Source organism: Mycolicibacterium sp. SMGY-1XX, from assembly GCF_059132455.1.
This window is the reverse complement of sequence record NZ_CP101139.1, coordinates 1,661,806-1,719,273: the sequence shown is the minus strand read 5'-3', so window position 1 is coordinate 1,719,273 and position 57,468 is coordinate 1,661,806. Positions and strand designations below refer to the sequence as shown.

Genomic DNA, 57,468 nt, shown 5'->3' with positions numbered 1-57,468 from the left:
ACAACATCACCGCACTCAGTGCTCCCGGCTCCCGGTTGGCCACCGAGTACCACCCCGACGCGGGAGCGGCCATCGGGCAGCGCGCCGCGGAGATTCGCCGGCTCTTTGATCAAAACGGCCGGGGTTCCCGGCCTTTCGACCTCGACTTCGCCGACCTCTCCTACAGCGGTCAGCGCAACCCCGTCGTCGACTACCTGGGTGCACGCGGCTGGGAGGTGAGCGCACGGCCGCGCCCGGAGGTGTTCGCCGACGTGGGCCGCACCTTCCCCACCTCCGAAACGCTCGCACCTCTGCGCAATTCGCTGTCGGTGCTGGCCACCCGCGTCTGAAAGGACATTCACATGCCACGTTCTGAAGCCGACACCTGGGATCTGGCGTCCAGCGTCGGAGCCACCGCGACCGCCGTCGCCGCCGGGCGCGCGCTGGCGTCGCAGGGCCCGGACGCGCTGCTCGACGACCCCCTGGCGGAGCCGCTGGTGCGCGCGGTCGGGGTCGAGCACTTCATCAAGATGGTCGACGGTGAGCTCGCCCTCGACGACGACCCCGTGCTGAACCGTCGCGCCCTCAATGAGCAGATGGCCGTGCGTACCCGGTTCTTCGACGACTTCTTCCTGGAGTCGGGCCTCACCCAGGCGGTCATTCTGGCCGCCGGTCTGGACACCCGGGCATACCGGTTGAACTGGCCGGCCGGAACCGTGGTCTACGAGGTGGACCAACCCGAGGTCATCGAGTTCAAGAGCCGGACACTGGCCGGTCTCGGTGCCGAACCGGAAGCGCAGCGCCGCACCGTGGGGATCGACCTGCGCGACGACTGGCCCACCGCGCTGCGCGAGGCCGGCTTCGACAGCCGGCAACCGACCGCGTGGATCGCCGAGGGGCTGCTGGTGTATCTGCCACCGGAGGCCCAGGACCGGCTCTTCGACCACATCACCGCGCTGTCGGCACCGGGCAGCCGACTGGCCACCGAGCACATGGATGTGCATTCCCTGCCGGCCGACTGGGCCGAGAAACTCGACGAGCGGACGCGCCGAACCGGCTCGGACATCAAGCTCGCTGAGCTGTTCTACACCGGGGAGCGCAACTCCGCGGGGGCCTACCTGCACGGCAAGGGCTGGCAGGTGACGACCCTGCCGGCCGCAGAAGCGTTCGCGGCCAACGGGTTCGCGCTGCCGAATGACGAGCTGACCGCTTTCATCGGTGGGGATTCCGGTTATCTGACCGCGGTCCTACAGTAGGGGCATGGCGCGCAGCGAAGGCGACTCCTGGGATCCGGCGTCGAGCGTCGGCACCACCGCCACCATGGTGGCCGCTGCCCGCGCGGTGGCCACCGCCAGCTCATCGACGACCCGTTCGCCGCTCCCCTGGTCCGCGCTGTCGGCCTCGACTTCTTCACCAGGATGGTCGACGGTGACCTCGACATCACGCAGTTTCCGGATTTCACACCGGAGCGCGTGGAGGCGATGGTCGACGGGATGGCGTTGCGCACCAAGTTCTTCGACGACTATTTCATAGCGGCCGGCGACACCGGAATCCGGCAGGCCGTGATCCTGGCCTCGGGGTTGGACTCCCGCGCCTACCGGCTGCCCTGGCCCGGCGGCACTGTCGTGTACGAACTCGACCAGCCGCAGGTGATCGAGTTCAAGACCGACACCCTGAGCCGCCTCGGCGCGCAGCCGACCGCACAACGGCGTGCCATCGGCGTCGACCTGCGTGACGACTGGCCGGCCGCCTTGCGCGAGGCCGGCTGGACGACCGACCAGCCGACGGCGTGGTGCGCCGAGGGGTTGCTGATCTATCTGCCTCCGGAGGCACAGGATCGCCTGTTCGACACCATCATCGGCATGAGCGCACCCGGCAGCACTCTGGCCACCGAGTACGCTCCCGGCATCGTCGACCTGGATGCCGAGCGCGCGCAAGCGGCGTCGGCCACGTTCGCCACCCAGGGTCTCGAACTGGACATGGCGTCGCTGGTGTACACCGGCCAGCGGCACAGCGCGATGGATTACCTCGGCGAGCGCGGCTGGCAGGTCACTGCGGTGACCACCTCGGAGTTGTTCTCCCGCAACGGACTTCGTGCACCTGAGCCGAACGAACAAGATCCGCTGGGCGAGATCGTGTACGTCAGCGCGACGTTACGGTAGCGGCGTAGGCGCCTCCGGCGAACCCTAAACTGCCGACGGGGCGTGGGTCAGCGCCCGAGCCATCCGCCGTCGACATTCATCACTGCGCCGTGCATGTAACGCGCATCGTGGGAAACGAGGAACGCTGCTGCGTCGGCGATTTCCTCCGCTGATCCCCACCGTCCGGCCGGAATACGCGCCGAGATCTGTTCATTGCGCTCTGGATCGGCGATCAGCGCGTCATTCATGTCGGTGATGACGTACCCGGGCGCGATCGCGTTGACGTTCACACCTCGACCGGCCCACTCGTTGGCGAAGGCCTTGGTGAGCTGCGCCAACCCGCCCTTGCTCGCGGCGTAGCCCGGCACCGTCACGCCCCCTTGATAACTGAGCAGTGACGCCATGAAGACGATCTTCCCCGACCCCGCGGTGACCATGTCGCCGCCCAGCTCGCGGGTCAGGATGAACGGTGCCGTCAGGTTCACCGCGATGACCTCGTCCCACAGCTCGTCGCCGTGGGTCTGCGCCGGCGCCCGGCGGTTGATCCCGGCGGCGTGAACGAGGATGCCTGGCTGCCACGGGCGGATCTGCTCGATGGCTGCGTAGACCTCCGCCCGCTTCTCGAGAGCGGCCGCGACGGGCAGAAACCGCCGGCCGTGTGCGGCCACGCGGTCCGCGCATTCACCCATGGCCGCAACAGATCTCGCGACACCGATGACGTCGGCGCCCTCACGGGCGAGGCGCTCCGCGATGGCCAGGCCTATCCCCCGGCTCGCCCCCGTGACCACCGCGGTGCGGCCGCGCACGCTCATGGTCGGCCATCCCGGCCGTGTACGCGCGAGCCGAGTAGATGCGAGATGGTGCGTGCGCACCCGATCACCGCCGTCCCCAGTTCGACGTCCATGCTGGCGTTCACGCGGTCGGCCGGGCCGCCGATACTCACTGCGGCAACGATGGATCCGGTGTGGTCGAAGATCGGGGCCGCGTAACCGCGGATGCCGGTTCGGTTCTCCTGGTCGTCGATCGCGTACCCCCGCTCGCGGGTCAGGGCGAGGTCGTCGTCGAGCGCGGCCCGCTCCGTCAAGGTGTTCGCGGTACGCGGTGTGAGCACGGCGGGTAGGTGGCGCGCTGCCACGTCGGGCCCCATCCACGCCAGGATCGCCTTGCCGATCGCCGTGGCGTACGCGGGGACCGCCGCTCCGACCCGGCTGAAGATGCGTACCGGGTGGGGCGAGTCGACGAGTTCGATGTAGACGACGTCCTCTCCGGTGACGATGCCCAGATGCGCCGTTTCGCCGGTATCGTCCACCAGCGCCCGCATTTCGGGAAGCGCCACCCGACGCAGGTCGAGCCGGTGCAGGTACTCCGACCCGAGCTGGGCGTTGGCAACCCCCAGGGCGTACACGCCGAGCTCCTCGTTGTAGCTGAGGAAATTACGTGCCACCAAGGTCCGCAACATCCGCTGGGTTGTGGCTTTGCTGTAACCGAGGATGCTGCTGCACGCCGCCAGACTCAGCCCCGGCGGGGGCTCGTCTGCGATCTTGAGCAGGACCTGAAGCGCCCGATCCAGGCTTTGGGTGCCCGCGATGGGTTCTGCGTCGTTTCGAGTCATGCCACCTCCAACCCTGTCGTGAGACTCCGTTGACCCGAACAGGTCCGCTCGATTTCCGTCACGATAGCGGTGTCAGCAACAACCCAGGTCGGTGATCGCGACCTGATCCATGTCGGTGAACGCCTGATTCTCCCCGGCCATGACCCACACGAACGCGTAATTCGATGTACCGGCACCGAAATGCACCGACCAGCTGGGGGAAACCACCAGGTCCAGATTGCTCATCGTCAGCGTGCGCAGATCGTCGGGGCGCCCCATGAAGTGCTGGATCCGGTGCGCGTCCGGCAGGTCGAAGTACAGGTACGCCTCCGTGCGTCGGTCGTGCACGTGGGGCGGCATGCTGTTCCACACGCTGCCCGGTTCGAGTGCGGTGATGCCAAGGACCAGTTGCGCCGTGGGTACGCCACCCGGCTGCAGATGCTTGTAGATGGTGCGGCGATTCGCCGTCTCGGTCTCTCCTGCCGCAGTGGCATCCGCGTCGGCGAGGGGCACCAAGGTGTGCGGGTGCGCCACGTGCGCCAACGCTGACGCGAGGAACAGCGCACTGTCCTCTTGGTCGGACGAGAACGCGACATCTCGTGCACCGCGGCCGAGATAGAGGACGTCGCCTTTGGTGAGCTCCCATTCCTGGTCGTCGGCGCGGACGCGCGCCGATCCTGCGACGGCGACGACCGCGAGTTCCCTTCGCTCGCAGAAGTAGTCAGATCGAAGCTCATCCGGTGCGGTGAGAGCCAGCCACTGTCCCACCTGGGGAATCACCCCGCCGAGCACCATCCGGTCGTGGTGGGTGTAGGACAGTCGCACTTCACCGGCGGCGAACAGATCCTTGTCGAGGAAACGCTGTCGCAGTTCCTGACCGCTGAGCGCGGCGAGGTCGTCCGGGTGGGTGGCATGTCGGATCTTCACGGATCTTCTCTCTGTTCGTTATTCGATGACGTTGGTGGGCGTGCCGGCGGCGAAGGCCAGGATGTTCTCGCCGGCCAGACGGAAGACGTCGTCAGCTTCGTCGGTGTGGAAGCCCACATGGGCTGACAGCACGACGTTCGCACCGGCGGGCGGAAGCGCATCGGTGCGCGGCGGTTCGTCGACGAAGACATCGAGGCCCGCGCCGAAGATCGTGCCCTTCTGCAGGATCTCCGCCAGAGCGGCCTGGTCGACGATTTCGGCCCGCGCTGTGTTCACCAGTATCGCCTTGTCCCGCATGCTCTCCAACAGCGGACGCGAGATGATGCCGTCGGTGTCGGTGTTGTGCGTCAAGTGCAGCGACACCACGTCCGAGGTGGCGAACAGCTCGTCGAGCTCGAGCCGTCGCGCACCCAGCCGCTGATCACGCGCTGCATCAGCGGTGCGCGACCAATAGGCGACATCCATGCCGATGCCTTGTCCCAGGCTGATCATCCTGGCGCCGATCGCCCCGGCGCCCACGACACCGAGTCGACGGCCGGCGAGCTTGAGGCCCTGGTTCTTCTCCCACCGCCCTTCGCGAACCAGGTTGTCACCCTCGGGAATCCGGCGCGCGACTGCGAACATGAGCGCCACGGCGTGTTCGGCCACACTCTGGCTGGCAAAGTCTGGAACGTTGGTGACGGTGACGCCGCACTCGTCGGCCTCGTCCATCGCCACGAAGCGCCGAGCCCCCGTACCCACGAAGCTGACCAGCTTCAGTGTGGGATTGGCCCGCAGGAGCCCGGGCGGGACAGGTCCCTGGTCCCCTACGACGTACAGCGCGTCATACCCGGCCGCCCGCGCGATGGTGGCCTCGACATCTGCGAATGATTCTTCGAACCAATCGAATTCATGCCCTGCAGCCTCGAGCGGTGCGGCGACATCCCGCAGGACGATGTCGCGGTACTGGGCCTCGCCGTCGATGCAGACGGTTTTCACTGTTGTGTTCCTTCATGTGTCGTTGTCGAAGCGGCGCTCACTACTGGCCGACCCAGCGGTTGAAAGCGTCCATCACCGGATCGAGATTGTCGGCGTAGTAGTCGGCGTCCTGCCGGATGGAGTTCTTGACGTTGTCGCCCAGGGGCAGGAACGGCTGCACTTCGGCGGGGAAGTCCTGAGGTCCCACCCCGATCACCGAGGCCGGAATCGGGGTCGGGATCTTCGAGGCGAACGCGACCTGCCCTGCGGTGTTGTTGATGACATTGGCAAGCAACTCCTGGGCCGCCGCTGGGTTGGGCGCGTCGGCGGGAATTGCCCACACACTGTTGGAGTAGCCGGCCTGATTCCAGGTGATCTCCATCGGAAAACCGTTCTCGGTCTTGGCAGTTGTGGCACGGTTGGCCCACAGGATGCCGATGTCGCAGGAGCCGTTCTCGAACGATTCGATGGACTGCGCGCCGCTGGTCCACCAGGTGATGTCGGATTTGATCTCGTCGAGTTTGCCCAGGGCACGGTCGACATCGAGGGGGTAGAGCGCATCGGGAGCCACGCCGTCGGCGAGCAGAGCGGCTTCGAGTGTCCACCCGTACTGGGGGTTGTTGAAGAAGCAGCGCTTACCTGGGAAGCGCTGCACATCCCACAGATCGCTCATCGAGGACGGCGCGGTCTCGTAGGCGTCACCGTCCCAGGCCAGCACCATACCGAAGGTGCCCACTTCGATGCCGTGCTGGTCATAGGTACCCTCGGTCAGCTTGTCCAGTGGGACGATCGAGGTGTCGATATCGGCCAGGAAGCCGGCCTCGGCGGCGGTCCGCGCATCGTTGACCGTCGGGAAGAACACCAGACTCCACGGCACCTGGCCGGCCTCCGCCGCACCGAAGAATTTTGTCGCGGCCTCGTTGTAATCGTCGGTCACCGTCACCCCGGTGTCTGCCGTGAAATCGGCGAACAGTGTCTGACTGAGCTCCGTCCAGACATCCCCACCGCTGGTGTCGTAGAAGAGGATGTCCCCGCTCAATTCGCCAGGAGTGGAGGATGTTTCAGGGGATTCACTCGATCCGCAGGCGCTGACCGCCAACGCGGTGACTGCGAGGGCCGCTCCGAGGCGACGTGTGGTGGACTTCATGTCGATGCCTGCCTTCGTGGTTGAGGTGTCGTGAGAGGAGTTGAGTGGTCAGAGCGCCGCGGCTGAGGGGTTCACCGCAGCGGGGATCAGGGCGGCGTGGCCGGCGCGTACGCAGGCACCGACCATGTCGCCGGGCTTGGGAACGGGGCCGTAGGGGTCGAGATCGGCGGTGATCTCGGTGTCGCCCATGGAGATGTGCACGCTGTGACGCTGACCCAGGAAGCGCGACACCGTCACTTCCCCGCGACCGATCAGGTCATATCCCTCGTGCGGAACCTCCGCGCACAAGGCGATCTGCTCCGGGCGGACGACACACGTGGCCGCACCATCGGTGATCCGTTCGGATGCTCGTGCGCGAACCCGGAATTCGCCCCGCGAGACAGTGAAGACGTCGTGGGACCGGTCCAGTATGGCGACGTCGAGCAGGTTCGCCTGACCCAGGAACCGGGCAACGAAAAGGTCTGCGGGAGAACGGTAGATGTCTTCCGGTCGGCCGATCTGACAGATCTTGCCGTCCCGCATGACTCCCATCCGGTCGGACAGGATGAACGCTTCGTCCTGATCATGGGTTACGTAGATCGCCGTGGTGTTCGATTGCCGCTGGATACGGCGCACCTCGGCACCGAGGTCTTGTCGCAGGGCCCGGTCCAGCGCCCCGAGCGGCTCATCGAGCAGGAGCACACGGGGGGCCTGGGCGAGCGCGCGGGCCAGTGCGACACGCTGTTGCTGTCCGCCGCTGAGTTGGCCCGGCGAGCGGTCGCCGAGCCCCTCCAGGGCGACGAGTTCCAGCATCTCCTGCACCCGCCGATGTCTCGCGGCAGCATCCAAACGTCGTACCTTGAGCCCGAATTCGATGTTCTGGGCGACGGTGAGATGCGGGAACAACGCGTAGTTCTGGAAGACGAATCCGATGTCGCGCCGCTGGGTGGGGATGTGGGTGACGTCGTCGCCGTCGATGTCGACGCGCCCCCGGGTGGCGTCGAGCAGTCCGGCGATGATCCTCAGAAGGGTGGTCTTGCCCGAGCCGCTCGGGCCGAGAAGGGTGAAGAACTCACCTGCGTCGACGTGGAGGTTCGCGTCATCGAGTGCGGGCTTGCCGTCGTAGTCCAGCCCGACCGCCGTCGCGGTGACCTCACCGCGCGAGCCCCGGGAGTGTGCTGAATTGCTCATCTATGACTCCTGAACCTTGAGTGCACGGGTGTTCTTCAGCGCCGTCACGATGCCGCGAATCGCGAGGACGACCAGGACGGAGGTGACCAACAGCGAGGCCACGGCAGGAACGGTGGGGACGATCCCGCTTTCGAGGTACTTGTAGATGGTCACAGGGAGCGTCTTGGTGGGTCCGGTCTGGAGGAAGAGCGCGAGAACCACCTCGTCCCAGGAGGTCACGAAGGCGATGACGAACGCGCCTGCGACGCTGGGCAGGATCGCCTTGACCACCACCGCCCAGAAGGCGCGGGTGCGTGAGGCTCCCAGCGTCCAGGCCGCTTCCTCCAGTCCCTGATCTGCGCCGCTCATGGCGGCCGCGATCAAGGCGAAGGACAGCGGCGCGGCGATGACGGTGTGCGCCAGGATGAGACCCCATATCGTGCCCGTCAGCCCCAGTTGCAGCTGGACGTCGTACATGCCGATGGCGAGCAGGATCGCCGGGGTGATGATGGGCGCGAACGCCAACCCGGACAGAATCGCCTTTCCTGCTGTGGATTTCATCGCCCGCATCTGACGGGCCAGGATCAAACCGATGGCGATGGACAGCACCCCGGTGCCGATGCCGACCACCAGACTCTGCCCGATGGGTCCCATCCACGTCGACGTGGTGAACACCTCGGCGTACCACTGCAGGGTGAAGCCACGCGGCGGGAAGACCACGGTCCCGGTTTCTCCGACCGACAGAGGAAAGACGAACAGCACCGGGACAACCAGCATCGCGATGGTCAGGGCTGATACCACGGCGGACACCACCATGGGTGCCGACCAGCGGAAGGGTTGTTCGGCGCTGACTCCCTTGACCTGGACCGAGCCGACGCCCACCTTGAACTCGCCGGTGAGGCGAACCACCCCGATGTAACAGATCACGGTGGCCACCAGCAGCAGGATGCCCATCGCGCTGGCGACAGCCCAGCGGTAGACGTCGATCTGCTGCTGGATGTAGACCGAGATGGTCTGCTCGGACGGACCGCCGAGGATTGCGGGGACGAGGAAGAACCCCAAGGCCAGGATGAAGATCAGCAGCCCGCCGCTGATGAGAGACGACCGGATCAACGGGACATACACCGTGAAGAAGGTGCGAGCGGCGGAGGCGCCCATGGTGCGGGCGGCCAGCAGGACGTTGGTGTCCACGGCGACCATGCCGGCGTAGAGCACCAGGATCATGTACGGCAGCAGGTACATGACCGTGCCCACCAGCGTTCCCGCGGGCGTGTACAGCAGCTCGAGCGAACCGAGAGGCCCGTTGGGGCTGAGGATCGAGGTGACGGAGAAGAGCCGCACCACGATCGAGATCCAGAACGGCACCAGCACCAGCAGGAGCACCAGCGTGGCGGTGCGCCTCTTGAGGCGCGAGATGAAGTACGCAGTCGGAAATGCCAACAAGATGGTGAGCACGGTCGAGTTGACCGCGAGGACGACGGTGCGCCACTCGACGAGCAGTAGGAAATCGTCCTGGAACAACTGGAGATAGGCGTCCAGGGTCCACTTCGGCGCCGCCGCGTCGAACCGGCCCTGCTCGCTGACACTGCGCAAGAACACCGTCAGGATCGGCCAGAGGAAGAACAGGCCGTAGATCACCGCGACGGGAAGCATGAGGGCGACACGAACACCGCGCGACCCGCGACGGGAGCGCCGCGCGGACGCGCCTGCGTCTCCGTCGGCACCGGCGCCTCCAACATAGTAGTTTGTCCAGACATGACTTCATCTCCCGAATTTTGAAACAACGTACCAATTCTTTGTTTCGGAGATGTGTCCTTTGGAAGAACCGGGTTAACTCGCCGCCGCCGTCGAGTAGATGACGTAGACCTTGCGAACGGTCTCGGTGACGTCCCACTCGCCGCTCCAACCCGGCTTCAGCGAGACCGTCACCCCGGCACGGATATCGGTGGTCGAACCGTCGGGGTGCGTCAGTGTGCCGCGGCCGGAGACGAAGTGCATGACTTCCCCGCTGGTGGGCTTCACCGACAGGAAGCGGCCCGGGGTGACCTCCCAGACGCCGATCTCCATACCGTCGGTGTCGACGAGCACACGCTCCGAGCACCGCGGCGCTCCGGCGACGATCCGCGACGGCGGATCCGACGGCGCGAGGGCCACCTCCGCGACGTCGAGCGAGGAGAACAAGGAGTTATCAGCAGTCATCACAACGCCTTTCGGGAGTGTTCGGCAAGAGCGGCGGCATTCACCACCGACGGCACCACACCGCCGGTGAGGACGGCGGCGCAGCGGGAGGCCAGCAGTCCGCGAAGGCGGGGTTCCGAGCGCTCCGAGTACCAGGCGACATGGCTGGTCACCACGAGGTTCGGCGCGGACAGCGCCGGATCGTCCGGCGCAGGCGGTTCGGCTTCGAGCACGTCGAGGGCCGCGCCGCCCAGAGCGCCCGCCGCCAGCGCCTCCGCCAGTGCGCGCGTATCGATCAGGCCACCGCGTGAGACGTTGACCAGGTGGGCCGTGGGCTTCATCAACGCCAGCGCCGCGGCGTCGATGAGGTGGTGAGTGACGGCGCTGAGCGTGCAGGGTCACGACATCCGCGTGGGCGAGCACGCCCTCGAGGGGAAGCAACTCCGCCGCATCGGACGTATCGACAAACGGGTCATACGCCACCACACGCCCGAAGAAGGGTTTCAGCAAACGAATGGTCTCGCGTCCGATGCGCCCGAGACCCACCACTCCGAGCGTCGACTCCGACAGCGCCGGGATCGGGGTGAGATCGCGCCAACGCGCCCACCCGCCCTGGCGGATGAGCCGATCCGCTTGCGGAACCCGACGAACGGACGCCAGAGCCAGGGCGGCCGCATGCGTTGCCACCTCTTCTTCGCAGTAGTCGGGAACATTGACCACCCGGATGCCACGCCCGGTGGCTGCCTCCACATCGATGGTGTCGATGCCGACCCCGTACCGCCCGATCACCCGCCAGCTGGGGTGTCGGTCCATCTCGTCGGGACCGATGGTCGCAAATTGCACCAGGACTCCATCGGCGTCTCCGGCGTCTCGGTCGCCGGCACGCACATCGAATACCGAGACCCCGGACTCGGCCGCCGCATCGCGCTCGACGTGGATGTCGCCATAAGACGTATCCAGAACTGCCAGAGACAGATTCACAGCCTCACCGCCTTCATCAGAGCTTCGGTCAGGACCCGGACCCGGTCGGGGTCACGCGAGGCCGCGAGCTCCCCTCCCATGCCGACGACGCTGGCTCCCGCGCGTAGATAGTCGGGCGCCGTGGCGATCGACACGCCACCGGAGACGAGGAAGTCCGCTTCGGGATAAGGCGCCCGGAGGTCGCGAATGTAGGACGGCCCCATCCGGGCGGCCGGGAACAGCTTGAGCAGCGGCGCGCCGCTGCCGAGCGCGGCATCCACCTCCGAGGGCGTCAGCACCGCGGGTACATGCAGAATCCCTTGTCGCCGGGCCGAATCGGCGACCTCGGGCGATGCGCTCGGCGAGATGAGGTACTGCGCGCCCGCTGCGACGGCATCTTCGGCCTGGGAGGCACGACGAACCGTGCCGGCGCCCACCAGGAGTTCGGGGTGCCGCGCCCGCAGTCGCGCGATCGTCGCATAGGCATCGGTTGCCACCAGGCTCACTTCGATGACGCGCAGCCCCCCGGAGACGAAGGCGTCCAGTACCGCGTCGGCAATGCGCTCGGCGCGCAGCAGCACCAGCGCCCGCTCGGCTCGGATGCGGCCCAGCGTCTCAGCGGCGCTCATCGCACCATCACCGCCCGCGGATCGTCGAGGACGGCGCGCAGCTCAGGCTCCGAGAACGCCGCGGTGTCACCGTCGACGGTGCAGGCCATTGCGGCCAGCGCCACTCCGGCGGACAACGCGTCATCGGGGCTCTCTCCCGCGGTGATGCTCCACAGCAGTCCCGCCATGAACGCATCCCCTGCCCCGAATCGGTCCACCACGTCGGTTCTCAACGCCGGCACCCGCCACTGGCCGTGGCCGGACGCCGCGGCAGCGCCGTCCGACGAGTCGGTGACCACCACCAGCTCCGCGTCCGGCGCATAGCGCTCACGCAGGGCCCCTGCACACTGCTGCACAGGACCGGCGAGGCCGAACAGAGTGCGGGCGTCCCTCGCAGCGCAAACCAGGACGTCAGCCGCTCTCAGCAAAGGCGGCAGCGCTGCCGCAGCCGCAGCGGGTGACCACAGAAGGGCTCGGTAGTTGACATCAACGGCAATGCGAATTCCCCGCTGACGCGCCTCGGCAACAAGGTGCCCGAGGCGCGTAGCGGGGCCCTCGCCGAGAGCGGCGGTGATCCCACTGACAACCAGAGTGTCAGCACCGGCCAAGACGCCGGGCGCTGTATCCGAGACGGCGAAGGCGCTGCCCGCGCGGTCATAGACCACGCGGTGCCCGCGAGGCGCGCAGGCCTGCTCGACGAAGTACAACCCGATGCGCGCGCCGGACACGCGGCTGATGCTGTCGGTGAGCACACCGTGGGCCCGCAGCTCGGTGAGAACCTTGTCTCCGACAAAGGAATCCGGGATCGCGCTGATGAAGCGGGTCGTCCTGCCCAGAGCCGCCAGTGCGACGGCCACGTTGAGTTCGGCACCGCCAACTGCGACACCGAGCGCGGCACCGTTCTTGATCTGCCGCCCGGCACCCGAGCTCAGTCGCAGCAGGGGCTCCCCGTACGTCGCGATCATCGCATCCACCATTCGCCATTCAGATTTTGAAACAGCGTTCCATATGTCTGACAGGTGGTCAATCGGAACTTCTCGCCGCACGCCGCGAGCACGTTGCATCGAGATCGGTCAAGTCGGTGGGTTCAAGAAGGTGCACGAGCGCTACGGACTCCGCCGGTGGGCGCACGGGTTCGCAGCCGGCGCCGCGTTCGTCCACTCGCTCGACCCGCGTGATCGCGGCGCGTGCTACCGCAGGAGCTCACCTTCCGAGCCCCGCGTGCCACCGCCGGCGCCCACACGGGCCGAACCGCAGCGGATCGCCGAAAGCTGGTCCAGAAACCCCGACGACCACATGGGAAGCAGTCGGATTCACCTCGCGCGCATCATCTTTCGGCCATGCTCGGACCAATGGATGCCGTTGGATCGGCCGTGTAGCACCCCGGACCGCAGCCGCGTCAGGCCAAGCTCTTGCCGGACAAGTTTTTTCGTGGAGAATCCGGGCGGTCTCGCGTTACCTGAGCACGAAGTCCGACACCGGCGATACCCGGTGAGCCCCGCTCTAGAGCCGGGTGCTGCCCCACCACAACACGTTCGCGCCGGTGAGCGACTGCTCGGCCTGGCTGACCGCACTCAGTACCGACTGGCCGAGCACCGAGGCCACCGCCTGCGGCAGTGACGCGGCGGCCGGCTGCGACGACGGCTTGGGTCGCAGTGCGTCCAGCAGCGACGAGCCCGGGTAGCTGGCGATGGTGACCTTGGCGTCGGCGTCGAAGCCGGCGAGCACAGCGGCTCGGCGGACGGCGGTGCGCAGGCCGCCGAGTTCGTCGACCAGGCCGTGCTCGAGTGCGTCGGCACCGGTCCACACGCGGCCGCGGGCCACCGCGTCCACGGCATCGACCTCGAGGTTGCGGCCGGCGGCCACCCGCTGGATGAAGTCGGTGTAGAACAAGTCGGCCTCGGCTTCGACCTGCTGTTGCTGCGCCTCGGTGAAGGGAGCGTTGACCGACCACGCGTCGGCATTGGCGTTGGTGCGCACACCGTCCGAGCCGACACCGAGCCGGTTCTTCAGATCCCGGGCGATGAGCTTGCCGGTGACCACGCCGATCGATCCGGTGATGGTGCCGGGGTTGGCGACGATCTTGTCGGCCGCCATCGAGACGTAGTAGCCGCCCGAGGCGGCGACGGCACCCATGGACGCGACCACCGGGGTACCGGCCTTTCTGGCGCGGACCACCTCACGCCAGATGGTCTCCGACCCGGTGACCGAGCCGCCGGGGCTTTCCACCCGCAACACGATGGCGTCGACGTCCTTGTCGGCGGCGGCCTCGCGCAGTGCGGCGGCAATGGTGTCCCCGCCCGCGCTGGAGTTACCGAAGGGCGACAGCCCCGGACCACCACGTCCGCTGACGATCGGGCCGGCCAGGGTCACCACGGCCACCTTGGGCGTTTTCTTGCGGCTCAGCGCCGGCAGGCCCTTGGGGGCATTGTTCTGCGCGACGGCCCTGGCATAACGGGACAGGAACAGCCGCGGCGGCGCACCGGCACCGTCGGCGTCACCGGTCTCGGGTGAAATCCCCTCGGCACCAACGAGTTCCGCGATCCGGGCGTAGGCTTCGTCCCGGAACCCGATCCGGTCCACCAGGCCGCCGGCCACCGCGTCGTCGCGCAGCAACGGGGCCCGGTCAGCCAGCGCGTCCACCTCGGCGAGGGCAATGCGGCGGGACTCGGCGACAGCCTTCCACACCTGGGCATGCAGGCTCTCCACCATCCGCGTGTCCGCCTCACGATGAGCGTCGGTGTAACGGTCCTGGGTGAAAAGATTTGCCGCGGACTTGTATTCGCCCCGGGCCACGAACTGCGCCTCGATGCCGGCCTTGTCGAGCGCGTCGCGCAGGAACAGCGCGTTGGTGGCGAAGCCCACCAGGCCGACGGTGCCCGACGGCTGCATCCACACCTCACCGAACGCCGAAGCCAGGTAGTAGGACAGCGTGCCGGGATAGGTCTCCGCCCACGCCAGCGACGGTTTCTCGGCGGTGAAGGCGGCGATCGCCTCCCGCAGTTCCTGCACCGGTCCGGCGGGAGCGGCCGGAATCTGAACGCGGGCAATGAGTCCCGCCACACGGGAATCCTCGGCGGCTCGATTGATGGCCGCCACGGCTTGCCGCAGTGTCATGGGACGGCCGCCACGGGTCAGCACCACCAGTGGATCGAAGCCGACGGTCTCCGGGGGCACGACGTCGAGATTGAGTTCGAGGATCACACCACCCGGCACACCGTGGTGACGTGCCGTGTCGACCTTGCGGGCGACTGCGCGCACTTCGTCGAGACCGGGAATGCGTCCGGGGATGCCGGAGAGAGCGAACATTCTTCGAGCGTACCGACCGCGCGCAGGTGCGGAACTAGGCTGGAAGCGGGCGCTCACCTGATTGCCCCACGAGTAGAAGGGACACCGAACCTGATGGATCTGCTGGTCGGCTACGACGGATCACCGGCTGCCAATACCGCGATCAGAGTCGGAACGAGGTTGTTCCCCTCCGCGCAGGCCCTCATCGCCTATGTGCAGACTCCGCCGTTCGCCGGGCGCGAGCTGCGCCGTCGGCTGCGGCTGAGCGCCCACAATGTCGCCGAGCTCTCCGAATCGGTGGAACGCGAGGGCAAGTTCGAGGCCGAATTGCTGGTCGAGACCGGGGTCGCGCTGGCTCGCAACGGAGGCTGGCAGGCCGAGCCGCTGGTGAAGCAGGCCTGGGGCGGTGAGGGGATCGGCCTGGCGCAACTCGCCGAGAGCCATTCGCCGGCGGCGGTGGTGGTCGGCTCGCGTGGGCTGACCGGCTCGGAGGCCGTGCTGGGCAGTGTCTCCGAGCTGCTGGTGGCGCATTCGCCGGTGCCGGTCCTGGTCGTCAGGCAGACGCTGCTCGCCGCCGAGTACGAGGCGCTGGCCGGTGGCCCCGTCGTCGTCGGCTTCGACCAGTCCGCCGGTGCCGCCGCGGCAGTGGCCACCGCGCAGAGCCTGTTCCCCACCCGCGACGTGCTGGCCGTCTCGGTGGCCTCCGATGACACCGCTCAAGCCTCGGCCGCCCCGCCGCAGGGGGTGAAGGTGCTCAGTACTGCACCACATCGCGGCCGCGGTTCGGGCGCCACCGCCGACACACTCATCGCCGCGGCCGACGAACACAACGCCGCCGCCATCGTCGTCGGTTCACGGGGTCGATCGGCGCTCAAGCGGGTGCTGCTGGGTAGCGTGGCCCGTTCGGTGCTGCACGGCTCGTGCCGTCCCGTCATCGTGGTCCCCTCGGCCGGCTGACCCTCAGCAGTGGAACGTGACCGTCTCCCCGGCCGGCGCCTTGCCCATGCGATGACCGCCGGCCGGTGAGGCCAGGTCGGGATGCCCGAAAGAGATCCCGAACAGCATCTTCATCGACCCGTCGATGCCCAGCACCTCGCGCACGGTGTCGGCGAAGAAACCCAGCAGGGTCTGGGGCACGCCGCTGAGCCCGTGGGCGGTGAGCGAGAGCAGGAAAGTCTGGGCGTACATACCGACGTCACCGGCGACCCGCACCCCGTCGTAGAGATCCGGCATGAACAGCAGGCAGGCGTGTGGCGCGCCGAAGAACTCGAGGTTGCGCAGCAGCGCCACCCTGCGGTCATCCTCGGCATCGCGCGTGATGCCGAGCGCCTGGTAGTAGGCGGACGCCTGCGCCACCTGCCGGTCGCGGTAGACGCCGTACAACTCGTCATAGGCCCAGGGGAAGTCCGGGGTCATCCTCTCCTGCCCCGCGGCCGCCAACAGGGCTGTGCTCAGCGCGTCGCGCGTTGCGCCGGAGACGATGTGCACGTCCCACGGTTGTATGTTGGCGTTCGAGGGAGCGTGCCGCGCGTCGTCGACAACACTGTGAATCACGGTGTCGGGCACCGGGGTCGGAAGGAAGCTTCGGATGGACCGGCGATCACGGACGACGTCGTGGAACGTCTTGGCTACCGGCACGATGGCCTCCCCTTTGCGTCACGGAATTATCTAGCGCACTAGACTCTAGCGTACGAGAGAACGTGGTGATGACGTCCCCTGATTCACGCCATTCGGTGAACAAGCAGCTGTCGTTCGCGCTCTACGGTGCGGCCAACCGGCTCATCCGGATGCACAAACAGTTCCTCGAGCCACTCGGTCTCACCTTCCCGCAGTATCTGGTGATGCTCGAACTGCTCGGCGGCACGAGGCCGTCGGTCGGCGAATTGGGCACCACTCTCGGGATGGACACCGGGACCATCACCCCACTGGTGAAACGGCTGGAGCAGGCCGGTCTGATCACCCGGCGACGCGACACCCGGGACGAACGGCGCGTCCTGGTGGAGTTGGCGCCCGCCGGTGAGGCGCTGCGTGACGACATCTGGGCGGTTCCGACGCAGATCCAGACGGCCTGCCAGATCAGCGACGAGCGCGCCAGCGAACTTCGCGAGGCACTCGACGACGTGGGCCGTCGCGACCAACCCTGACGCCGGAGAGCAAAAAGCCCCGCACGCCGAAGCGTGCGGGGCTCTTGTGTGCAGCTCTTACAGCTCGGTGGCGGAACCACCGGCGGCGGTGATCGCCTCGCGGGCGCTGCCGGAGAACTTGTTGGCGGTGACGTCGACCTTGGCGGACAGCTTGCCGTCGCCCAGAACCTTCACCAGCACGTTCTTGCGGACCAGGCCCTTGGCCACGAGCTCGTTGACACCGACGGTGCCGCCCTCGGGGAACGCCTTGGCGATGTCACCGACGTTGACCACGGCGTACTCGGTACGGAACCGGTTGCGGAAGCCCTTGAGCTTCGGCAGCCGCATGTGGATGGGCATCTGCCCACCCTCGAAGGTCACGGGCACGTTCTTGCGTGCCTTGGTGCCCTTGGTTCCGCGGCCCGCGGTCTTGCCCTTGGAGCCTTCACCGCGACCGACGCGGGTCTTGGCGGTCTTCGAGCCCGGAGCCGGCTTCAGATCGTGCAGCTTGATGACACTCACTTGACCTCCTCCACCTCTACCAGGTGATGAACGGCCTTGATGAGGCCACGCGTCTGAGCGTTGTCCTCACGTACGACCGACTGACGAATCTTGCGCAGACCCAGGGTCCGCAGGCTCTCGCGCTGCTTCCAGCGGGCACCGATGATGCCCCGCACCTGGGTGATCTTGAGTTCAGCCATGGTTATGCGCTTCCTTCACGCGCAGCCGCAGCGGCCAGCGCTTCGCTCTCGCGACGGGCGCGCAGCATGCCTGCCGGCGCGACGTCCTCGATGGGCAGGCCACGACGGGCCGCCACCTCTTCGGGACGCTGCAGCAGCTTGAGTGCGGCAACGGTGGCATGAACCACGTTGATCGCGTTGTCGCTGCCCAGCGACTTGGCCAGGATGTCGTGCACGCCCGCGCACTCCAGCACGGCGCGCGCGGCGCCACCGGCGATGACACCGGTACCGGCGCTGGCCGGACGCAGCATCACGACACCGGCAGCGGCTTCGCCCTGCACCGGGTGGGTGATGGTGCTGCCGATCAGCGGGACGCGGAAGAAGTTCTTGCGAGCTTCCTCGACACCCTTGGCGATGGCCGCGGGAACTTCCTTGGCCTTGCCGTAGCCGACGCCGACCATGCCCTTGCCGTCACCGACGATCACCAGGGCGGTGAAGCTGAAGCGCCGACCACCCTTGACGACCTTGGAGACGCGGTTGATGGTGACGACGCGCTCGATGTAGTTGCTCTTCTCGCGATCGTCGCGGCCGCCACGGCCACCACGGTCATCGCGGTTGCCACGCCCGCGGCCGCCGCGGTCATCGCGTCCGCCACGCTGGAAATCGGTACGGGTGCCGGCGGTGGGGGCGCCGGTGTTCGAGGCACTCGCCTCGGCACCTGAAGTCTGCTCCGCCATCATGCGGTCCTTCCGTTGTCAGTCATTTAGAACTCGAGTCCGTTCTCGCGGGCGGCGTCGGCCAGTGCCGCGATGCGGCCGCCGTAGCTGTAGCCACCACGGTCGAACACGATGGCGTCGACACCTGCGGCCTTGGCGCGCTCGGCGATCAGCTGACCGACGCGCACGCTCTGGGCCTTCTTGTCACCTTCGACGGCACGGACGTCGGCCTCGATGGACGACGCCGCGGCCACGGTGGTGCCGGTCAGGTCGTCCACCAGCTGCACGTGGATGTGCCGCGAGGAGCGGTTGACCACCAGGCGCGGCCGCTCGGCGGTACCGTGCACCTTCTTGCGCAGCCGGGCGTGGCGACGGATGCGGGCCACGCGACGGGTAGCGGAGATGTTCTGGCCCACCGGCTTACGGGCGGCGGCCTGTGTAGCTGTCTGAGCCATGGTTACTTACCTGTCTTTCCGACCTTGCGGCGGATCTGCTCACCCTCGTAGCGGATGCCCTTGCCCTTGTAGGGGTCGCTCTTCCGCAGCCGGCGGATGTTCGCCGCGATCTGGCCGACCTTCTGCTTGTCGATGCCGGTGATCGAGAACTTGGTGGGGGTCTCCACCGCGAACGTGACGCCCTCGGGGGCGGTGATCACGACGGGGTGGCTGTAGCCGAGCGCGAACTCCAGGTTGGTGCCCTTGAGCACGACGCGGTAGCCGACGCCGAAGATCTCCATCTTGGTGGTGTAGCCCTCGGTCACACCGGTCACCAGGTTGGCGATCAGCGTGCGGGACAGCCCGTGCAGCGAGCGGTTCTCCCGCTCGTCGTTCGGACGGGTGACGACGACAGCGCCGTCATCGTTACGGGAGACGTTGATCGGCTCCTTTACGTCGAGCGTCAGGGTGCCCTTGGGGCCCTTGACCGCAACGTTCTGCCCGTTGATGGTCACGTCGACACCGCTGGGGATGACGACCGGTTGCTTTCCAATACGCGACATGGTTCTGAACTCCTGTCCCGCTACCAGACGTACGCGAGGACTTCGCCGCCCACGCCCTGTCGTGATGCCTGACGATCGGTCAGCAGGCCCGAGGACGTGGAGATGATCGCCACGCCCAGGCCGCCGAGCACCTTCGGCAGGTTGGTCGATTTCGCGTAGACCCGCAGACCGGGCTTGGACACCCGTCGCAGGCCGGCGATGCTGCGCTCACGGCTGGGGCCGTACTTGAGCTGGACCACCAGAGACTTGCCCACGCGGGCATCCTCGGTGCGGTAGTCGCTGATGTAGCCCTCGGACTTGAGGATCTCGGCGATGTTGGCCTTGATCTTCGAGTGGGGCAGAGTCACTTCGTCGTGATACGCCGAGTTGGCGTTGCGCAGACGCGTCAAGAAGTCTGCGATCGGATCCGTCATTGTCATGACAGCGGTGTCACCTTCCTCGCGGCGGTTCCCCTGGGCGGAAATCCCTTGGAGGCCTGCCGCGCACCTGTGTTAGGAGTTTGAATGTCTCTTCGGTTACCAGCTGGACTTCTGCACGCCGGGCAGTTCGCCCGCATGAGCCATCTCACGCAGGCAGATCCGGCACAGTCCGAACTTGCGGAAAACCGCGTGCGGGCGACCGCACCTGTTGCACCGCGTGTAGGCGCGCACCGCGAACTTGGGCTTCTTGTTGGCCTTGTTGACCAGAGCTTTCTTTGCCATCTGCTCAGTTCTCCTTGAACGGGAAACCGAGGGCCCGCAGCAGAGCACGCCCCTCGTCGTCGTTGGTCGCCGAGGTGACGACGGTGATGTCCATACCGCGGGGGCGGTCGATGGAGTCCACGTCGATCTCGTGGAACATCGACTGCTCGTTGAGCCCGAACGTGTAGTTGCCGGTGCCGTCGAACTGCTTGGCGCTCAGGCCGCGGAAGTCGCGGATACGCGGAAGCGCGATCGAGATGAGCCGGTCCAGGAACTCCCACATCCGGTCGCCACGCAGCGTGACGCGCGCGCCGATCGGCATGCCCTCGCGCAGCTTGAACTGGGCGATGGACTTGCGGGCCTTGCGGATCTCGGGCTTCTGGCCGGTGATCAGAGCCAGGTCGTTGACCGCGCCGTTGATCAGCTTGGCGTCGCGCGCGGCGTCACCGACACCCATGTTGACGACGACCTTCACCACGCCGGGGATCTGCATGACGTTGGCGTACTTGAACTCGTTGTTCAGCGCGTCCTTGATTTCCTCGCGGTAACGCTGCTTCAGCCGAGGCTGCACCTTCTCGGTGTTCTCTACCGTGGTCATATCTCTCAGAGGTCCTTGCCGTTGCTCTTGGCGATGCGGACGTTCTTGCCGGTCTCGTCGTCGCGACGGACACCGACGCGGGTCGGCTTGCCGTCGGAGTCGATGACCATCACGTTCGACACGTGGATCGGGGCTTCCTGGGTGACGATGCCGCCCGAGGACGCTCCCCGCTCGTTGGCCGAGACCGCCGTGTGCTTCTTGATGCGGTTGACGCCCTCGACGAGGACGCGTTCACGCTCGGGGTACGCCACCAGGACCTTGCCCTTGGCGCCCTTGTCCTTGCCCGAGATGACGAGCACGGTGTCGCCTTTACGGACCTTCATTTACAAAACCTCCGGAGCCAGCGAGACGATCTTCATGAAGCGCTTCTCACGCAGCTCGCGCCCGACCGGGCCGAAGATGCGGGTGCCGCGCGGATCGTTGTCGGCCTTGATGATGACGGCGGCGTTCTCGTCGAACTTGATGTAGCTGCCGTCGGCGCGGCGACGTTCCTTCACGGTGCGCACCACGACGGCCTTGACGACATCGCCACGCTTGACGTTGCCGCCGGGGATGGCGTCCTTGACGGTCGCCACGATGACATCACCGATGCCGGCGTAGCGCCGCGACGAGCCACCGAGCACACGGATGCACAAGATCTCCTTGGCGCCCGTGTTGTCGGCGACCTTGAGCCGCGATTCCTGCTGAATCACTAGATCTCCTCAGACCTGATTTTTGCGTGTGCACGCCAGAACACCGACCCGCCCGTTTCCGGGCAGGCGAATAACCTGTCGTGCGCGGTCTTCTACTTCTTGAGCTGTCGAAAGGCACGCAGGGCCACCTCCCAGAGCACAGGAGACAGCCGAGGTCTGCCCACGGCAACCCCTAGAGTCTAGGTGACAGGCAGCTTTGCACCAAATCCCGGCCTTTTCCGAGGGATCTGCGGAGCCTCAGCGGCGCTCGAACTCCCTCATACCGTGCGCCTCCAGGGCCGCGGCCGCCGCCAACACTGTCACATCTGCGTGACGCCGCCCGACGATCTGCAGGCCCACCGGCGCCCCACCCGCCATACCGGCCGGAACGGAGACGGCCGGCTGACCGGTGAGATTGAACGGGAAGGTGGCCGCCAGCGCACCCCAGTGGTCCACCACTCGGCCGGCGATCTCGGTGGGCATGGGCCCGTCGGCCGCGAACGCCGGCACCGTCGTCGCGGGAGTGAGCAGGAGATCGACGGTCTCGAACGCCGCGGCCAGGTCGGCGACGAGCCGGGCACGCGCCTCATGCGCCTGCACCAGCGCTTCGATGTCCAACGCCGCCGCGGCCTCGACGTAACGCCGCACAGCCGGATGGACGTCGCGATCGTCGGCCTGCGAACCGACCTGCACGTAGGCGTCCGGTGCCGTCAAAGTGCGGAACGCGCCGCCGCAGGCCGGATCGATGGAGACGTCGGCGTCGACGCGGACGGCTCCCGTGGCGTCGAAGAACCTCTCCGCGGCCGATTCGGCGACCCTCGCCACCTCCGGATCGCACGGCCCGAGCGTCGACGTGAAGGCCACCCGCAGGGAGGTGAAATCCGTTGTCAGCAAACGCTTTTCGAAACCGTGCGGCGGCGCGGGCAGAGATGCCCGGTCATGATCGTCGACCCCGCACACACAGTCCAGGAACCGGGCGGTGTCGGCGACGGTGCGGGTCAGCACACCGTAGTGGTCGTTGTCGCCGGTGCCGCGGTGCTGCGGTCCGCGTGGAACCAGGCCGTAGGTGGCCTTGAAACCCACCAGCCCGCAGTAGGACGCCGGGATGCGCAGCGACCCGGCACCGTCGGTGCCGGTGGCCACCGGCACCATGCCGGCGGCCACGGCGGCCGCCGATCCGCCGCTGGAGCCGCCGGGGGTGAGGTCGGTGTTCCACGGATTGCGGGTGACGCCGTGCAGCGTCGAGGCGGTGTAGGAGGCTCGGCCGAACTCCGGGGAGGCGGTGACTCCGATCGGCACCGCGCCGGCCGCGATCGCGCGCGACACCAGGGTGCATGTGTGATCGGCGATCCTCTCGGCGTACAGCGTGCTGCCCATCGCGAACGGCCAGCCCGTGACTGGCTGCAGTTCCTTGACCCCCATGGGCACCCCGGCCAACGGACCGGGGTCGTCCCCGCGGGCCACGGCGCGGTCCACCTCGGCGGCCCATTCGAGTGCCCGGTCACCGTCGACGTGTACGAATGCGTTGAGCTCGGGATTGCCCGCCTCGACGAGCGCCAGGGCGTGTTCGACCGTCTCGTGCGCACTCGTCTCGCCCGAGCGGACTCGTTCCGCGGTCTCGATCAGGGTCGCGGCGCTGCCCAGGCCCACCGCGCCGTTCACAGCAGCAGCACCGATGCCACCGTGGTGGCCACCAGGAGACCGCACACCACAGGGATGAACAACCGCCGGGCCAAGTCCATGACCGAGACACCGGTGAGACCGGCGACCACGATGAGTGAGGACCAGATCACCAGCGTCCCGCCGCCGGTCCAGCTGGCCCCGTTCTGCGCGATCGCCGCCAGGGTGGCGACGTCGGCGCCCGAGCCCTCGCCCAGCGAGGCAGCCAGCGACCCGGTGAACGGCAAACCCGGCCAGCCGCTGCCGTCCAGTCCGATCACCATGCCGATCAGCAGCATGGCGAACGCGGCGAACATCGGCACCTGCGGAATGTAGGGCTCGACCGTGGCGACAGCATCCAGCAGGAACGCCGGTGCGGGTCCGTCCGGCGCGAGGCCCAGGATGGCGCCGGAGTAGTCCGACAACCCGATGTAGACGAAGCCCGCAACCGGTATCACCATCCCCATCGAGCGGAACGAGAAGGTGATTCCGTCGGTGAAATGCTGACCGACGTCGCCCAGCCAGTTCTTGCGGCTCACCAGCACGGCGATGACCACCAACGCCAGAGCGGCGGCGCCCCCGACCAGCGGCGCCCCCAGCCCTTCGTCGATATCGGGGACCAGCGTGGTGAAGCGACCCAGCAGCATGAAGGCCAACAGGGCCGCGAACAAGGTGGGCACCCCGACCGCGATGATTCGCGCCTTGGTCGACGGTGGCTGCTCTTCTGCCGAGTTCGCGGCCTCTCCCCCGGCGCCGGTGGTGCGCACGATGGTGGAGTGTGCCCGCGTGGGGACGGGATCGCCACCGCCTGCCTGGGCGGTGGCGGTGGGCCGCGGCGAATCGGCGGACGCCTCGGCGACAGGGAGGGCGACGGCGGCCGCGGCCACCGGGTCGAGCATCTTGGTGCGCACGTCGCGGAAGTAGGCAAGGGTCAGGGCCACCACGCCGGCGATCAGCGCGATGATCGTGGCGCGCCCGGCGATCAGGCCGGCGGACACGTCTGCACCCTCGGCGGACAACGACGGCGCGACGCCCATGACGAGATCGGAGCTGAGCGCCATCCCCTGGCCGGCGATGGCGATCGCCAGCGCGGCACCGAACGGCGGAAGTCCGACGCGGATGGCCGCCGGGAGCAGGATCGCGGCGATCAAGGGCAGTACCGGAGTGGGCCAGAACGACAGCGACAGCAGGAACGTCACCACCGCCAGCACCACGTAGGAGATGTGGCCGTTGCGGAACAGACCCCGCAGCGGCCGGATCATCACGGTGTCCGCGCCGGCCTGGCGCACCGCCCCCAACATCGCTGTCACCAGCGCGATGATGATGAAGATGGGCAAGAGCTCGCGGGTGCCGATGATGGCCGCGTTGAACACGGCCCCCAATCCGGCGGTGACGCTGCCCGAGAACGCCAGCCCGGTCAGGAAGGTGGCGACGATTGCCGGCGCGATGACGTTCTTCTTCGCGATCACCGTGGCGATGAGCACCGCCAGGCCGAGCAGGTATGTCCAGTGGGCAATCGACACGACATCACCATCCATTCGAAAGACTGCGGTCGCCGGGTGCTGCCGTCGAGATGGGGTGCGACCGGCACGGGAGATTCACATGAGCAGTGCAGCGGTTCGGGTGTGAGCTGGCCGACATGACACGCCGGTGTCGAAAGTCTTTCCAACCGGCGAACGTTCGGCAATGCTCACAGCGCACAGGTGCCGCGGTTGCCGACTGTGCACCCTGCCCAACACCGTGACGGTCACAGCGCCGCGGCGATCAACTGCACCTCGACCGGCGCGCCGGACGGTAGCGCCGCGACGCCGATGGCACTGCGCGCCGGCAGCGCACCGGCGCCGAGGGTGGCGGTGATGGCCTCGGAGGCACCGTCGGCGACCGCCGATGCGGCGGTGAAATCCGGAGTGCAGGCCACGTAGACGGTCATCTGCAGGCACCGGATCCCCGGCGAATCGGCGGGCAGCACCGAGCGCACCGCCGCCAACGCGTTGGTGGCCGCCAGGGCGGCGGCGGCTCTTGCGGTGGGCACGTCAACCCCGGCCCCGACGGCACCGGTCACCGTGAGCACCCCGTTGCGGCGCGGTGTCATACCGGCGCTGAAGACCAACCCCGCGTGAAGCACCGCGGGCACGTAATCACCCTGCGGCGCAGGCGGTTCGGCGGGCTCAGTCGACACCTAGGGCGATACCTTCCTGCCGTGGATCGGCCGCACCGCTGAGGATGCCGCGGTCGTCGCGCGAAATGATCTGGGCACTCCCCCCTCCGCCGAACGCCGGCTGGACCACGACGTGGTGACCGGTGGCGGCCAACTCGTCCCGGACCGGTGCGGCCAGGGTCTCCTCGACACGCAGCTCGGGATCGGCACCGAGGACGTCGGCGTCGGATCCGGGGAACACGGTGAACCGCGGCGCGGATACCGCCTCTGCCGGGTCCAGACCGTGATCGAGGAGGTGGGACAGCAGCTGCATGTTCCACTGCACCTGCCCGTCACCCCCGGGGGTGTTGCCGACGTGCAGCAGGGCACCACTGTGGTCGGTGACGATCCACGCATTGAGCGTGTGCAGCGGTTTACGCCGTGGCGCAACCTCATTCGGGTGGCCTGGTATCAGGTACGCGCCACGCGCCAGGCGGTTGTTGAGCACCACCCCGGTGCCGGGGACGGTGAACTTCGCGCCGAAGGTGAAGGCCAGTGAATGGATGAAGCTGACCGCGCGGCCGTCGGCGTCGACGGCGACCGTCGAGGTGGTGTCACCGGCACGGACGTCGACGGGGCCGCGCAGTTCGGTGCGTTCGTCGAGATCGCGGCGCTGGGCGTCGAGCCGGCCCGGTTCCAGTACGTAGCGGGCTCCGTCGTTCTGGCTGCCGCACAGTTCGAACCGGTCGGCGAAGGTCAGGCGCGCGGCGCGGGCCATCCGGTCGACTGCCGGCGCGGACAGCCATCCGTCGAATCCGATCACCCCATCGCACAACCCCGCCTGCTGCAACACCATCCAGCCCGGTGTCGGCAGCGGGGTCTGGTGGATGACGGCCCCGGCGTAGTTCCCCGCCAACGCGGGTTCCGGGGCGATTGCCGCGGTGGCGGCCCACTCGTCACCGGTGAACGGCGCGCCGCCGTTGTGCAGCGCTGACACCGCGCGTTCGGCGAACTCACCGTGGAAGAACCAGCGGGGGTCGGCGGCCAGCCGGCGGATCGTGGCGGCCAGCTCGGGCTGAGGGGTCCTGGCCCCGGTGTGCAAGGGTGCCCCGCCGCGGGTGTAGACCGAGGCCAGGCCCGCGTCGGCGCACACCGCGCTCAGTGCCAGAGCCACGTCGCCTGCGGTGCGCGCCGAACAGGGCAGTCCGCCCTCGGCGACGCGGGCCGCCGGTTCCCAGAGTTCCCCCAGCGCACGTGATGCACCGTGGGCGTGCAGCGCGGCCAAGGCGGCTGGCGCACCGGGCACCGAGACCGCCAGCGGGCCGTCCATCGGAATGACCGAAAACCCCTGTGCGCGATAGAAATCGGTGGTACCGCCGTCCGGCCCGAACCCCGAGCCGTTGATGGTCCACACCCGGCCGTCGGGCTCACGGACGACGGCGAACGCGTCGCCGCCGATACCGCACTGGCCGGGTAACGTCAGCCATGTCATGGCCGCCATCGCCAGGGTGGCGTCGATGGCGTTACCGCCCTCGGCCAGCACCCGTGCGCCGGCGAAGCTGGCAGCGGGGTGGCTGCTGCTGACCATGCCGGCTGCCGAGAGCGCCGGGGGTCGCACTGCTGCGGCGGTCATGCTTGGCGGCGCAGGCGTCGGGTGGGCCCGGCGGGCGCTTCCCCGGGCTCCAACCCCACGAATATCTCACCGTCGCGTTCCTCCACGGGGAAGGTCTTGATCGGCTCGGTGGCCGGCGGGCTGATGGGCTCCCCGGTTTCCAGGTCGAAAGCACTTCCATGACAAGAACATCCGATTCCGTCGTCGCGGAGCTTGCCCGACGACAGCAGGCAATCGAGATGGGTGCAGTAGTTGGACGTCGCGTACGCCTTGCCACGCAATCTGGCCACCGCGAACTCGTGTTCACCGGCGTGGAACCGGCGCACGATCCCCTCCGGGACCTGCCCGGATCTGGCGACCCGAACGAATTCTGTTGTGGCCTTCTGGATCTGCTCAGTCATGTCGGTGGTTCCTAGCCGGTGGGGTTGAGGTAGACGGTTTTCTCATTGAGGTAGAACTCGATCATCGACGCGCCTGCCTGCTCTTTGAAGGTCGCGGTGGACGACGCCTTGTAGCCGCCGAACGGGGCGTTCATCGCCATGCCCGTGGTGGGCTGGTTGATCTTGACCAGGCCGGTCTTGGAGCGGCGCGAGAACATCTGCGCGACGGCGAGGTCATTGGTGACGATCGCGGCCGACAGTCCGAATTCGGTGTTGTTGGCGAGGTCAACGGCATCGTCGAGCGAGGCGGCGCGCTGAACGGCGATCAGCGGCCCGAACACCTCTTCGTCGACGATCCGCATGCCGGGCTGTGCGTCGGTGAACACGGCGGGACGCACGAAGAATCCGTCGGGTCCGTCGGCGAGCTGCACCGCCGTACCACCGCAGCGCAGGGTGGCCCCGTCATCGACACCGGCCTGCACGTAGCTGGTGAACTTGTCGAACTGGTCGGCACTGGCCAGGGCACCCATGTCGACGCCGGACCTGTCACCCGGGCCCACTGTCAGCGCCTCGGCGCGGGCCACGATGGCCTCGACAAGCGCGTCGTGATTCTCGTCGGTGACGATCACCCGGCTGGTCCCGGTGCACGCCTGCCCGGACAACCCGAACGCGCCCTTGACGATCAGGGCCGCCGCCCTGCCGGGGTCGGCGTCCGGGGCCACCACCACGGGGTTCTTGCCGCCCATCTCCAGCTGGACGCGCCGGTGCGGGCCCACCTGACTGTGGATCAGGCGCCCGACCCGGGTGGATCCGGTGAAGGTCACCGCCGCCACCCGGTCGTCGGCGGCCACCGCTGCCCCGGCCTCACCGCCACCCTGTACCAGCGCGATCACATTCGGTGGCAGCCCGCCGGCCAACAGTGCCTCGACGAGCCGCTGCCCCATCAGCGGGGTGAGCTCAGAAGGCTTGAACAGCACCGTGTTTCCCACCGCCAGAGCAGGACCGAGCTTGCGTGACGGGATGTTCAGCGGGAAGTTCCACGGGGTGATCGCACCGACGATACCCACCGGTTCGCGCATCGTGTACAGCAGCGTCTCTCCCGCCACCGGGTAGGTGGCGCCGACGGCCCGGGTTGCTTCTGCGGCGTAGTACCGCAGGTTCATCGGTGTCCGGCTGACCTCCATGGTGGCCTCGGCGACGGTCTTGCCCTCTTCGCGGACCAGTTCCCCGATCAGCTGCTCGCTGCGCGACTCCAGCTGTGCGGCAGCCGCTTCCAGAATGGCGGCGCGGCGTTCCGGTGAGGTCGCCGCCCATTCGGGGGCAGCCTTCTCCAGCATGTCCACGGCGGTACGCACATCGTCGGGCCCCGACGCCGGGAAAGTGCCGATGACATCGGTCGGGTCGGCCGGATTGCGCCGGGTGAAGGTCGCACCCGACTGCGCGGGCACCCAGTTGCCCTCGAGGAAGTTCGAACCGTCGATCATGCGTGTACCTGCGCTTCCACTTCGTCGTCGTCGGCGTATACGAGATCGAACAGGTCGGTGTCCTCGTCGCACAGGGCGGCGGCGTCGAATTCGCGGCCCAGCAGCTCCCTGGCCGCCGAGATGTCCTCGCCCCTGTCGACGGTGAAGGCTCCGCACAGCACGCCACCGTCGAAGTAGAACCCGGTGAAATCCATCCCGTCGCGGTCGCCCCGAATCGTCGGCTCCCCGGTGGCGGTGCCGACGAACTGCAGGTTCCGGTCGAACTGATCCGACCAGAACCAATGGGGATCATCGGAGATCGCATCGAAGCCGAGCATGGCGTTGGCCACCGCGACGCCTTGGCGGCTGGCGTTGTCGAAGTGCTCGACGCGGATGTGGCGGCCCGCCCGTGGCGAGTAGCGCCGGGCGACGTCGCCGGCGGCGTAGATGTTCGGGACGGCGGTGCGGCCCACCGCGTCGACGACGATGCCGTCGTCGACCGCGAGGCCCGACGCCACGGCTGCGGCCACATTGGGTGTGATCCCGATACCGATGACCACGGCGTCGAACTCCTCGGCGCCGATCAGTACGGCGTCGGCGGTGGTGCGCACCGAGGCCACCGCGGTGCCGGTGCGCACGTCGACGCCGTTGTCGCGGTGCAGCTGGGTCATCAAGGCGCCCATGTCGGCGCCGATCACCCGGGCCAGCGGCACCTGTGCGGTTTCCAGCACCGTCACCGTGACGCCGGCGGTCGTGGCGGTCGCCGCGATCTCCAGGCCGATGAAACCGGCGCCGATGATCGCCAGCCGGCGACCCGGCGTCAGCAGCGGCGCCAGCCGCTTGGCGTCGTCGAGTGTGCGCAGGTAGTGCACCAGGTCCGGGCGTGGACCCGGTACCGGGAGGGTGCGGGGGCTGCCGCCGGTGGCGAACAGCACGGCATCCGCCACCAGCGACGCGCCGGAGTCGAATTCCAGTGCGCCGGAGGCGGTATCGACTCGCGTGACGGTGGTGCCGGTGATGATCTCGACGTCATTGTCGGCAATCCAGCTGGGCCGCAGGATCTGCAACGAGTCGTCGGTTTCGGCCCCGGCGAGAAACTCCTTGGACAGCGGCGGACGCTGGTACGGCGCATACGGCTCGTCGCCCACCAGCACGATCCGCCCGTCGAACCCGCGGCGGCGCAGGTTGCGCGCGGCGACCGCGGCGGTCTGGCCGGCACCGATGGTGACGTAGGTGGGGCGGGTCATGCGCGCGCCTCCTGATTGGCGGTCATGCAGATGTAGACGGTGCCGTCGTCGTCGACGCGCACCGGGTAGGTGGGCTGGCAGAGGTCCTGGTCGGCCTCGTAGCCCGTTTCCAGTTCGAACTGCCACTGATGGCCGGGGCAGATCACCTTGCCGTGCAGCAGCGTGCCTTTGAACAGTGAACGGTCTTGGTGCACACAGAGATCGGCGAATGCGTACACCTTGCCCTCGGCCTGGAACAACGCGATGGCGGAGCCGTCGACCTCGACCCGGAGCTTGCGTCGACGGCCGAGCTCCTTGGTGGTGGCCACCGCCACCCAACCCTCAGACATGAGGTTCCCCTTCCTGCGATTTCGGCGACGGGTTCGAGCTCGGAGGCCACGTAGGTGTCGTAGAGGCCCTTGGTGTAGGAGAAGCGCATCTCGGCGCCCCAGCGCACCATCTGCAGGCAACGCTGCTGCAGTGCCGGGGTGTCGGCGTGGTCGAGCACGATCTGGTAACCACGCTCACCGTGCACCACATCGGAAGTGATGTGCAGATCGAAGAATTCGATCTCGTCCTCGGTGAACTTGTACACCTCACGCAGCGGCACGATCTGCTTCATGTAGATGCTGGGAACCTGCGACTCCAGACCCACCACCAGGGCGGCGGTGGCGACCACGAAGTGCTCACGCTGTGAGACCGCGTAGCACCAGGACTGGAGCCCCCGGGTGATCGCGTTCATGTTGTTCGGGTCTTCGATGCGCTCCTTGGTGGTACCGCATGCCTCGCCGAACTTGATCAGCAGATCGGTGTGGCGGATGTCGGCCAGTTCCTCCTCGTACATGTTCTGCAGCGTGAAGTCCTTGGCACCGGTGAACTCATCGGGAGTGTTGGCGTAGATGTTGGCCAGGTAGTCGGCGAACGGGCCGACGTAGTGGTAGTGGTTCTCGGCCCACCGGGCGAAGTGGTGGCGCTCGAGCCGACCCTCGGCCCAGGCCTTGGAGAACGAGGCGTTCTTGGCCTCGCGGCCCTTGATGGCGTTCTCCAGTTCGGCGCGGAACTCGTCACGCCCCAGCAGTTCGGTCATCTTTGTGTCCTTCCGGGTTATATCGTTCTGGCGAAAACTGGTGTACTGAGCTGCATTCCGCGTCACTGCGGAGAACCTGCACCAGCGACGTTAGTGTCGGGTTGTCGCGTCGACCACGTACACAATCACCCGCCGGAACCGGCTTGATCGGTGATATTGCACAGGGGTCAGCGGCGTGCGACGGAAGCGGTCAGCGCCTCGAACTCGGCGAGCACCGCCGCGCCGACGGCCTTGTCCTGAGCTCCGTTGCCCCCGCTGATGCCCACGCCACCGACGATCTGGCCGTCGAAGACGAGCGGGAATCCGCCGACGAAGATGGCGAACTTGCCCGGCAGCATGTGGCTGATGCCGAAGGCTTCGTTGCCGGGCAGGGCGGGCCCGTCAGGCGCCTCGTTGAACAGGTGAGTGGCGCGCTCGTGGCCCGCCGCGGTGAAGGCTTTGGCGATCGCGATGTCCACACCGGTCAACCTGGCGCCCGGAAGGCGGTGCAGCGCAAGCACATTGCCGCCGTCGTCGCAGATGCACAGCGTCTGCTTGACGCCGATCTCCTCAGCTTTGGCGCGGCCGGCGGCCAGCAGCGGCAGTGCGTCGTCGAGAGTGATCCGGTGAATCTGGTGCATACCTCGTGCCTCGTTCTCGGTGTCGGGGACTGTGGGGGCGTTCGGCTCGGCTAGGTGCCTTGCCGAGATTTCTATCAACCCCGAAGACGCGACGGCAGGGCCAAGATGTCCTGATTTGTGCGGCGGAGAAGGTCAAAGTGCACATAGGCTGAGTGCTGGGTTTCACGATATTCCGTTAAGGACCAGTGAACGTCGGTGTTCATGTCCCCCGCAGTGCGACGAACAGCGCAGGTGATGAAGAGAATGTCCGAACAGGAAACCGACAACGGTCGATTGACGGTCGCCGGACTGCTCGACGAGTCACTGATGGCCGGCGCCCGCGTCATCGTGGGAGCCGACCGCGTGCAGGCGGAGTTGCACTGGGTGCTGCCGTTGGCCGAGGTGCTGTCGCGGACCGATCCGCTCGACGGCATCGCCGTCTACACAAGGCCGGAGGCGCTGCTGGGCAATCACGGGGCCCTGACCGCGCTGGCGGCCCGCGGCGCCACCACTTTGCTGGTGGACGGCGCGGTCCCGGCGGAGCTGCTGCAGCCGTCGTTACCGGCCGGTCTCGTGGTCGTCGAAATGAGCTTCCCGGTCGGCTTCGCCGCGCTCAACCGGCTGCTGGCCGAGCGTGCGCTCAATCAGGAAGTGCACGTGATGCGGTACTCCACGCACGTGCACGCGTCGCTGGCCGGGCTCTTCCATCGGGGGGCCGGACTGGAGATGCTGATCCGGGAGGTGTCCAACCTGGCGCGCAACCCGGCGATGGCCCTCGACGCGCGCGGCAACGTGGTCGCCCACTGCGGGCTCGGCGATGACGCCGCGGTGTCACTCAGCGAGGAGATCGGCCCCATGCTGGCTGCGCCGCTGCCCGCAGCGCGGCGCACCATCGGACACGACACCCGCGTGGAAAGTGTTGCGGGACCGAACAACTGCCCGTGGACGGCGATCGCCAGCGCGATCAGGCTGGGCAAGGCCTTCGAAGGCTGGGTGATCGTGCTGGTGCCTGGGGCAGCCCCGGGCACCCACGATATGGCGCGCCACGTCGTGGTCACCGAACAGGCGACGGCGATCATCGGTTCGGAAATGCTGCGACAACACAGCGTCGACGAGGCCGAGGAGCGGGCCCGGGGCGATTTCGTGCAGGCCTTGGTGCACGGCAGCTTCTCCAGCGAGCACGATATGCGGGCGCGGGCCGAGTACCACGAGATCGACATCGACACCCGGTTCGGCGTCTACGTGGCACCGGGTGCACTGCCGCAGGGCGTCGACGATCCCGCGGCCAGCATGGTGCGGCTGGCCCGGTATGCGGCCGGGGTGGCTCCCGACCCCTTGGTGCAGTCGTATGTGACGGTGATCGGTGACGTGCTGGTGGTGGTCCGCTCCCTGCGCAACGACGACGACACCCGCATGCGGGCCGAGATGACCGATTACGCGGAGGCGATGTCCGCCGAGCTACGGAAACGGCGGGGATCCCCGGTGGCCGTGGCCTACGGCCGGCCGGCCCACGGCGCCAGTGAGGTCTCCGACAGCTACCGGGAGTCGCGGGTGGCACTGGGCATCGCCCGCCGCCTCGGCCAGACCGGCGCCACCTCGTATCAACAACTGCGCAGTTTCACCGTGCTGGCCGAGGCGGCGGACACCGAACAGAGCCGGGCGCTGGTGCGCGACATCCTGGGGCCACTGCGGAAGTCGCCGGACCTGCTCGAGACGCTGACCGGCTACCTGGCCAACGGCGGCAACGTGAATGCGACCGCACGCGTACTCAACGTCCACCGCAACACCATGCTCACCAAACTGGACCGGGTGTCGCGGTCGATCGGTCTCGACATCCGGCAGCCGGAGCACCAGTTCACCGTCTGGCTGGCCATCCGGCTGGACATGCTGTCGGACGTGCGCGCGGCCGTCGACCGGGAAGCCAGTTTCCGCTGACCCGTCGGAACCGCAGCAGTGGCGGCGTCACCCCTGCTGCACCGGCGCCGGATCCGGACCGAAGAACGATCCGAGCAGGCCGAATGCCACCACCACCGCTGCCGCGCCGAACACCAGCGGATACCCCGCGGCACCGAGTGCGATCGCCACCCAGGCCGCGCCCATCGCGGACCCGCTGAACCGGATCAGGTTGTAGAGCCCCAGACCGGTGCCCTGCGCGCCGGCGGGCGATCGGGTGGCGCCGGTGGCGGCCGGGGTCTGGACGAAGGCGATCCCGACACCGGCGAGCACCAGGACTGCCACCAGCAGCGCCAGTGGACGTCCGTCGCCCACCACCAGCGCCAACCCCACTTGACCCGCCGCCAGCAACACCAGCCCGGTGCGCAGTACGTGCCGCGGCCCCAGGGGGTCCATATAGCGCCCGACCAGCGGTCCGAGCACCACCATGGTGGCCGGCACCACCAGCAGCACCAGCCCGGCGACGGACGCGGACCGGCTGCCGTCGCCCACCAGGTACAGCGGCACCGCCAGCAGTATCGCGCCGAGGCTGAACATCATGGCGAACGCCGCCAGCGAACTGCGCACGAACCGGGCTTCGAGCACCAGACGCACCTCGACGAACGGTTCCTCGGTGCGCAGGCTGTGCCAGACGAACACCGCCAGCACCACCACCGCGGCGATCAGCACCGCCCACGCGCCCGGCCACGGAATGGACGCGATGCCCAGGATCAGCAGGCCCGAGCCGATGGTCAGCCCGGCCGCCCCCGGCAGGTCGAACCGCATCCGGGTGCCCGGATAGGCGGGAACGTGCCGAAGCGTGCCGATCAGGCCGGCCAGCGCCACGGGCACCAGGGGGACGAACACCCACCGCCAGCCCCAGGCGTCGGCGATGAACCCACCCGTCGCCGGACCGACGGCCTGGCCGATGCCGTTGACCGATGCCCACAGTCCCACCGCACGGCCGCGGCGGTCACCGGAGAACATCCACGTCAACAGTCCCATCACGGCGGGCCCGAACGCCGCGGCCACGGCACCGCCGAGACACCGCCAGGCGATCAGCACCGGCAGCGTCGGCGCGGTGGCAGCACCGATGGCACAGATCGCCGTGCCCACCAGGGCCACGCAGTACACCCGACGGCGGCCGAAGCGGTCACCGATCCAGCCGACCAACGGCATGGTGGCGGTGAAGGTGAGCAGGAATCCGACGACGACGAACACACCGCTGCTGAGCGGGGCGTCGAAATCGGCGAGCATCGCCGGCATCGGCACATTGACGATGTTGTTGCTCAACGTTCCGACCAGCGTCCCGGACAGCAGCGCAGCCAGCCCCAGCGGAGTGCCGTCGCCGGTGGTGCCCGCATCACGGGAGCGGTTGTCGGTGTCAGTCATGTCCTAGCAACTGTCTCATCCACTAATGACCGATGGCAGCGCCCGAGTGGGACAACATGCCCAGTGCACCACCACGATCCGGGTCACGATGACCGGTCCCCGGGATTGTCACAACGGTCGATTCGCGGGCGAACCCGCTGTGAGATCGGCATATTTACCTGCATGAAACGCCCCGACACATGACCGACAAGCCCAGCGCATATTGCACATGAGGGACATCACAACGGTGTGCACTGTGTTCGTTGACCATGGGAGTCAACGAGCCGAGCATTCCACCATCAAACTGCACAGCCCACGAGCAGTTGAGACGAAAGACGTGGACGATGGACACTCAGCTCAGCGCCGCACATTGGATCTATCTCGCAGGCATTGTCGTCATCCTGATCACGATGGCGCTGCGCAAGAACATCGTGGTACCGGCCGTGACCGCCACGCTGCTCACGGCGTGGGTGTTCTCGGGCAGCATCATCACCGGACTGTCGTCGATCTTCAACGCCAGCCTGGTGGCCGCGCAGGAGTTGTTCAACATCTTCCTGATCATCGCCCTGGTCACCGCGATGCTGGGCGCGCTGCGGGAAATGGGTGCCGACCGCTTGATGGTCACGCCGTTTCGGCGGGTGATGCGCGCTGGGACAAGCAGTTTCCTCGTCCTGGCGGTGGTGACGTATGTGATCTCGCTGTTCTTCTGGCCCACTCCCGCCGTTCCCCTGGTCGGGGCGGTACTGATTCCCGTCGCCATCCGGGCGGGGCTGAGCCCGCTGTCGGTGGGCATGGTCATCGCGATCGCCGGGCAGGGTATGGCGCTGTCGTCCGACTACATCATCAAGGTGGCACCGGGCATCTCCGCCAAGGCAGCGGGCGTCGACGCCGACAGCGTGGCGGACAAGGCGTTGGTCCTGTCGTTGATCGTGGGCGCCACGGCGCTGGTGATCACCTACCTCACGCAGCGCCGCACCTGGAAGACCCCCTCGCCGGATCTGCTCACCGCGTGGGAGAACCGCGCGGACAAGTTGGGTCTCACCGACGGTGGCGCCTCTGCCGAAGGCCCGTCCGCCGGCGGCCCGGCACCCCAACACGATGACGTGCCTTCCGGTACCCCCGTTCCGGCCGGCTCCGACGGGCCGGTCGCGACCGCCACGATGGTGCGGACCGCGCCCGTGGCCGATCCACCGAAAACCCTGTCCGCCAGGCTCTTTGCGGCGTTGGTCCCGACCGCCTACCTGGTGTTCATCGTCTACCTGCTGCTGGGCAAGTTCACTTCCCTGGTGCCGCCGCTGCAGGGCGGGGACGCCGCGGGAATCGTCGGTGGCATCGCGGCGATGCTGCTCTTCGCCGCGTGTCTGACCAACGACAAACGCGACTTCCTGGAGAGCTCGTCACGGCACATCATCGACGGGCTGGTGTTCGCCTTCAAGGCCATGGGAATCGTGTTGCCCATCGCCGGTTTCTTCTTCATCGGCAATGGCGACTTCTCCGCGCGCATCCTGAGCCTGGGCGAGGATGCCACCGGTCCCGCGCTGCTGTTCGACCTGATCAACGCCGGTCTGTCCCATGTGGCCCCCCACCCGTTCGTGGTCGGGTTCACCGTGCTGTTCGTCGGTCTCATCGCCGGCCTGGAAGGTTCCGGGTTCAGCGGCCTGCCGCTGACCGGTTCGCTGTCCGGTGCGCTGGGCACCGCAGCCGGCATGGATCCGTCGACGCTGGCTGCCATCGGTCAGATGGGCAACATCTGGTCCGGCGGCGGCACTCTGGTGGCGTGGTCGTCGCTGGTGGCGGTGGCCGGTTTCGCCCGGGTTCCCGTTCTGACGTTGGCGCGCAAGTGTTTTCTGCCGGTGATGGCGGGGTTGGTGCTGTCCACCGTGTTCGCCATCCTGGTCTTCTGAGCTGCCGATGACGGACACCAACCGCGCGCAGACCGCGCTGACCCTCACGATCGCCCTGACCTTCGTCACCGGAATCGTCGATGCGGTCGGCTTCCTCGCCCTCGACCGGGTGTTCACGGGCAACATGACGGGCAACATCGTGATCCTGGGGATGGGTGTCGCCGGGGCCGACGATCTGCCGGTGCTGGGGCCGGCGATCGCCCTGGCCGCGTTCACGGTGGCGGCCTGGTTCGCCGGGCTCGCGCTGCGCAAACCACGCGCCACCAACCCACCCGGCTGGCATGACCGGGTGACACTGCTACTCGCCCTGGGCGCCCTGGCCCTGGCGGTGCTGACCATGGTGGCGATCTGGGCGGGCGACGAGCCCCCCACCGCCGTGGAGATCGGCATGGCGGCCGCCACCGCCGCGGTGATGGGGTCGCAAGCGGTCGTGGCCCGTGCGGTGGCGGTGGCGGACATGACCACCGTGGTGGTGACCTCGACACTGGCCTCGCTGGCGGGCGAGACGTGGACCCGCGGTGGTCGCGGGGTGCTGTTCAATCGCAGGTTGGGGGCCATCGTGGTGATCTTCGCCGGCGCGCTGGCGGGCGCGCTGCTCCTGAAAGTCCATCTTGCGGTGCCCTTCGGGCTCGCGACGGTCCTGACCGCCACGGTGGCATGGCTGGGGCATCGGCGGCTCTCTCCCAGGGCGCTGGACACCGCCGCTGCGTGAGGCTCAGACCACGCAGCGGAATCCGATATGGGTGGTGGCGCTGTCCTGGGACTGCGGCGAACGTGCGGCCGGACGGTACCGATGGCAGTACTCCGGCGCGCACAGATGCGACCCGCCCTTGAGGGCCTGATTGACCGCCGGATCCGGGTCCTTCGGCGGCGGGCAGCATCCCCCGCTTGCGTCGATCCGGTGGTGGCCGGTGAAGCGGGTGGTGGTCCATTCCCAGACATTGCCGATCATGTCGGCCAGCCCGAAACCGTTGGAGGGGAACGTACCCACCGGTGAGGTGCCCACCCAGCCGGCGGCGCCGTCGTTGCGGTACGGGAAGCGGCCCTGCCAGGTGTTGGCCATCAGCCGGCCGTCGAGGCGCGCGTCGTCACCCCATGCGTAGGTGGTGGTCGCCCCGGCGCGGGCCGCGTACTCCCATTCGGCTTCCGAGGGCAGCCGACGGCCGGCCCACCCGGCGTATGCCCCGGCGTCGGGATAGGCCACCTGCACGACCGGGTGATCCATCCGGTCCTCGATCGAACTGTCCGGCCCGTGCGGGTGACGCCAGGAGGCCCCCGGCGACCAGGCCCACCACTGCTGCCAGTCCCGCAGGTCGACCGGCCCCGGCGTCGGCCGGAACACCAACCCGCCGGGCACCAGGTCCGACGGCGACGCCCCGGGGTACAACGCGGGATCCAGGGGGCGTTCAGCGACGGTGACGTATCCGGTGGCATCGACGAACTCGGCGAACTGGGCGTTGGTCACGGGGTGTTGCTCGATCGCGAACGGGCCGACCGTCACGGTGTGGATCGGCGCCTCCTCGGGATAGAAGTTCGTCGATCCCATCCGGAACGTGCCGCCGGGCACCTCGATCAGTGGGCTGAGCATCCCTTCAGGGTAGGACGGCTCAGTCCTTGGCGAACGCTGCCGCCAGCGCACGCTCGGTGTCGACATAAGGACTACCCGAGATGTCGACGACCACTTTGGCGATGCTGCCGCCGCTGAACGTGAACGGCGCCTTGTACGCGCTGGTCACCGGCTGGCCGTTGTTGCGGCCCACCGCGATGCCGCCGCCGGCCAGTCCGAACACCCCGGGATGTGTCCGGACGTCCGCCCGGGTGGCCACCACTGTGTCATCGACGTACAACGACACCACCCCGAGCGGCGTGTGGCTGCCCTCGACTGTGCCCGTCCTGTCGTATCTGACCCCGAAAACATGCTTTCCCAATGGAATTGACTCAGGCGAGGACACCACCTGTTCGTCTTCGCCCATGAAGTTGTAGACGTAGTGCAGCCGCCCGTCCTGGATGTACATGGCGTGCCCGCCATGGCCGGCGCCGTGCTTGAACAACACCCCCTCGGCCCCGCTGGACTCCACCGTCAGATCCGCGAGCACAGAGTACGACTGGCCGCGCAGTTCGACCGACGCTCCGATTCCCACTTCGGCGGTTCCGGGGTAGTACTCGAAGTTCGTGCGTCCGGTCGACATCGACGGCCGGAACCGGCCCAGTGTCTCCAGCATGTTGAGATCGCCCAGCGGTAAGCCGTTGTACTTGTCGGCTTCAGCGAACCACAGTGCCTTCAGCTCCTCGAGCTTGTCGGGGTGGTCGCCAGCGAGGTCGTGGCACTGGCTGCGGTCGCGCTCGATGTGGAACAGCTCCCAGCGGTCCTGGTCGAAGTTGCCCCAGCCGGCCGGACTGGCGGCGTGCACGGTGTTGGCGAACCACCCCTTGTGCCAGATGCCGCGGGTGCCAAGCATCGTGTAGAACTGGGTGTCCTTGCCGGTCGGCAGGTCCGGATCCTTCAGCGCGGCAGCGAAACTCACCCCGTCGAGCGGTTTCTGCGCGACGCCGCCCACCGTGGCCGGAGGTGTGACGCCGAGCAGGTCGTACACCGTCGGGGTGATGTCGCTGACGCTGATGTAGGTGTCGCGAACCTCACCGTGTGCGGCAATGCCCTTGGGCCAGGAAATGATTGCCGGGTCGGCGATACCGCCTTCGTGTGAGGCGTAGCGCTTGAACAGTTTGTAGGGCGTGTTGAAGGCCATCGCCCAGCCGATCGGATAGTGGTTGTAGGTGTCCGGTCCGCCGAGTCGGTCGAAGAACCGCATACTCTCTTCGACGGTGTCGATGTAGCCGTTGAAGAATTTCACCTCGTTGACCGATCCGTTGGGCCCGCCTTCACCGCTGGCACCGTTGTCGGAGATCACCACGATGATGGTGTTGTCCAACTGCCCCGATTCCTCGAGATAGTCAAGGACTCGGCCGATCTGGGCATCGGTGTAGGACAGGAACCCGGCGAACACTTCGGCCATCCGGGCGAACAGTCGCTTCTCTTCGTCACTCAACGAGTCCCACGGACGTACGGTGTCCTGCAGCGGCCACGGCTCACCGTTGGGGCCCTGCGTCTGGGCGTACGGGTTCACCGGTGACAGTTCGGTGTCCGCGGGGACGATGCCCAGCCGCTTCTGGTTTGCCAGCACGATCTCGCGGTAGGCCTCGTAGCCCATGTCGAAACGTCCGGCGTACTTGTCGGCCCACTCGGTGGAGACATGGTGCGGCGCGTGCCCGGCGCCCGGGCAGACGTAGGAGAACCACGGCTTGTCGGGTGCGATCACCTTGGCATCGCGAATGAACTCGATCGTCTTGTCCGCGAGGTCCTTCGACAGGTGGTAACCGTCTTCCGGGGTGGCCGGCGGCGCGACGGGGTGGTTGTCGTAGACGAGTTCGGGATACCACTGGTCGGTTTCTCCGCCCATGAAGCCGTAGAACCGCTCGAACCCCCGCGACAACGGCCAATGTCGTTTCGTGGACGCAAGATTGGACTCTTCGAGCGGAGTCAGATGCCACTTGCCCACGCAGTAGGTGTTCCAGCCCTGTTCGGCCAGCACCTCCGGCAGCAGGGCGGTCTCGTAGGGGATCCGGCCGCTGCAGTTGGGAAAACCGTCGGTGAACTCCTCGATGGTGGCCATCCCCACCGTAGTGGGGTTACGGCCGGTCAGCAGCGCCGCCCGCGTCGGTGAACACAGCGCCGTGGTGTGGAACTGCGACAGTCGCACCCCGCGCTCGGCGATCCGATTCACGGCGGGCATCTCGACCAGGCCGCCGAAGCAGTCCCAGGTGGCGATACCGGTGTCGTCCCAGACCAGGTACAGCACATTGGGCGCGCCCTCGGGGGCCGTCGGCGCGGCAAAGGGTCCCCAGTCCGGCTCGGAATCACGGATGTCGACTTCGATCCTGCCGTTGAATTCCTTTGCCATCGTTCGTCTCGTCTCCGTCGCACCGGGGCGGTCTGCTCGACCCCGGACCTCGACCGCACAGTACACCCAAGTCGGTTTGCCGAGCGTGTGTTCAGCCTCCGTTCACCGACATCCTGGGTCAGCTCGCCGGCACCGCCTCGTTCACCCGGTAGAGCCGCCAGTCCGGTTGTCCGTCGCCGGAGTTGGGTACCTCGAGCTCGAGCGTGGCGATGTCGGCGCCGGTGTCGTAGAGCGTCGGGTAGCGCAGGTTCAGTGCATCGGAGGTACCGCGGCCGGTGGGAGGTACGGCCAGCATGTATTTCAGTTCGTTGTCCACCGGGTCGTTGAGCTTGGCGGTGAAATCCGGATCCGACGGAATCACATACAGTCTCGGGTTCTCCGAGGCAGCCAGCACCGCGAACCCGTACACCGTGTCGGTGATCACCGATCCGTCGGGCAACCCGAGACCGTCGAGGTAGTGCGCGATCTCCCGCTCGGTGGCGAAGGTGTTGGCGATGCGGTGCTCGTGGGCTTTCTGCTCGGTCAGGCTGTCCGGCTGTGGAGCCAGCACGGCGCCGAGGGCGTACTCCTGCGGGGCGTACTTCGGCTTGCCCATCCCCCACGCCGTCATCGGCACCGACAGCGCGAACACCAGGGCCACCGTCACATAGACCAGCCGTGAGTGCGGGCCGCGAAACGAGGCACCCGGATCGACCAGCACCGCGGGGGCGAATCTGCCTGGCCGCTTCGTCGGCAGGATCACCCCGTCGGGGACTGCCAGTAGCGCAAGGCTGGCCGCGAACGGGATCGCGATGATGTAGAAGCGCAGGAACCCGAATGTCGTCCCGGATGCGTAGGCGTAACTCTGGAACACCAGGGCGCCACCGTAGATGGCGATCGGCACCAGCAGCGTCGGCCAGTGCGGTCTGCCCCAGCGCCGCCACACGGCCCAGCCGGCCAGCGGCAACAACGTCGGAGCCAGCAAGGTGATGGACACCGCGGCGAACGAAAGCCCGTCGAGGAATGCGGGTGTGGTGGTGCCGGACTGTTCCAGGATGGCGCTGTTGCCGTACTGGGAGGTGAACTGCGCGAAGGCCTCCCCCGTGATCAGCCAGCTCACCACCGCCCAGCCCAGGAATGCCGCGAATCCGGGCAGGCTCACCATCAGCAGGTCCAGCAGTGCCCGGCGTATCCGCGGTGCCGATCTGGCGCGCAGATAGGTGGTGGCGCCCACCAGGATGCCGGCCGCCGCGATGCACGCCACCGCGTCGTACCGCGTCAGGTAGGCCAGCCCCATTGCGATGGCACCCGCCACCACCAGGTGGTGGACGTCGTCGTTGATCATCCACATGATCAACCGGCGCACCGCCCACGACATGAAGAAGATGAACGGCGCCTCGCTCATCCCGTTGGAGCCGTAGAAGATGATCATCGGGTTGAGCGCGAACAACACCGTGATGGTCATCGAATAACCGCGCGGCAGCCCGCGATCGGTTCCCATGCTGAGGATCTGGACAACCGCGGCGGCCATGAAGAGTGCCGACATGATGGTGCCGGAGAACGCGCGCTCGGCCATCTCCGGCCACAGCGGGCTCATCGCGATCGCCGGGATCTGCACCAGTGCGGTCAGCGGGGTGAAGATGAAGCCGATGGCCGCCAGGTGCGGGTCTCGGCTGAACAACACCGACTGCGCTGCCGCAACGCGCGACAGCGCGTCGCCGATGATGAAGCCGTTGTGCACCTGCAGCCAGTAACCGACGATCAGGTAGACGGCGAAGGTGCCGAGGAAGAAGACGGTCTTGAGTCTGCCGTTGGTCCAGCGGGCTATCATCCGGTGGCTGCCGGTTCTGCCTCGGCGGTCTCGCCGGGTTTGTCGGCCAGCCCGTGGAACGTCTTCTCCCAGTAGGAGGGTTGGCGGATCATCTGGTACACGCCCTTGGTGGCGGCGATGCTCATCATCAGCCAGAACACCGGCACCGTGAGGGCGGCCACCAGCAGATCGGACCGGTCGTCTTCGCGCAGTGCGATCAGGTTCATGTAGAGGGTGGCGGCGTTGCCCAGTACCAGTGCCACCAGGGCCGGGAAGTAGATGTACATCGGGAACACCTCTTCGACCAGCTGCGGCTGGCCGAGGAACCACAACATGGTGATCAGCCAGAAGGCCAGGTTGAGCACCGCGATGATCGGGGTGCCCGCCAGCACCAGGTTGAACCGGACGAAGTTGCGGAAACCGATGGTGCGGTACAGCCGGACCGGCCGGCGGATCTGCACGAGCCAGCTCTGCAGATAGCCCTTGTACCACCGCGATCGCTGCCGGATCCAGTTGATGCCGTCACTGTTGGCTTCCTCGAGCGTGGTGGAATCGATGACGGCGGTGTGGAATCCGGACGAGGCGATCCGCATTCCCAGATCGGCGTCCTCGGTGACGTTGAACGGGTCCCAGGCACCGATCGGGTCGAGCACGTCACGGCGCAGGTGATTGGACGTGCCGCCCAACGGAATCGGCGAACTGGTCCTCATGAACCCCGGCAGCAGGTACCCGAACCACAATCCGTACTCGGCGGTGAACCAGCCGGTGAGGATGTTCTGGTGCCCGTTGTGGTAGACCAGTTTGGCCTGCACACAGGCCACGGTCTCGGGCAGGCTGCGGAACGCGGTCACGACGCGGCGCAGCTGCAGCGGCTCGGGCAGATCCTCGGCATCGTAGATGGTGATGATCTCGCCGGTGGCGAAGTGCAAGCCGTAATTGCACGCTTTCGGCTTGGTACGTGGATCCGCCGCCGGCACAAGGCAAATGGTGATCGCGTCCGACTCGGCGCACTCCTTGGCCGCATTGATGGTGACGTCGTCGTCCTCTTCGAGAAGCAACAGGATCTGCAGTTTCGCGGAGGGGTATTCCAGCGCCGCCATCGCACCGATGAGGTCGCCCACCACTTCCGGCTCGTTGTAGGCGGGCACCAGGATGGTGTAGAGCGGCAGGTCCTCGTCGGGGATCTCCCGGGCTTCCTCGTCGGTGATCTTGATGGCGCTGGCGGCCAGCCCCTGCCGGAAGATCAACACCCGGTCGAACATCGTCAGCAGGTAGCCCGCCGTGCACAGGCCGATCAGCACCACGGTGGTGTGCAGCGGCTGCCAGACCAGGCACACGACGACGATCACCAGCAGCGCGTAGAGCACGATACGTTGCCAGCCCAGCACCGGGTTGGCCGCCGAGGCCACCGGATCGTCCTCGCGCAGCCGGTTGATCGCCCGGTTCAGCGCATATTGGCGGTCCTCCTCGTTGTGCATGTCGAGAATGCGCTGCTGCCGGTCCAATTCGGGTTCGGAGGTCATCCCGCCTCCCCCGATGGAGTGAACTGGGCGGCCACCAGGCGACGGCCGAAGTCGGTGAGCAGTTCTTCGTCCTTGAAGGTCGGCGTCTGCTGGTCGAGCACCGAATTGCCCCGGAACAGCAGGGTGAACAGGGTGCGCAGCGTGGATACCGTGGTCGAGGCGGGTTGCGGGAACGGGGCATCCGGTTCGTGGTTGTCCACGCCGAAGATGGTGACCCGTTGCGCGAGATCCTCGTCGCCCCACTCGAAGCGGAGTGCGTTCCACGTGACCAGGAGGTTGTCATCCACCACGGACAGAATCTGGCCGTTGACTCCGTAGCCCAGATCGACGGCGTGGAGCGGGCTCATCCTGGCCCCGGTCATGTCGTAGACCGCGCGCGAGGGAAAAACGCTGAACGAGGACGGTCGCTGGCTGACGACGCTGTCGACCATCAATGTCCGTGGCCGCGAGAGCTTGTCGAAGCGTGGGTCTCCATCGAGCGCGGTCATCTGCTGTCGCACCAGCACCGCGTCGTTGCTATACAGACGGGCCACTTCGCGAAAATTCCGCCGCGCCACCGTCTCCCAGCCTCGTGGTGCGACCAGCGGCTGACCGAACGCCATGGGCCCCGGTGCGGCCCGATGCACCGCGGAGGTGTCCGCCTGCGCCGGGAGCGGGATGAAGGTCAACACCACCGCCACCCCGACGACGAGCGGGACACCTGACCACACCTGCTTGGCGGCCAGCGGTTCGACCTTGCGGTCGAGCACCCGGATGGGGCCCTTGTGGGACCGCAGATACATGGCTCCGCCGACCAAGAGCAGCGATCCCACCGCAGGCAGGCCTTGATACAGCCGCATCGGGGCGTCGCGGTAGAGCGTGCCCAGCGCGAAGAGCAGGGCGACACCCACCACCCAGGCGGCCGCGAACCCGAGGACCGCGCGCCGGAAGGTGCGGCCCACCGCGATAGCGGTGCCGAACGACGAGATCAGCAGGGTCGCCGCACCGGCCGCGCCCCGGCCACCCCCGGCGACGACCACCACCAGGTAGTACGGCAGGGAGAACACCATGAACAGCAGCGCCCAGACCCAGCCGAAGCGCGACACCGGCCGCAGCCCGAACAGCACCACACACGAACTGAGCAGGAACAGCCACATGGCCACCAGGTCGAGTCGCAACAGGTGGAAGTACATCGCAAAACGCGGCACCAGCACGGCCTGCACCAGCACCGCCAGCACCAGGCCCATGATCCCGACGATCATGTCGGTCTGCCGATCATGGATCGGGAGTTCGTTGCGTTTGCGCCGGGCCACCGCCACCGCCACCAGCAGCGCCACCACGGGTACGGTCCAGACGTAGCCGCCGATGCCCCCCGCGGTGGTGGTGTGCACCAGGCTGACGATGCTCGGGTAGAACGCGACCAGGGTGCTCGCGAGGATGAGCAGCCAGCGCAAGGCCACCCGGTAATTCGGATTGAGTCCGTAGTACCAGGTGCCCATCCTCGCGGAGAAGTTCTCCGGCGCCGAGGATTTGGGTTCCGCCTCGGGCGTGCTGACGGTCATGGGGTTCAGGTTTTCCTGCGGCGCGCGTTCACCACGGCGGCCAGCACCAGTGCCACCGCAATGAGGATGGTCACGCCGACACCCACCCAGACCAACGGGAAACTCTGCTCCTGGTCTTCGGCGGTGGGCGGGGGTGCGTCCTGCTCTGCGGTGTCCATCACCAGTGGCGGCGACTGCGGTGCCCCCTGCAGCGGCGGCACCGACAGCAGCGCATCGCCACTGAGCCGGGCCCAGCGCTGCGGATCGGTGTCCAGCCAGTTCAACAGGATGTCCAGCTGCGAGGGCGCGCCGTTGGAGGTCGCCACCAGCAGTGTCCGGTCACCGGAGTGCACTGCCTGCAGCGACCCGAAAGTCGTTGACGGGTTGAGTTGCAGCGTGGCGGATTCTCCGTCGCCGCCGGCGTTCTGCACCGTCAGCTCGCCGTCGGCGTTCCCCGCGACCGGCAACGTCACGTCGTCGTGGGTCCAGCTGGTCGCCTCGACCACCACCGCCGGGTTGCTCGATGCCAGCGCCTCTTCCACCGACACCACCGCGGTGTCGACGGGCAGTGAGCTCAGCCGTTGCAGGCCCACCATGATGCCCACCGCGCGACGGGTGTCGTCGAACCCGTCGGCGATGCCGACTTCCACACGCGGCATCAGAGCCTGGGGCAGAGACTGGAAGCCGCCGGGCACCGGCGGATGGGCGCGGGTGCTCTCGACCGGGCTGTCTCCGTCGATGGTCAACGTGATCGGCTGGAATTCACCGCACTGGCCGACGTTGCCTGAGATGTTCAGCGCGACGCCCAGGTTGGTGTAGCGCTGCAGCAGCCGATCCGGCACCTCGATCCAGCGGTCGATGACGCCGGTGTCGTCCACCGTCCACCGGTCGATCGTCTCGCCGCCGATCGAGGCGATCAGCTGCCCGCCGACCGACGGCGGCAGCGGCGTGTAGGAGCCTTTCAGCTGAACCCGGATGTCGTGTGCGGGGCGCCCGAGCCGGGTCTGGTCGAGCGCGATGTTCACCTGCGGCGTCAGCGCGGTCGCGGTCACCCCGGGCTGGCCGAGGTCGCGCAGCGACGTGACATCCGGCGGCAGTTGCGGATTGGACCGCAAGGGACCGACGACGGCCTTCGAACTCAATGCCAGCCGGCTGATGTCACTCGACAACAGGCGGGTCTGATTGGTCAGCTCTGCGGCAGGACCGCCGATCAGCAATGACGGAACTCCCGGGCCGTCGGTTAGCCGTACTCCCACCTCGTCGCCTTCGCGGATCACCACCCGCCTCTGGAACGGCAACGACGCGCCCGGTGGCACCTCTTGCCCGTCGGCCAACGGTGCGACCGTCACCACCGTGTTCTGTTGCCCGTAGCGGGCGACGACCGCGGTCGAAAGCCTGATCGCGGCATCGGTCTCGGCGCGGGTCGGCTCTTCCGGCAGGAAGAGATTGAGTTGCTGCAATACCGGCGGCAAGAACTCCGCAACGGTGCCCGGTGCGCGTTCCGTGCCGCCGTAGCGAATATTGGCGTCGACGAGACGAAGCGGATTCGACGGGTCCAGGCAGTAGCCCTCGATCGGCACCAGATAACTCCGCAGGGTCACGGTGACGGCATTGTCGGCGACTTCGGCGCCGGCCAGTGGCAGCGACACCGGCACTCTATCGGTGTTCGGCAGGGGCACCCGCGACAACGTGCGACCCTCCTGCGTGACAATCAGGGTGCCGGTCGCCACGTTGACCGGCAACTCCACCAGAACGTCCAAAGATGCAGGTAGAAGCCCCTGCGGAACCGGAAGGGTCAAGGATGTCTCGCCTTGAGCGCCGTAGAACGGGATGGTGGGCTGTGACCCCAGATCGGCGAGACTCAGTATCGGCGCTTCGGCGATCAAGCCGCCGTCCTCGGGTTCGGCGCCAGCCGGCGGCGCGCACAAGCCAACGAGCAGCGCCGCTCCAGTTACCGCTGCAAGTGCACGAACACCGCCATACCGACCCGCAATCACCGCAAAATGGTAGACACGAAGGCAGGCGCCCGCAAACACATCGGGAGAATTGCTACGTGCGGCACGGCCACGGTAGCCCGCAGCGGAGCGAATTTGACACATGCGTCAGTGGAACTCCGCCGTCTTCGCGGTCCGCACCGGCGACACCTCGGCTTCGGTCCCTCCGCGGTGCCGCTGGATACCGACCGGTTCGCCGACGGCCGTCGGTGCGCTCATCGGTCCGAGCCGGAACAGCCTCTGCGCGTGCGCAACTCGCGTGGCGAACGTCAACACCGCGCCCCGCGCCGTCGGCGACGGTAACCTTCGGGGCGACAGCGACGAAGGCAAAGGGGCAGTCGATGCCGGCACCACGACAGAACATGGATTGCTGAATGACCAACGGAGCCAGCCGATCCGTGGATCTGTTGTTCGACGTCAGGCACATCGACCAAAGCGGCATAGGAACGTATATGGCCGCTCAAGTACCGGTCCTGGAAGACGTGCTCGAACAGCACGGGCGCACACTAGCCCTGCTGGCCGACCGTACCAACGTGCCCGCGGTGCGCGACACCACCACGGTCGTATTCTCGGTGCCTCCGTCCGCTCCCATGTACTCGATCCAGGAGCAACGCGCCTGGGATCACGCCATCCGGACCGTGCGACCCAAAGCCCTGTGGCTGCCGCACTACCCTTTTCCGTTCACGCTCCTACGGCCGGGAAACAGAAGGATTCTGAGCTTCGCCACGGTCCACGACGACAATCATCTGCTGCCGGAACACATCAGCGGCCAGGGCCGCGCCCGCAGGGCCTACGCGCGGGCGATGCTCGAGATCGACGCCCGGAAGTCGAGCACGATCTTCACTCCGTCACGCGCCGCCGCCGATGCGCTCGCCGAGTTCGTCCCCAAGGCACAGTTCGTCGTGACACCGATCCCGCTCGACGACAGCTGGCTGGCACCGGTCGACCCCGAATTGTCCCCGGTACAAGGCCCGTATCTCCTCTATCTCGGGAATGTGAAGCGGCACAAGAATCTGTCGGCACTGCTGGCGGCCTACTCCCAAGTGCAGAACAAGATTCCGCACACCTTGGTGATCGCGGGCAGCGGGGCATCGGTGCGTCAACTCGACGAGCGCATCCAGATGCAGGCCGCCGGCCTGGGTGACCGGGTGCGGATGATCGGCCGGGTCGACTTCGAGGTGCTGCGCTCACTTGTCGCGGGCGCGGCCCTGCTGGTGATGCCCTCGTTCAACGAAGGAGCCGGCCTGCCGCCCCTGGAGGCGATGGCTTCCCATACCGCCGTGTTGTGTTCTGCGATTCCTTCACTGCAGGAGACGTGCGGCGACGGCGCGGCATACTTCGACCCGCACGACCACCAGGAGCTGGCGCGGCTGCTGCTGACCTACTGCACCGACGATGCGGCCCGAGCGGAGCTGGCCGCCAGAGGGTGGGCCCACGTGCGGCAGCGTCAGTCGAGTATCCCGATGACGGCGGCCGCAGACCACATCGCCGCAAAACTCGACGAGCGGGGCCGCTGACCCCCGGACGTCGCGGGCGACCACCATCACAGACCAGTCAACCCCGTCCTCGGCAGCGTTCGCTCACCGAGCCTTGCCCGCAGTGCACAACAGTGTGCGGTACGTGGACGGCCCGGTGCCGCCACCCGGCCAGTTTCGTGGCCCTGTCGCCTGGTCAGGCCGGTTTCGCGGCGGCGAAGGAGATCCTGCGGTGGTTGCCAGCCGGCGCCGCGCGACTCGTCACGAAATTTGCTGCACCTGTTGCGTCGCGGCGGTCGCCCCGGACCGATCCGCGGCACCTCTCGGCCCGGCGTGCGCTACACTCTCAAGGCATCGCAGCAAAGTCCGATCACCCAACTGGCACATGACAGGGGCATGCGTGTGGTCCAGGCGCACATCAGCGACGGCACAGTCGCACCGATGCGTTTCGCTTTCCTGACCGAGCTCTACTTTCCGCATGTCGGCGGCCAAGAAGTGTTCTTCCAGGAGCTCGCCGAAGCGATGGTGCGGCGCGGTCACACGGTCGACGTGTTCTGCATCGGCCACGACACCGATCTCGCCACCGACGAGGTGATCAACGGTGTCCGCGTACGGCGGCACCCACTCAGCACCACCTACACGAAACCGCGGGTGCCTGCCCTTCGGCGAAATTGGGGAAACGTGCTGCGGTACAGCACCTGGGTGCGCCGGCACGTGGTGTCGCAGCAGTACGACTTTCATCTGCTGAACCAGTGGCCGCTGCTGCATGTCCCTGCCCTACCCCGAAACATCCGCTCGCGCGCGGGCATTCACTGGTGCGAGATCCGTGAGGATCCGATCCTGAGCCAGGCTCAGAAGCGTTTACCGCTGCTGACCGGGTCGAACTTCGCGGTCAGCAACGCGGTGGCCGAGGCGATCACGGAACAGTCGGGCCGGCCGTGTTCGGTTCTGCCCAGTGGCATCGAACTCAGCCGGTACCGAACGGCAGACCGTAGCCGACGTTCGGGAGCGGTGTATGTGGGACGGCTGGCGCCGCACAAGAACCTTCCGCTCCTCATCGACGCTTTCGAGTTGGCCAGCGCCAGAGGATTCGCCGGTGAGCTGGTGATCGCCGGTGCGGGTCCGGCCCGCGCCGAGATCGAGGAGTACGCCCGACGCTCATCTGTCGCCTCGCGGGTGCGGGTACCGGGTTCGGTCAGCGAGGCGGAGAAGATCGACCTGCTGTCTCAGGCTGCCGTGCTGGGAATGCCCAGTCAGCGCGAGGGTTTCCCCAGAGTCATCGCCGAGGCCATGGCCAGTGGTCTCCCGGTGGTCACGGCCGAATTCCCCGAGAACGGCGCCAAAGACGTTGTAGCGCAATACGGGGCCGGTGTGGTGTGCGGTACCTCGCCGGACGCCTTCGCCGAGGCGCTGCTGGCAGCGGAAGCTCAGTGGGACGTGTTTTCTCAAGCGGGGCTGGTCGGCGCGAAATCTCTGGATTGGTCGGGTATTGCGCGGGCGCTGGAACTGCGCGCGACCACGGGGCGAGGCACGAGCCCCGCTGAGGAGCCGCGACATCAGACACAAGTCGACAAGAAGTCCTGAGTCATAGCCCAAGGAAGCGGAGGAGACGCTCGTGCGAGTGATGGTGACTGGTGGTGCAGGCTTCGTCGGACGGGAGCTGGTTCGCGCCCTCGGCCCGAAAGCTGATGTGCTGGTGGCCGATCTGTTGCGGTACGGCGCCCCCGAGTGGTTGACGCGTGATGCGCCCGGATTCAGATTCCACCGGCTCGACATCCGCGACGCCGCCGCCACGCGGTCGCTGGTGGCGTATTTCCAGCCGGACGTGATCGTCCACCTCGCGGCCATTCACTACATCCCCGAATGTGATTCGGACCCGGCGAACGCGGTGGCCACCAACGTCACGGGGACGATGAACGTGTTGGCGGCCTGCCCGCCCGGAGTCCGGTTCGTCTTCGCCAGCAGCGGCGCAGTCTACGCACCTGATGAGGCGCCGCACCGGGAGTACGAGTCCGTGCTCGCGCCGGCCGACATCTACGGTCTGACCAAACTGCAGGGCGAACAGTATGTCCGGATCTTCGCCGAGGAACGCGGTATCAACGCGGCCATCGTCCGGCTCTTCAACGTCATCGGCCCCGGCGAGACCAATCCGCACCTGCTGCCGGCGATCGTGACCCAGCTGCGCCAGGGCACAGACACCATCAACCTCGGGAACACCTGGCCCAAGCGCGATTACATCGACGTGCAGGACGCTGCCAACGGGTTCGCCGCCGCCGCGCTCGGCACCAACTCCGACGGCGTCGCGTGCGAGGTGGTCAATCTCGGTAGCGGACAGCAGTACTCCGTCGACGAGATTCTCACCCGCATGCGGTCGGCGTTGAACCTCGAATTCACCGTGCAACAGGACCCGAAGCGCATGCGGGCGGTTGACCGGCCTTACCTCGGCGCCGATATCTCACGTATCGCCGAGGTGTTCGGCTGGAAGCCGGTACACGAGTTGGACGAGACCCTGCAGCGCACCTGGGCCGACCCCGATCTGTCGGCGGCGCTGCGCGAGCGTTCCTCCGTGTGAGCGGCACCGGGACTCCCACCCTGACATTCGGTGTCGGCCTGACAACGGTGGGACGCTGGGATGAGCTGTCCCTCCTGCTCGACGACCTGGCCGGCCAGTCACGTCCACCACACGCCGTTGCCATCGCCCACCACGGTGACGGCGGCAACCCACCGGCGCTCGACGAGCTGGTGGAACGGTTTCGTGGAGTGCTCGAGATTCGCACGCTGGCCAGCCCGCGCGGTGTCTCCAACGGTCGCAATGCCGCGGCACGGGTTCTCGCCGACGTGGACTGGCTCTGGTTCCCGAATGACACCAGCCGGATCGACGCCGATTTCTTCGAACGCGTCGCACCGCACTGCGTGGCGCCCAGAACGGTTCTCGCGTTGCAGCTGGCTGACCGTGAGGGCCCCAGAAACCCTCTCCCCGAACGCGGCTCGCCGATGACACGACGCAATGTGTGGGGGGTCATCGAACCCGCCACGGTGTTCAGACGCGAACAGTTCATGGCAGTCGGCGGCTTCGACACCGAGCGCGGTTCGGGAGCCAACAGCCCATGGCAGGCCGGCGAGGGCACCGATCTCCTCCTCCGGATGGCCGAACGCGACGATTTCTCGATCGAGTGGATCAACGACATCGTGGTCCGCGCGCAAACCGAGTTCGCCCACCTGCCCCCGGAAGAGCGTCAACGCAAACTGCGCAACTACGGGCGCGGCGCGGGCAATGTGTTGCGCACGTGGCGTTACCCGCTCTGGTACAAGATGGCCCATCTGCTGGCGGCGGTGTTGCAACCGCTTCGCAATCCCGGAAAGTACACCCCGCGGGATGCGTTGGCGCTGTTGATCGGGCGAACCGAAGGCCTGCTGGGCAGGCCACTCTCCAGAGGTACGGACCATCAGGCGATCGTGCGGTGACACCGCGCGCGGCCTGGTGCTGCTGCTGTCGATCCTCCTGATCGGCACGGCCGCGCTCGCGTGCCGCGCGCCGGCCCCCGCGGTCGAGATCGGGATGACGGTGCATCCGCGGAACGCGGACCCAGCCGGCGTCAAGCGGCAGTTCGACCTGATGACGGAGATGAACGCGGCCTGGGTCAGGGTGGACATCGACTGGTCGGCGGTGGAAAGCCAACGCGGCCGGTTCGATTGGTCCTATCCCGATCTGGTTGTCGACGAAGCCGCGGCCCACGGGATCAACGTGCTGGCCGTCGTGGCGTTCAGTCCGGACTGGTCACGAACGACCACCACCGGCGATCCCACAACCGAACGGCATTCCCGTCCGGACCAGTTGTCGGATTACGCCGATTTCGCGCGTATCGCCGCCGAGCGGTACGCGCCGCGCGGCGTGCGCACCTGGGAGATCTGGAACGAGCCCAACACCAGGAAATTCTGGCCGCCACGTCCCGACGCCGACGAGTACGCCGACGTGTTCCGGGTGGCCGTGGACGCGATTCGCGGGGTGTCGCCGGATTCCACGCTCCTCATCGGCGGGCTGAGCCCGAAATTCGAGGAGCCGGAATCCGAGATCGCCCCCGTTGTCTACCTCGAGCAGTTGTACGCCAACGGTACGGCGCAACTCGCCGACGGAATCGCGGTTCACCCCTACAGTTTTCCCGCGTGGCCCATGGACCCTAGCCCGCGGACCGACGGCGGCTTCTACCACCTGCCCGACGTGCATGCGGTGATGGAGAGAAACGGTGATACCCGAAAGCGAGTGTGGATCACCGAGTTCGGCGCACCCACCGGGACCGGACCGTATGCGGTGTCGGAGGAGGATCAAGCGGCGGCGCTGTTGCAGGCCCGCGATCAGGTTCAGCAGTGGGACTGGGCCGGCCCGCTGATCTACTACGAACTGGTCGACGGCGGCTCAGACACCGATGACACCGAGCAGAATTTCGGGTTGCTCCGGGAAGACCTGTCGCCGAAGGCCGCAGCGTTGGCGCTGATGGGCGACGGTGCCGGCTGAGCCCTACACGAGACGGCGTAGCAGCGGCCTGACCCGGCCCGGCATCCGGGCGACCAGCCGCTCGATCAGTCCTGGGTCCACCATCGACGAGACCCTCAGCACCTTCAGACCGATCAGGTACACCACGATGGCGGCCGGTATCGCGACCAGCAGCGAGACCGCGCCGCCCAGTTCCATCACGGCGAAATACGCCACCGCCGCCTGCGCCACTGCGGCCAGCGCTATCGCCCCCAGTGCCCGGTAAGGGGGTGAAATCTTCAGCCGTCTTGTCACGTACCAGGTTTCGATGAGTACCACCGTCACCTGCACGATGCCCCGCGACCAGGCCGCGCCGATCAAACCGAAGCGGGGTACCAGTAGAAACCCCAGCGCGATCGTGCCGATGAGACCGATGCCGTTGGACATCAGCAGGAACCCGGTCTTGCCGATGCTCTGCAGCAGATAGAACGTCGTGACGCCCAGGCTGCTCACCGCGGCCGCGATGAGCAGCACCGAGGCAACGGCGGCGGCACCGGCGAATTCCGTGCCGAACAACATCGGCACCAGAACGGGTGCAATCGCCGCGAGCCCGAAACAGAGCGGCACGATCAGCATCGCGATGAGTGCCGTCATCGTCCGGTACAGCTTGTGCATCTCGCCTTGGGCCCCGAGGCCGTGCTGCTCGCTGAACCGCGGCAGCAGCGCCGAAAGCAACAGGGGTGGCAGCTGTACCGCCATCTCGGCCACCGTCACCGCTGCGGCGAACAAGCCGACAGCGCCCAGATCGGTGTAATGCTCGAGAAACAGGATCTCCGTTCGGCCGAACACCAGGCCGCCGAGCACCGCGGTGGCCCAGCTGGCCAGCGCGAACTTGGTGACCTGACCCCGAAGTTCCTGCCCGACATGAGGTTTGACGCGTAACAAGCGAAAGATCCGGCTCGCCGGCAGGAGGTTGGCGGCGATGAAACCGGCGAGCGCGCCGGGTATCCCGAACAGCCACGCCCCCAGCGCCATCACCGCGAGTTTGATCAAGGCGGAGTAGGCGGACAACCGGGCGAGCTCACCGAATCGTTGCTCGCCGCGCAGGTAGAACTGGTAGACCTCGGCCATCCGCCAGCTGATGAACCAAACCAGAGCCAGTCCGATCACCACGTTGCGGGTGGTCTCGGAAGGTCCCTCGATGGCACCTCGACCCGGCCAGTACAGATAGGCGAGCAGCGCGACGGCGCCGACGATCGCGGCGACGGTGGACAACCGGGTGGTCGCCCCGATGAGACCGTCGGCTTCGTCGTCGCGGCCTTCGGCACGCAGATTCGGGATGAACCGCTGCTGCACTGTGCCGATGCCGAGCCCGGCGATCATCGATCCGATGGTCACGCAGAACACCACGTAGGCGAAGACACCGAGATTGTCGGGGCCGAGTAACCGTGCGGTGATGGCATTTCCGATGAATCCCGCGAGAGCGACTGCGGCACCGGAGGAGAACCCGAGCAGGGTGTTGCGAGCGAATGACGGCGACATCAGCGCCGGAGTTTCTTCAGCCGTCCCGCACCGAGCCGCAGCACCGACTTGGCGGCGCTCGCCCACGCCAGCCGGCCCGGCCGTCCGTGCTTGACTGCGGCCGCGACCGACGTCGCGACGCCGCGCAGCGATCCGGCTCCCAGCGCCGACCCGACCGGAGAGGTCAACAGGTAGTCGCCGCGCACCCGATCGGATTCTCCCGCGAGTTCGCGGACGCCCCAGTCGATCAGGTCTTGACTTCGATCGACCCCGGAGCGCGACAGCGACGCCGCGGTCCACACGATGTCCACCAGTGGCTCAGCCACCTGGATGATGGGCAGGTCGGGATAGGCGCGCCGAACTTCGATGAGCCACTTGGGATCGTCGTGTATCGAGCCGGCCGCCACCGACAGCGGCACCGTGTCGGCCAGCGTCCGCGGGAACACCAGGGTGGATGTCTGGACCATGTTGAACGCTTGTGGCGTCCGGAGCTCGAACAGGTACGGGGCGATGGGTTCGTGGCTGCTGATCAGGTTCTTGGGCCCGATGACCGGCTGGCGTCCGTCGATGTGGACGGTGAATCGCGAGGAGATGATCCAGCGGTCTCCTGGCGGCGCGGCAGCCAGCTGCTTCTCGAGTTTGTCTGGGCGCCAGGTGTCGTCGTCATCGAGGAGCGCGACGACGGTGCCGGTGGCCGCTTCGACGCCGATGTGCTTCGCGGCACTGGCCCCCACGCCCCCCGGTGTCTTCAGCACCCGGACCGCCGGCGAGGGCGGCAGATCGGGCTGACAGTCGGCGTCCAGCACGACGATGACCTCGCTCGGCGGTGAGGTCTGTTGCAGCGCGGACTCGACCGCTTTCGCCAGGCTGGGTCGTCCGATCGTCGGAATGACCACGCTCACTGTCACGTCAGAACCCATGTCGCAGCCCCTCCCCCGCGGGTGTGTCATGTCTGGTCAGGATCAGCACGGCGAAAACCAGGCCGCTGATCGGAAACAGTTGCAGATTCGGCAGGAGAGCCCAGACGGCCTCGGTGGTCGCGGCGATGAAGAACGCCATGAGAAAACCGAAGCACGCGATCTGCTGATTGGTGGCAGGCAAGGCGCCTGCCGACACTATCGCAGCGACCAACAGTGGCACCAGGACAACCAGGCCCAGCAGACCCGATTTGACCAACGTGTCGACAACCATGTTGTGGCCGGTTCCCACGAACGCCCACTTTGCGATGTTCCCCGATTCCTGCGCTTCGTTGAGAAACCAGTTGAGGCCCATGCCGGCCACGGGAGAGTCCTGCCACACTTTGATGCTTTCCGCCCATACGTGGGCGCGATCGGTGAAGGCGGACGGATCCCACTTCACGAACGGGACCACGAACATGACGCTGGCGGCCGAAACGGCCAGAGCGGTACCGGCGATCCGGACCGAGATCATGGACCGGAACCAGCAGAGCACCCACCACAACGAGATCAACCCCGCTGCGATCAGCGCTGTCCTGGACGCCGCTGCCAGCAACGTGACGATCAGGATCGCCGCGGTGACAAGCCGCCACCGGGTCTCGGTGATCAGCGGCACGAACGCGAAGGCCAGGGCGCAGTACATTCCCAGGACGTTGGCGTGGCCGAATGGGCCGGCCAGTTCCCACCCGGCGATGATCGCCTTCTGGGACTCGGCGTTGTACATCATGAACTCCGGGATGATCAACCCGCCGATGAGCGAGTACACCGCGATCGCGGCAACGGTCATCGGTAGCCACTTCAGGCCCGCGATCGGGGCTCCGGTGTTCCACAAGGCCAACACAAAAAGATTCGCCAGCGCGATCTTCGGAAGATCAGCCGTGGGTGGCATTTCCGGACTGAACAGAAACGGCAGATTGACTGCGAGCAGGACGATCAGCAGGCCGGTGATGTCCCGGTTGGGATGACCGCCCATCAGTGCCACCAGGGCGCTCAGGGCAAGCAGAAGTGCTGAGCCGCCGAGACTGGCCAGCTGGGCCAGGGGCAGGTCCGCCGAAGCGGCGGCCTCCCCCGGCGGCAGGATCGGCGAGTGCTCCACGCTCAGATACGTGATCAGGTCCGGCGTGACCACCAGTGCGATGGCCCCGACGATTAGCAACGCAAAAGCCGTGTTCCGGCGTCGCTCATCGGTTGCCGTCGATGCAAGAATGCGGGGAATCGCCGCGAGATAGGTCCCGAACGACGTTGCGGGACCGGTTGCCGTAATTGCTTCCCGGCGGTTCGGTTTGGGCGCGGCGGCTACGAATGTGGTTTGGGTGCGGTGTCGTTCGAATTCGTAGCGATCCATGGATCTGTCAGTTCTTCTGCGAGCTGCGGCGCCAACGTCCGCGCTGCTCCTGCGACGTGCGGTGCGTGCCGTAATGGTCTTCGCGCTGAGATCGCTTCTTGGCCGGTGTCATCGTCAGAACCGCACCGAGCAGCGGTGCCCCGGCTCGCCGGAGT

54 protein-coding genes and 3 pseudogenes (2 of these 57 cut by a window edge) are annotated in these 57,468 nt (G+C 67.2%); 13 read left to right on the top strand and 44 right to left on the bottom strand.

Features of this window, described 5'->3' with window-relative positions; genetic code table 11:
- From NL241_RS08465 to NL241_RS08455, 3 genes and pseudogenes are all read left to right on the top strand, one after another.
- Positions 1–329, top strand: partial view of a class I SAM-dependent methyltransferase gene (locus NL241_RS08465; protein ID WP_487690875.1) — the 3' portion only. The gene continues 592 nt to the left of window position 1, outside the view; 329 of the gene's 921 nt are visible here — the last part of the coding sequence; its start codon lies beyond the left edge, outside the window; it ends in the stop codon at positions 327–329.
- 12 nt (positions 330–341) lie between these two features.
- A complete protein-coding gene (locus tag NL241_RS08460; protein ID WP_494397287.1) occupies positions 342–1,235 on the top strand; it encodes a class I SAM-dependent methyltransferase in 894 nt (297 codons plus the stop codon).
- 4 nt (positions 1,236–1,239) lie between these two features.
- A pseudogene (locus NL241_RS08455) lies at positions 1,240–2,141 on the top strand (class I SAM-dependent methyltransferase).
- 47 nt (positions 2,142–2,188) lie between these two features.
- On the opposite strand, the gene NL241_RS08450 reads toward NL241_RS08455, so the two are convergent.
- The 12 genes and pseudogenes from NL241_RS08450 to sppA form a co-directional block, all read right to left on the bottom strand.
- Positions 2,189–2,932, bottom strand: coding sequence for an SDR family NAD(P)-dependent oxidoreductase (locus tag NL241_RS08450; RefSeq protein WP_487690870.1), 744 nt, complete (start codon positions 2,930–2,932; stop codon positions 2,189–2,191).
- Positions 2,929–3,732, bottom strand: coding sequence for an IclR family transcriptional regulator (locus NL241_RS08445; RefSeq protein ID WP_487690868.1), 804 nt, complete (start codon positions 3,730–3,732; stop codon positions 2,929–2,931). The genes NL241_RS08450 and NL241_RS08445 overlap by 4 nt, the downstream gene beginning before the upstream one ends.
- Before the next feature lie 72 nt (positions 3,733–3,804).
- A complete protein-coding gene (kduI, locus tag NL241_RS08440) occupies positions 3,805–4,638 on the bottom strand; it encodes a 5-dehydro-4-deoxy-D-glucuronate isomerase (RefSeq protein ID WP_494397286.1) in 834 nt (277 codons plus the stop codon).
- An 18-nt stretch (positions 4,639–4,656) separates the two neighbouring features.
- Complete coding sequence (locus NL241_RS08435; RefSeq protein WP_487690865.1) at positions 4,657–5,616, bottom strand: 2-hydroxyacid dehydrogenase; 960 nt, start codon at positions 5,614–5,616, stop codon at positions 4,657–4,659.
- Positions 5,617–5,656: 40 nt separating this feature from the next.
- Positions 5,657–6,742: an extracellular solute-binding protein gene (locus NL241_RS08430; protein WP_487690864.1), complete on the bottom strand. Its 1,086-nt coding sequence runs from the start codon at positions 6,740–6,742 to the stop codon at positions 5,657–5,659.
- A gap of 48 nt (positions 6,743–6,790) precedes the next feature.
- Positions 6,791–7,912 carry an ABC transporter ATP-binding protein gene (locus tag NL241_RS08425; RefSeq protein WP_487690863.1) on the bottom strand — a complete coding sequence of 374 codons (1,122 nt, stop codon included), beginning with the start codon at positions 7,910–7,912 and terminating at the stop codon, positions 6,791–6,793.
- Positions 7,913–9,544, bottom strand: a complete 1,632-nt coding sequence (locus tag NL241_RS08420) for an ABC transporter permease subunit (RefSeq protein WP_494397285.1) — start codon at positions 9,542–9,544, stop codon at positions 7,913–7,915.
- A 177-nt stretch (positions 9,545–9,721) separates the two neighbouring features.
- A complete protein-coding gene (locus tag NL241_RS08415) occupies positions 9,722–10,090 on the bottom strand; it encodes a cupin domain-containing protein (protein ID WP_494397284.1) in 369 nt (122 codons plus the stop codon).
- A pseudogene (locus NL241_RS08410) lies at positions 10,090–10,957 on the bottom strand (NAD(P)-dependent oxidoreductase). Before NL241_RS08410 ends, NL241_RS08415 begins: the two are co-directional and overlap by 1 nt.
- A gap of 89 nt (positions 10,958–11,046) precedes the next feature.
- The gene (locus NL241_RS08405) at positions 11,047–11,658 is read right to left on the bottom strand and encodes a bifunctional 4-hydroxy-2-oxoglutarate aldolase/2-dehydro-3-deoxy-phosphogluconate aldolase (protein ID WP_487690855.1); all 612 of its coding nucleotides are present in this window, start codon (positions 11,656–11,658) and stop codon (positions 11,047–11,049) included.
- On the bottom strand, positions 11,655–12,602 hold the full coding sequence (locus NL241_RS08400) for a sugar kinase (RefSeq protein ID WP_494397283.1): 948 nt from the start codon (positions 12,600–12,602) through the stop codon (positions 11,655–11,657). The genes NL241_RS08405 and NL241_RS08400 overlap by 4 nt, the downstream gene beginning before the upstream one ends.
- Before the next feature lie 538 nt (positions 12,603–13,140).
- Entirely contained in the window at positions 13,141–14,946 is a 1,806-nt protein-coding gene (gene sppA / locus NL241_RS08395; protein WP_494397282.1) for a signal peptide peptidase SppA, read from the bottom strand.
- Positions 14,947–15,039: 93 nt separating this feature from the next.
- Between sppA and NL241_RS08390 the strand changes: the two genes are divergently transcribed.
- Entirely contained in the window at positions 15,040–15,882 is an 843-nt protein-coding gene (locus tag NL241_RS08390; protein ID WP_494397281.1) for a universal stress protein, read from the top strand.
- A gap of 3 nt (positions 15,883–15,885) precedes the next feature.
- Here the strand turns inward: NL241_RS08390 and NL241_RS08385 are convergent, their stop codons facing one another.
- Positions 15,886–16,563, bottom strand: coding sequence for a nitroreductase (locus NL241_RS08385; protein ID WP_494397280.1), 678 nt, complete (start codon positions 16,561–16,563; stop codon positions 15,886–15,888).
- A gap of 68 nt (positions 16,564–16,631) precedes the next feature.
- Here NL241_RS08385 and NL241_RS08380 point away from each other — a divergent pair, with 68 nt between their 5' ends.
- Positions 16,632–17,069, top strand: a complete 438-nt coding sequence (locus tag NL241_RS08380; protein ID WP_487690845.1) for a MarR family winged helix-turn-helix transcriptional regulator — start codon at positions 16,632–16,634, stop codon at positions 17,067–17,069.
- Between the two features lie 57 nt (positions 17,070–17,126).
- Here NL241_RS08380 and rplO read toward each other — a convergent pair whose 3' ends face one another.
- The 20 genes and pseudogenes from rplO to NL241_RS08280 all read right to left on the bottom strand — a co-directional run bounded on the left by rplO (position 17,127) and on the right by NL241_RS08280 (position 31,574).
- The gene (gene rplO / locus NL241_RS08375; RefSeq protein ID WP_487690843.1) at positions 17,127–17,570 is read right to left on the bottom strand and encodes a 50S ribosomal protein L15; all 444 of its coding nucleotides are present in this window, start codon (positions 17,568–17,570) and stop codon (positions 17,127–17,129) included.
- Positions 17,567–17,749, bottom strand: a complete 183-nt coding sequence (gene rpmD, locus NL241_RS08370) for a 50S ribosomal protein L30 (RefSeq protein WP_487690841.1) — start codon at positions 17,747–17,749, stop codon at positions 17,567–17,569. Before rpmD ends, rplO begins: the two co-directional genes overlap by 4 nt.
- A gap of 2 nt (positions 17,750–17,751) precedes the next feature.
- Positions 17,752–18,468, bottom strand: coding sequence for a 30S ribosomal protein S5 (gene rpsE, locus NL241_RS08365; protein ID WP_494397279.1), 717 nt, complete (start codon positions 18,466–18,468; stop codon positions 17,752–17,754).
- A gap of 23 nt (positions 18,469–18,491) precedes the next feature.
- Positions 18,492–18,899, bottom strand: a complete 408-nt coding sequence (gene rplR, locus NL241_RS08360; protein WP_494397278.1) for a 50S ribosomal protein L18 — start codon at positions 18,897–18,899, stop codon at positions 18,492–18,494.
- A gap of 2 nt (positions 18,900–18,901) precedes the next feature.
- Positions 18,902–19,441, bottom strand: a complete 540-nt coding sequence (gene rplF, locus NL241_RS08355) for a 50S ribosomal protein L6 (protein WP_487690837.1) — start codon at positions 19,439–19,441, stop codon at positions 18,902–18,904.
- Positions 19,442–19,461: 20 nt separating this feature from the next.
- A complete protein-coding gene (gene rpsH / locus NL241_RS08350; RefSeq protein WP_487690835.1) occupies positions 19,462–19,860 on the bottom strand; it encodes a 30S ribosomal protein S8 in 399 nt (132 codons plus the stop codon).
- Positions 19,861–19,956: 96 nt separating this feature from the next.
- Entirely contained in the window at positions 19,957–20,142 is a 186-nt protein-coding gene (locus NL241_RS08345; protein WP_019510998.1) for a type Z 30S ribosomal protein S14, read from the bottom strand.
- Positions 20,143–20,146: 4 nt separating this feature from the next.
- A complete protein-coding gene (gene rplE, locus NL241_RS08340; protein WP_487690833.1) occupies positions 20,147–20,719 on the bottom strand; it encodes a 50S ribosomal protein L5 in 573 nt (190 codons plus the stop codon).
- A 5-nt stretch (positions 20,720–20,724) separates the two neighbouring features.
- The gene (gene rplX, locus NL241_RS08335; protein ID WP_487690831.1) at positions 20,725–21,042 is read right to left on the bottom strand and encodes a 50S ribosomal protein L24; all 318 of its coding nucleotides are present in this window, start codon (positions 21,040–21,042) and stop codon (positions 20,725–20,727) included.
- A complete protein-coding gene (gene rplN / locus NL241_RS08330; RefSeq protein ID WP_003883432.1) occupies positions 21,043–21,411 on the bottom strand; it encodes a 50S ribosomal protein L14 in 369 nt (122 codons plus the stop codon).
- A 237-nt stretch (positions 21,412–21,648) separates the two neighbouring features.
- On the bottom strand, positions 21,649–23,052 hold the full coding sequence (locus tag NL241_RS08325) for an amidase (protein WP_494397277.1): 1,404 nt from the start codon (positions 23,050–23,052) through the stop codon (positions 21,649–21,651).
- Positions 23,049–24,572, bottom strand: a complete 1,524-nt coding sequence (locus tag NL241_RS08320; RefSeq protein ID WP_494397276.1) for a permease — start codon at positions 24,570–24,572, stop codon at positions 23,049–23,051. Before NL241_RS08320 ends, NL241_RS08325 begins: the two co-directional genes overlap by 4 nt.
- Before the next feature lie 224 nt (positions 24,573–24,796).
- Positions 24,797–25,228, bottom strand: coding sequence for a RidA family protein (locus NL241_RS08315; protein WP_487690825.1), 432 nt, complete (start codon positions 25,226–25,228; stop codon positions 24,797–24,799).
- Positions 25,218–26,819, bottom strand: coding sequence for a gamma-glutamyltransferase family protein (locus tag NL241_RS08310; protein WP_494397275.1), 1,602 nt, complete (start codon positions 26,817–26,819; stop codon positions 25,218–25,220). The genes NL241_RS08315 and NL241_RS08310 overlap by 11 nt, the downstream gene beginning before the upstream one ends.
- On the bottom strand, positions 26,816–27,199 hold the full coding sequence (locus NL241_RS08305) for a Rieske (2Fe-2S) protein (protein WP_487690822.1): 384 nt from the start codon (positions 27,197–27,199) through the stop codon (positions 26,816–26,818). Before NL241_RS08305 ends, NL241_RS08310 begins: the two co-directional genes overlap by 4 nt.
- A gap of 11 nt (positions 27,200–27,210) precedes the next feature.
- Positions 27,211–28,662 carry an aldehyde dehydrogenase family protein gene (locus tag NL241_RS08300; protein WP_494397274.1) on the bottom strand — a complete coding sequence of 484 codons (1,452 nt, stop codon included), beginning with the start codon at positions 28,660–28,662 and terminating at the stop codon, positions 27,211–27,213.
- Positions 28,659–29,888: an NAD(P)/FAD-dependent oxidoreductase gene (locus NL241_RS08295; RefSeq protein WP_494397273.1), complete on the bottom strand. Its 1,230-nt coding sequence runs from the start codon at positions 29,886–29,888 to the stop codon at positions 28,659–28,661. Before NL241_RS08295 ends, NL241_RS08300 begins: the two co-directional genes overlap by 4 nt.
- Positions 29,885–30,217 carry a Rieske (2Fe-2S) protein gene (locus NL241_RS08290; RefSeq protein WP_487690817.1) on the bottom strand — a complete coding sequence of 111 codons (333 nt, stop codon included), beginning with the start codon at positions 30,215–30,217 and terminating at the stop codon, positions 29,885–29,887. The genes NL241_RS08295 and NL241_RS08290 overlap by 4 nt, the downstream gene beginning before the upstream one ends.
- Positions 30,218–30,249: 32 nt before the next feature.
- Positions 30,250–30,954 (bottom strand): annotated as a pseudogene (locus NL241_RS08285) (iron-containing redox enzyme family protein); the annotation flags it as partial.
- A 167-nt stretch (positions 30,955–31,121) separates the two neighbouring features.
- The gene (locus tag NL241_RS08280) at positions 31,122–31,574 is read right to left on the bottom strand and encodes a GlcG/HbpS family heme-binding protein (RefSeq protein WP_487690813.1); all 453 of its coding nucleotides are present in this window, start codon (positions 31,572–31,574) and stop codon (positions 31,122–31,124) included.
- A 243-nt stretch (positions 31,575–31,817) separates the two neighbouring features.
- Here NL241_RS08280 and NL241_RS08275 point away from each other — a divergent pair, with 243 nt between their 5' ends.
- The gene (locus tag NL241_RS08275) at positions 31,818–33,488 is read left to right on the top strand and encodes a PucR family transcriptional regulator (RefSeq protein WP_494397272.1); all 1,671 of its coding nucleotides are present in this window, start codon (positions 31,818–31,820) and stop codon (positions 33,486–33,488) included.
- 27 nt (positions 33,489–33,515) lie between these two features.
- Here the strand turns inward: NL241_RS08275 and NL241_RS08270 are convergent, their stop codons facing one another.
- Positions 33,516–34,877, bottom strand: a complete 1,362-nt coding sequence (locus NL241_RS08270) for an MFS transporter (protein WP_487690810.1) — start codon at positions 34,875–34,877, stop codon at positions 33,516–33,518.
- A 323-nt stretch (positions 34,878–35,200) separates the two neighbouring features.
- Between NL241_RS08270 and NL241_RS08265 the strand changes: the two genes are divergently transcribed.
- Together NL241_RS08265 and NL241_RS08260 are read left to right on the top strand one after the other, a co-directional pair.
- On the top strand, positions 35,201–36,760 hold the full coding sequence (locus NL241_RS08265; RefSeq protein ID WP_487690809.1) for a hypothetical protein: 1,560 nt from the start codon (positions 35,201–35,203) through the stop codon (positions 36,758–36,760).
- A gap of 7 nt (positions 36,761–36,767) precedes the next feature.
- Positions 36,768–37,472 (top strand): YoaK family protein, encoded by a 705-nt coding sequence (locus NL241_RS08260; protein ID WP_494397271.1) that lies wholly within the window; start codon positions 36,768–36,770, stop codon positions 37,470–37,472.
- A gap of 3 nt (positions 37,473–37,475) precedes the next feature.
- On the opposite strand, the gene NL241_RS08255 is transcribed toward NL241_RS08260, so the two are convergent.
- The 6 genes from NL241_RS08255 to NL241_RS08230 all read right to left on the bottom strand — a co-directional run bounded on the left by NL241_RS08255 (position 37,476) and on the right by NL241_RS08230 (position 47,548).
- Positions 37,476–38,348: a formylglycine-generating enzyme family protein gene (locus NL241_RS08255; RefSeq protein ID WP_487690806.1), complete on the bottom strand. Its 873-nt coding sequence runs from the start codon at positions 38,346–38,348 to the stop codon at positions 37,476–37,478.
- A gap of 19 nt (positions 38,349–38,367) precedes the next feature.
- The gene (locus NL241_RS08250) at positions 38,368–40,719 is read right to left on the bottom strand and encodes an arylsulfatase (protein WP_494397270.1); all 2,352 of its coding nucleotides are present in this window, start codon (positions 40,717–40,719) and stop codon (positions 38,368–38,370) included.
- Between the two features lie 118 nt (positions 40,720–40,837).
- Positions 40,838–42,529, bottom strand: a complete 1,692-nt coding sequence (locus NL241_RS08245) for an ABC transporter (RefSeq protein ID WP_494397269.1) — start codon at positions 42,527–42,529, stop codon at positions 40,838–40,840.
- Positions 42,526–44,031, bottom strand: a complete 1,506-nt coding sequence (locus tag NL241_RS08240) for a glycosyltransferase (protein ID WP_494397268.1) — start codon at positions 44,029–44,031, stop codon at positions 42,526–42,528. Before NL241_RS08240 ends, NL241_RS08245 begins: the two co-directional genes overlap by 4 nt.
- Positions 44,028–45,572 carry a hypothetical protein gene (locus tag NL241_RS08235; RefSeq protein ID WP_494397267.1) on the bottom strand — a complete coding sequence of 515 codons (1,545 nt, stop codon included), beginning with the start codon at positions 45,570–45,572 and terminating at the stop codon, positions 44,028–44,030. Before NL241_RS08235 ends, NL241_RS08240 begins: the two co-directional genes overlap by 4 nt.
- Before the next feature lie 5 nt (positions 45,573–45,577).
- The gene (locus NL241_RS08230; protein ID WP_494397266.1) at positions 45,578–47,548 is read right to left on the bottom strand and encodes a hypothetical protein; all 1,971 of its coding nucleotides are present in this window, start codon (positions 47,546–47,548) and stop codon (positions 45,578–45,580) included.
- 371 nt (positions 47,549–47,919) lie between these two features.
- On the opposite strand from NL241_RS08230, the gene NL241_RS08225 reads away from it, so the two are divergent.
- The 5 genes from NL241_RS08225 (at position 47,920) to NL241_RS08205 (ending at position 53,533) form a co-directional block, all read left to right on the top strand.
- The gene (locus NL241_RS08225) at positions 47,920–49,062 is read left to right on the top strand and encodes a glycosyltransferase family 4 protein (RefSeq protein ID WP_494397265.1); all 1,143 of its coding nucleotides are present in this window, start codon (positions 47,920–47,922) and stop codon (positions 49,060–49,062) included.
- A gap of 399 nt (positions 49,063–49,461) precedes the next feature.
- The gene (locus tag NL241_RS08220; RefSeq protein WP_494397264.1) at positions 49,462–50,604 is read left to right on the top strand and encodes a glycosyltransferase family 4 protein; all 1,143 of its coding nucleotides are present in this window, start codon (positions 49,462–49,464) and stop codon (positions 50,602–50,604) included.
- Positions 50,605–50,644: 40 nt separating this feature from the next.
- Positions 50,645–51,592, top strand: coding sequence for an NAD-dependent epimerase/dehydratase family protein (locus NL241_RS08215; RefSeq protein WP_487691442.1), 948 nt, complete (start codon positions 50,645–50,647; stop codon positions 51,590–51,592).
- The gene (locus tag NL241_RS08210) at positions 51,589–52,485 is read left to right on the top strand and encodes a glycosyltransferase family 2 protein (protein WP_494397263.1); all 897 of its coding nucleotides are present in this window, start codon (positions 51,589–51,591) and stop codon (positions 52,483–52,485) included. The genes NL241_RS08215 and NL241_RS08210 overlap by 4 nt, the downstream gene beginning before the upstream one ends.
- Before the next feature lie 16 nt (positions 52,486–52,501).
- Complete coding sequence (locus NL241_RS08205; RefSeq protein WP_494397262.1) at positions 52,502–53,533, top strand: cellulase family glycosylhydrolase; 1,032 nt, start codon at positions 52,502–52,504, stop codon at positions 53,531–53,533.
- Between the two features lie 3 nt (positions 53,534–53,536).
- Here the strand turns inward: NL241_RS08205 and NL241_RS08200 are convergent, their stop codons facing one another.
- The 4 genes from NL241_RS08200 to NL241_RS08185 form a co-directional block, all read right to left on the bottom strand.
- Positions 53,537–55,033, bottom strand: a complete 1,497-nt coding sequence (locus NL241_RS08200) for a lipopolysaccharide biosynthesis protein (protein WP_494397261.1) — start codon at positions 55,031–55,033, stop codon at positions 53,537–53,539.
- Complete coding sequence (locus tag NL241_RS08195; protein WP_494397260.1) at positions 55,033–55,932, bottom strand: glycosyltransferase family 2 protein; 900 nt, start codon at positions 55,930–55,932, stop codon at positions 55,033–55,035. Before NL241_RS08195 ends, NL241_RS08200 begins: the two co-directional genes overlap by 1 nt.
- A complete protein-coding gene (locus NL241_RS08190) occupies positions 55,922–57,124 on the bottom strand; it encodes an O-antigen ligase family protein (RefSeq protein ID WP_494397259.1) in 1,203 nt (400 codons plus the stop codon). The genes NL241_RS08195 and NL241_RS08190 overlap by 11 nt, the downstream gene beginning before the upstream one ends.
- 196 nt (positions 57,125–57,320) lie before the next feature.
- On the bottom strand, positions 57,321–57,468 hold the 3' end of the coding sequence (locus tag NL241_RS08185; protein ID WP_487690783.1) for a tyrosine-protein kinase domain-containing protein. The gene runs 1,247 nt beyond the window's last position; only the last 148 of its 1,395 coding nucleotides appear in the window; its start codon lies off the right edge, out of view; its stop codon occupies positions 57,321–57,323.

Coding starts and splice junctions, on each gene's coding strand:
- NL241_RS08460 (WP_494397287.1), top strand. CDS start 342: ATGCCACGTTCTGAAGCCGACACCTGGGATCTGGCGTCCAGCGTCGGA.
- NL241_RS08450 (WP_487690870.1), bottom strand. CDS start 2,932: ATGAGCGTGCGCGGCCGCACCGCGGTGGTCACGGGGGCGAGCCGGGGG.
- NL241_RS08445 (WP_487690868.1), bottom strand. CDS start 3,732: ATGACTCGAAACGACGCAGAACCCATCGCGGGCACCCAAAGCCTGGAT.
- NL241_RS08430 (WP_487690864.1), bottom strand. CDS start 6,742: ATGAAGTCCACCACACGTCGCCTCGGAGCGGCCCTCGCAGTCACCGCG.
- NL241_RS08425 (WP_487690863.1), bottom strand. CDS start 7,912: ATGAGCAATTCAGCACACTCCCGGGGCTCGCGCGGTGAGGTCACCGCG.
- NL241_RS08420 (WP_494397285.1), bottom strand. CDS start 9,544: ATGCTTCCCGTCGCGGTGATCTACGGCCTGTTCTTCCTCTGGCCGATC.
- NL241_RS08415 (WP_494397284.1), bottom strand. CDS start 10,090: ATGACTGCTGATAACTCCTTGTTCTCCTCGCTCGACGTCGCGGAGGTG.
- NL241_RS08405 (WP_487690855.1), bottom strand. CDS start 11,658: ATGAGCGCCGCTGAGACGCTGGGCCGCATCCGAGCCGAGCGGGCGCTG.
- NL241_RS08400 (WP_494397283.1), bottom strand. CDS start 12,602: ATGATCGCGACGTACGGGGAGCCCCTGCTGCGACTGAGCTCGGGTGCC.
- sppA (WP_494397282.1), bottom strand. CDS start 14,946: ATGTTCGCTCTCTCCGGCATCCCCGGACGCATTCCCGGTCTCGACGAA.
- NL241_RS08390 (WP_494397281.1), top strand. CDS start 15,040: ATGGATCTGCTGGTCGGCTACGACGGATCACCGGCTGCCAATACCGCG.
- NL241_RS08380 (WP_487690845.1), top strand. CDS start 16,632: ATGACGTCCCCTGATTCACGCCATTCGGTGAACAAGCAGCTGTCGTTC.
- rpmD (WP_487690841.1), bottom strand. CDS start 17,749: ATGGCTGAACTCAAGATCACCCAGGTGCGGGGCATCATCGGTGCCCGC.
- rpsE (WP_494397279.1), bottom strand. CDS start 18,468: ATGATGGCGGAGCAGACTTCAGGTGCCGAGGCGAGTGCCTCGAACACC.
- rplR (WP_494397278.1), bottom strand. CDS start 18,899: ATGGCTCAGACAGCTACACAGGCCGCCGCCCGTAAGCCGGTGGGCCAG.
- rplF (WP_487690837.1), bottom strand. CDS start 19,441: ATGTCGCGTATTGGAAAGCAACCGGTCGTCATCCCCAGCGGTGTCGAC.
- rpsH (WP_487690835.1), bottom strand. CDS start 19,860: ATGACAATGACGGATCCGATCGCAGACTTCTTGACGCGTCTGCGCAAC.
- NL241_RS08345 (WP_019510998.1), bottom strand. CDS start 20,142: ATGGCAAAGAAAGCTCTGGTCAACAAGGCCAACAAGAAGCCCAAGTTC.
- rplE (WP_487690833.1), bottom strand. CDS start 20,719: ATGACCACGGTAGAGAACACCGAGAAGGTGCAGCCTCGGCTGAAGCAG.
- rplX (WP_487690831.1), bottom strand. CDS start 21,042: ATGAAGGTCCGTAAAGGCGACACCGTGCTCGTCATCTCGGGCAAGGAC.
- NL241_RS08310 (WP_494397275.1), bottom strand. CDS start 26,819: ATGACCGCCGCAGCAGTGCGACCCCCGGCGCTCTCGGCAGCCGGCATG.
- NL241_RS08305 (WP_487690822.1), bottom strand. CDS start 27,199: ATGACTGAGCAGATCCAGAAGGCCACAACAGAATTCGTTCGGGTCGCC.
- NL241_RS08300 (WP_494397274.1), bottom strand. CDS start 28,662: ATGATCGACGGTTCGAACTTCCTCGAGGGCAACTGGGTGCCCGCGCAG.
- NL241_RS08295 (WP_494397273.1), bottom strand. CDS start 29,888: ATGACCCGCCCCACCTACGTCACCATCGGTGCCGGCCAGACCGCCGCG.
- NL241_RS08290 (WP_487690817.1), bottom strand. CDS start 30,217: ATGTCTGAGGGTTGGGTGGCGGTGGCCACCACCAAGGAGCTCGGCCGT.
- NL241_RS08280 (WP_487690813.1), bottom strand. CDS start 31,574: ATGCACCAGATTCACCGGATCACTCTCGACGACGCACTGCCGCTGCTG.
- NL241_RS08275 (WP_494397272.1), top strand. CDS start 31,818: ATGTCCGAACAGGAAACCGACAACGGTCGATTGACGGTCGCCGGACTG.
- NL241_RS08270 (WP_487690810.1), bottom strand. CDS start 34,877: ATGACTGACACCGACAACCGCTCCCGTGATGCGGGCACCACCGGCGAC.
- NL241_RS08265 (WP_487690809.1), top strand. CDS start 35,201: ATGGACACTCAGCTCAGCGCCGCACATTGGATCTATCTCGCAGGCATT.
- NL241_RS08260 (WP_494397271.1), top strand. CDS start 36,768: ATGACGGACACCAACCGCGCGCAGACCGCGCTGACCCTCACGATCGCC.
- NL241_RS08255 (WP_487690806.1), bottom strand. CDS start 38,348: ATGCTCAGCCCACTGATCGAGGTGCCCGGCGGCACGTTCCGGATGGGA.
- NL241_RS08250 (WP_494397270.1), bottom strand. CDS start 40,719: ATGGCAAAGGAATTCAACGGCAGGATCGAAGTCGACATCCGTGATTCC.
- NL241_RS08245 (WP_494397269.1), bottom strand. CDS start 42,529: ATGATAGCCCGCTGGACCAACGGCAGACTCAAGACCGTCTTCTTCCTC.
- NL241_RS08240 (WP_494397268.1), bottom strand. CDS start 44,031: ATGACCTCCGAACCCGAATTGGACCGGCAGCAGCGCATTCTCGACATG.
- NL241_RS08235 (WP_494397267.1), bottom strand. CDS start 45,572: ATGACCGTCAGCACGCCCGAGGCGGAACCCAAATCCTCGGCGCCGGAG.
- NL241_RS08225 (WP_494397265.1), top strand. CDS start 47,920: ATGACCAACGGAGCCAGCCGATCCGTGGATCTGTTGTTCGACGTCAGG.
- NL241_RS08220 (WP_494397264.1), top strand. CDS start 49,462: ATGCGTTTCGCTTTCCTGACCGAGCTCTACTTTCCGCATGTCGGCGGC.
- NL241_RS08215 (WP_487691442.1), top strand. CDS start 50,645: ATGGTGACTGGTGGTGCAGGCTTCGTCGGACGGGAGCTGGTTCGCGCC.
- NL241_RS08200 (WP_494397261.1), bottom strand. CDS start 55,033: ATGTCGCCGTCATTCGCTCGCAACACCCTGCTCGGGTTCTCCTCCGGT.
- NL241_RS08195 (WP_494397260.1), bottom strand. CDS start 55,932: ATGGGTTCTGACGTGACAGTGAGCGTGGTCATTCCGACGATCGGACGA.